At 71.1% G+C, this 54,267-nt stretch carries 55 protein-coding genes and 4 tRNA genes (2 of these 59 only partly in view); 30 read left to right on the top strand and 29 right to left on the bottom strand.

Features of this window, described 5'->3' with window-relative positions; translation table 11 throughout:
• From ACY1JX_RS11835 to ACY1JX_RS11795, 9 genes are all read right to left on the bottom strand, one after another.
• On the bottom strand, positions 1-615 hold the 5' portion of the coding sequence (locus ACY1JX_RS11835) for a carbohydrate ABC transporter permease (protein WP_462564079.1). 213 nt of this gene lie to the left of the window's left edge; the window shows 615 of its 828 coding nt (coding positions 1-615); it begins with the start codon at positions 613-615; its stop codon lies beyond the left edge, outside the window.
• Positions 616-767: 152 nt separating this feature from the next.
• Entirely contained in the window at positions 768-1,613 is an 846-nt protein-coding gene (locus ACY1JX_RS11830) for an enoyl-CoA hydratase-related protein (RefSeq protein ID WP_462564078.1), read from the bottom strand.
• A gap of 204 nt (positions 1,614-1,817) precedes the next feature.
• Entirely contained in the window at positions 1,818-4,322 is a 2,505-nt protein-coding gene (locus ACY1JX_RS11825) for an ATP-dependent Clp protease ATP-binding subunit (RefSeq protein WP_181753000.1), read from the bottom strand.
• A 132-nt stretch (positions 4,323-4,454) separates the two neighbouring features.
• Positions 4,455-5,447, bottom strand: a complete 993-nt coding sequence (locus tag ACY1JX_RS11820; protein ID WP_286931077.1) for a HEAT repeat domain-containing protein — start codon at positions 5,445-5,447, stop codon at positions 4,455-4,457.
• 24 nt (positions 5,448-5,471) lie between these two features.
• Complete coding sequence (locus ACY1JX_RS11815; protein ID WP_286931075.1) at positions 5,472-6,224, bottom strand: zinc metalloprotease; 753 nt, start codon at positions 6,222-6,224, stop codon at positions 5,472-5,474.
• The gene (locus tag ACY1JX_RS11810) at positions 6,221-6,820 is read right to left on the bottom strand and encodes a hypothetical protein (RefSeq protein ID WP_286931073.1); all 600 of its coding nucleotides are present in this window, start codon (positions 6,818-6,820) and stop codon (positions 6,221-6,223) included. The genes ACY1JX_RS11815 and ACY1JX_RS11810 overlap by 4 nt, the downstream gene beginning before the upstream one ends.
• Before the next feature lie 34 nt (positions 6,821-6,854).
• The gene (locus ACY1JX_RS11805) at positions 6,855-7,880 is read right to left on the bottom strand and encodes a heme-binding protein (protein WP_286931071.1); all 1,026 of its coding nucleotides are present in this window, start codon (positions 7,878-7,880) and stop codon (positions 6,855-6,857) included.
• 102 nt (positions 7,881-7,982) lie between these two features.
• Positions 7,983-9,440: a lysine--tRNA ligase gene (gene lysS / locus ACY1JX_RS11800; RefSeq protein ID WP_462565886.1), complete on the bottom strand. Its 1,458-nt coding sequence runs from the start codon at positions 9,438-9,440 to the stop codon at positions 7,983-7,985.
• A 191-nt stretch (positions 9,441-9,631) separates the two neighbouring features.
• The gene (locus ACY1JX_RS11795; protein WP_181753009.1) at positions 9,632-10,213 is read right to left on the bottom strand and encodes a 1-acyl-sn-glycerol-3-phosphate acyltransferase; all 582 of its coding nucleotides are present in this window, start codon (positions 10,211-10,213) and stop codon (positions 9,632-9,634) included.
• Between the two features lie 129 nt (positions 10,214-10,342).
• On the opposite strand from ACY1JX_RS11795, the gene ACY1JX_RS11790 reads away from it, so the two are divergent.
• A complete protein-coding gene (locus ACY1JX_RS11790; protein WP_286931070.1) occupies positions 10,343-11,068 on the top strand; it encodes a glycerophosphodiester phosphodiesterase in 726 nt (241 codons plus the stop codon).
• A 2-nt stretch (positions 11,069-11,070) separates the two neighbouring features.
• On the opposite strand, the gene ACY1JX_RS11785 is transcribed toward ACY1JX_RS11790, so the two are convergent.
• From ACY1JX_RS11785 to ACY1JX_RS11770, 4 genes are all read right to left on the bottom strand, one after another.
• Complete coding sequence (locus ACY1JX_RS11785) at positions 11,071-11,847, bottom strand: type III pantothenate kinase (protein ID WP_286931069.1); 777 nt, start codon at positions 11,845-11,847, stop codon at positions 11,071-11,073.
• Between the two features lie 76 nt (positions 11,848-11,923).
• On the bottom strand, positions 11,924-12,340 hold the full coding sequence (gene panD / locus ACY1JX_RS11780) for an aspartate 1-decarboxylase (RefSeq protein ID WP_181753019.1): 417 nt from the start codon (positions 12,338-12,340) through the stop codon (positions 11,924-11,926).
• A gap of 4 nt (positions 12,341-12,344) precedes the next feature.
• The gene (gene panC / locus ACY1JX_RS11775) at positions 12,345-13,190 is read right to left on the bottom strand and encodes a pantoate--beta-alanine ligase (RefSeq protein ID WP_286931068.1); all 846 of its coding nucleotides are present in this window, start codon (positions 13,188-13,190) and stop codon (positions 12,345-12,347) included.
• Positions 13,190-14,047, bottom strand: coding sequence for a Rossmann-like and DUF2520 domain-containing protein (locus tag ACY1JX_RS11770; protein WP_286931067.1), 858 nt, complete (start codon positions 14,045-14,047; stop codon positions 13,190-13,192). The genes panC and ACY1JX_RS11770 overlap by 1 nt, the downstream gene beginning before the upstream one ends.
• Positions 14,048-14,189: 142 nt before the next feature.
• Between ACY1JX_RS11770 and ACY1JX_RS11765 the strand changes: the two genes are divergently transcribed.
• Both ACY1JX_RS11765 and ACY1JX_RS11760 read left to right on the top strand, forming a co-directional pair.
• Positions 14,190-15,662: a polysaccharide pyruvyl transferase family protein gene (locus tag ACY1JX_RS11765; RefSeq protein WP_462564077.1), complete on the top strand. Its 1,473-nt coding sequence runs from the start codon at positions 14,190-14,192 to the stop codon at positions 15,660-15,662.
• Between the two features lie 46 nt (positions 15,663-15,708).
• A tRNA-Lys gene (locus ACY1JX_RS11760) sits at positions 15,709-15,784 on the top strand.
• Between the two features lie 67 nt (positions 15,785-15,851).
• On the opposite strand, the gene ACY1JX_RS11755 is transcribed toward ACY1JX_RS11760, so the two are convergent.
• Positions 15,852-16,871: an NADP-dependent oxidoreductase gene (locus ACY1JX_RS11755; protein ID WP_462564076.1), complete on the bottom strand. Its 1,020-nt coding sequence runs from the start codon at positions 16,869-16,871 to the stop codon at positions 15,852-15,854.
• Positions 16,872-17,102: 231 nt separating this feature from the next.
• Between ACY1JX_RS11755 and ACY1JX_RS11750 the strand changes: the two genes are divergently transcribed.
• The 6 genes from ACY1JX_RS11750 to ACY1JX_RS11725 all read left to right on the top strand — a co-directional run bounded on the left by ACY1JX_RS11750 (position 17,103) and on the right by ACY1JX_RS11725 (position 24,019).
• Positions 17,103-18,524, top strand: coding sequence for a hypothetical protein (locus ACY1JX_RS11750; protein WP_462564075.1), 1,422 nt, complete (start codon positions 17,103-17,105; stop codon positions 18,522-18,524).
• The gene (locus ACY1JX_RS11745) at positions 18,521-19,375 is read left to right on the top strand and encodes a hypothetical protein (RefSeq protein ID WP_462564074.1); all 855 of its coding nucleotides are present in this window, start codon (positions 18,521-18,523) and stop codon (positions 19,373-19,375) included. The genes ACY1JX_RS11750 and ACY1JX_RS11745 overlap by 4 nt, the downstream gene beginning before the upstream one ends.
• 69 nt (positions 19,376-19,444) lie before the next feature.
• Positions 19,445-20,263: a DivIVA domain-containing protein gene (locus ACY1JX_RS11740; RefSeq protein WP_462564073.1), complete on the top strand. Its 819-nt coding sequence runs from the start codon at positions 19,445-19,447 to the stop codon at positions 20,261-20,263.
• 95 nt (positions 20,264-20,358) lie between these two features.
• On the top strand, positions 20,359-21,306 hold the full coding sequence (locus tag ACY1JX_RS11735) for a hypothetical protein (protein WP_462564072.1): 948 nt from the start codon (positions 20,359-20,361) through the stop codon (positions 21,304-21,306).
• Entirely contained in the window at positions 21,246-22,766 is a 1,521-nt protein-coding gene (locus ACY1JX_RS11730; RefSeq protein WP_462564071.1) for a DUF1800 domain-containing protein, read from the top strand. Before ACY1JX_RS11735 ends, ACY1JX_RS11730 begins: the two co-directional genes overlap by 61 nt.
• Positions 22,763-24,019 (top strand): DUF1501 domain-containing protein, encoded by a 1,257-nt coding sequence (locus ACY1JX_RS11725; RefSeq protein WP_462564070.1) that lies wholly within the window; start codon positions 22,763-22,765, stop codon positions 24,017-24,019. Before ACY1JX_RS11730 ends, ACY1JX_RS11725 begins: the two co-directional genes overlap by 4 nt.
• 16 nt (positions 24,020-24,035) lie before the next feature.
• Here the strand turns inward: ACY1JX_RS11725 and ACY1JX_RS11720 are convergent, their stop codons facing one another.
• The gene (locus ACY1JX_RS11720) at positions 24,036-24,443 is read right to left on the bottom strand and encodes a pyridoxamine 5'-phosphate oxidase family protein (protein ID WP_181753051.1); all 408 of its coding nucleotides are present in this window, start codon (positions 24,441-24,443) and stop codon (positions 24,036-24,038) included.
• Positions 24,444-24,483: 40 nt separating this feature from the next.
• Here ACY1JX_RS11720 and ACY1JX_RS11715 point away from each other — a divergent pair, with 40 nt between their 5' ends.
• From ACY1JX_RS11715 to pgm, 3 genes are read left to right on the top strand one after another with little or no spacing between them, the layout of a single operon-like run.
• Complete coding sequence (locus tag ACY1JX_RS11715) at positions 24,484-25,188, top strand: lysoplasmalogenase family protein (protein WP_181753053.1); 705 nt, start codon at positions 24,484-24,486, stop codon at positions 25,186-25,188.
• Entirely contained in the window at positions 25,185-26,030 is an 846-nt protein-coding gene (locus tag ACY1JX_RS11710; protein ID WP_462564069.1) for an alpha/beta fold hydrolase, read from the top strand. Before ACY1JX_RS11715 ends, ACY1JX_RS11710 begins: the two co-directional genes overlap by 4 nt.
• A complete protein-coding gene (gene pgm / locus ACY1JX_RS11705) occupies positions 26,027-27,664 on the top strand; it encodes a phosphoglucomutase (alpha-D-glucose-1,6-bisphosphate-dependent) (RefSeq protein ID WP_462564068.1) in 1,638 nt (545 codons plus the stop codon). Before ACY1JX_RS11710 ends, pgm begins: the two co-directional genes overlap by 4 nt.
• Before the next feature lies 1 nt (position 27,665).
• On the opposite strand, the gene ACY1JX_RS11700 is transcribed toward pgm, so the two are convergent.
• Complete coding sequence (locus ACY1JX_RS11700) at positions 27,666-28,430, bottom strand: exonuclease domain-containing protein (protein WP_286931044.1); 765 nt, start codon at positions 28,428-28,430, stop codon at positions 27,666-27,668.
• Positions 28,423-29,049: a hypothetical protein gene (locus ACY1JX_RS11695; protein ID WP_181753061.1), complete on the bottom strand. Its 627-nt coding sequence runs from the start codon at positions 29,047-29,049 to the stop codon at positions 28,423-28,425. The genes ACY1JX_RS11700 and ACY1JX_RS11695 overlap by 8 nt, the downstream gene beginning before the upstream one ends.
• 67 nt (positions 29,050-29,116) lie before the next feature.
• Here ACY1JX_RS11695 and ACY1JX_RS11690 point away from each other — a divergent pair, with 67 nt between their 5' ends.
• Genes ACY1JX_RS11690 through ACY1JX_RS11660 form a run of 7 tightly spaced genes read left to right on the top strand, consistent with a single transcriptional unit; the run spans position 29,117 to position 35,625 of the window.
• Positions 29,117-31,975 carry a Na+/H+ antiporter subunit A gene (locus ACY1JX_RS11690; protein WP_462564067.1) on the top strand — a complete coding sequence of 953 codons (2,859 nt, stop codon included), beginning with the start codon at positions 29,117-29,119 and terminating at the stop codon, positions 31,973-31,975.
• A complete protein-coding gene (locus ACY1JX_RS11685) occupies positions 31,972-32,433 on the top strand; it encodes a Na(+)/H(+) antiporter subunit C (protein ID WP_286931042.1) in 462 nt (153 codons plus the stop codon). Before ACY1JX_RS11690 ends, ACY1JX_RS11685 begins: the two co-directional genes overlap by 4 nt.
• On the top strand, positions 32,430-34,046 hold the full coding sequence (locus ACY1JX_RS11680) for a Na+/H+ antiporter subunit D (protein WP_462564066.1): 1,617 nt from the start codon (positions 32,430-32,432) through the stop codon (positions 34,044-34,046). The genes ACY1JX_RS11685 and ACY1JX_RS11680 overlap by 4 nt, the downstream gene beginning before the upstream one ends.
• The gene (locus ACY1JX_RS11675; protein ID WP_462564065.1) at positions 34,039-34,596 is read left to right on the top strand and encodes a Na+/H+ antiporter subunit E; all 558 of its coding nucleotides are present in this window, start codon (positions 34,039-34,041) and stop codon (positions 34,594-34,596) included. Before ACY1JX_RS11680 ends, ACY1JX_RS11675 begins: the two co-directional genes overlap by 8 nt.
• Positions 34,593-34,862: a monovalent cation/H+ antiporter complex subunit F gene (locus ACY1JX_RS11670; RefSeq protein WP_181753066.1), complete on the top strand. Its 270-nt coding sequence runs from the start codon at positions 34,593-34,595 to the stop codon at positions 34,860-34,862. Before ACY1JX_RS11675 ends, ACY1JX_RS11670 begins: the two co-directional genes overlap by 4 nt.
• Positions 34,862-35,191, top strand: coding sequence for a monovalent cation/H(+) antiporter subunit G (gene mnhG / locus ACY1JX_RS11665; RefSeq protein ID WP_181753068.1), 330 nt, complete (start codon positions 34,862-34,864; stop codon positions 35,189-35,191). The genes ACY1JX_RS11670 and mnhG overlap by 1 nt, the downstream gene beginning before the upstream one ends.
• Positions 35,192-35,229: 38 nt before the next feature.
• Entirely contained in the window at positions 35,230-35,625 is a 396-nt protein-coding gene (locus ACY1JX_RS11660) for a phage holin family protein (RefSeq protein WP_462564064.1), read from the top strand.
• A 3-nt stretch (positions 35,626-35,628) separates the two neighbouring features.
• Here the strand turns inward: ACY1JX_RS11660 and ACY1JX_RS11655 are convergent, their stop codons facing one another.
• Genes ACY1JX_RS11655 through ACY1JX_RS11635 form a run of 5 tightly spaced genes read right to left on the bottom strand, consistent with a single transcriptional unit; the run spans position 35,629 to position 40,076 of the window.
• Positions 35,629-36,417: an exodeoxyribonuclease III gene (locus ACY1JX_RS11655; protein WP_286931038.1), complete on the bottom strand. Its 789-nt coding sequence runs from the start codon at positions 36,415-36,417 to the stop codon at positions 35,629-35,631.
• Positions 36,417-37,703: a class I SAM-dependent methyltransferase gene (locus ACY1JX_RS11650; RefSeq protein WP_462564063.1), complete on the bottom strand. Its 1,287-nt coding sequence runs from the start codon at positions 37,701-37,703 to the stop codon at positions 36,417-36,419. The genes ACY1JX_RS11655 and ACY1JX_RS11650 overlap by 1 nt, the downstream gene beginning before the upstream one ends.
• Positions 37,700-39,058 carry an FAD-binding oxidoreductase gene (locus tag ACY1JX_RS11645; protein ID WP_462564062.1) on the bottom strand — a complete coding sequence of 453 codons (1,359 nt, stop codon included), beginning with the start codon at positions 39,056-39,058 and terminating at the stop codon, positions 37,700-37,702. Before ACY1JX_RS11645 ends, ACY1JX_RS11650 begins: the two co-directional genes overlap by 4 nt.
• 9 nt (positions 39,059-39,067) lie before the next feature.
• Positions 39,068-39,733, bottom strand: coding sequence for a pirin family protein (locus tag ACY1JX_RS11640; RefSeq protein WP_462564061.1), 666 nt, complete (start codon positions 39,731-39,733; stop codon positions 39,068-39,070).
• Entirely contained in the window at positions 39,726-40,076 is a 351-nt protein-coding gene (locus ACY1JX_RS11635; RefSeq protein ID WP_078699288.1) for a metallopeptidase family protein, read from the bottom strand. The genes ACY1JX_RS11640 and ACY1JX_RS11635 overlap by 8 nt, the downstream gene beginning before the upstream one ends.
• Before the next feature lie 137 nt (positions 40,077-40,213).
• On the opposite strand from ACY1JX_RS11635, the gene ACY1JX_RS11630 reads away from it, so the two are divergent.
• The 3 genes from ACY1JX_RS11630 (at position 40,214) to ACY1JX_RS11620 (ending at position 41,440) form a co-directional block, all read left to right on the top strand.
• Positions 40,214-40,286: transfer RNA gene (locus ACY1JX_RS11630), tRNA-Glu, on the top strand.
• A gap of 35 nt (positions 40,287-40,321) precedes the next feature.
• Complete coding sequence (locus ACY1JX_RS11625) at positions 40,322-40,933, top strand: hypothetical protein (protein WP_286931034.1); 612 nt, start codon at positions 40,322-40,324, stop codon at positions 40,931-40,933.
• 33 nt (positions 40,934-40,966) lie between these two features.
• Positions 40,967-41,440: a nitroreductase/quinone reductase family protein gene (locus tag ACY1JX_RS11620; protein WP_286931033.1), complete on the top strand. Its 474-nt coding sequence runs from the start codon at positions 40,967-40,969 to the stop codon at positions 41,438-41,440.
• Between the two features lie 16 nt (positions 41,441-41,456).
• On the opposite strand, the gene ACY1JX_RS11615 is transcribed toward ACY1JX_RS11620, so the two are convergent.
• Positions 41,457-42,446 (bottom strand): MDR family oxidoreductase, encoded by a 990-nt coding sequence (locus ACY1JX_RS11615; protein WP_286931032.1) that lies wholly within the window; start codon positions 42,444-42,446, stop codon positions 41,457-41,459.
• A gap of 170 nt (positions 42,447-42,616) precedes the next feature.
• Here ACY1JX_RS11615 and ACY1JX_RS11610 point away from each other — a divergent pair, with 170 nt between their 5' ends.
• From ACY1JX_RS11610 to ACY1JX_RS11600, 3 genes are all read left to right on the top strand, one after another.
• Entirely contained in the window at positions 42,617-43,822 is a 1,206-nt protein-coding gene (locus tag ACY1JX_RS11610) for a cation:proton antiporter (protein ID WP_286931031.1), read from the top strand.
• A 9-nt stretch (positions 43,823-43,831) separates the two neighbouring features.
• Positions 43,832-44,698 carry a tRNA glutamyl-Q(34) synthetase GluQRS gene (gluQRS, locus tag ACY1JX_RS11605; protein WP_286931030.1) on the top strand — a complete coding sequence of 289 codons (867 nt, stop codon included), beginning with the start codon at positions 43,832-43,834 and terminating at the stop codon, positions 44,696-44,698.
• A 70-nt stretch (positions 44,699-44,768) separates the two neighbouring features.
• Positions 44,769-44,845 (top strand) — tRNA-Asp (locus tag ACY1JX_RS11600).
• A gap of 54 nt (positions 44,846-44,899) precedes the next feature.
• Here the strand turns inward: ACY1JX_RS11600 and ACY1JX_RS11595 are convergent.
• Positions 44,900-45,610: a hemerythrin domain-containing protein gene (locus ACY1JX_RS11595; protein ID WP_286931029.1), complete on the bottom strand. Its 711-nt coding sequence runs from the start codon at positions 45,608-45,610 to the stop codon at positions 44,900-44,902.
• Between the two features lie 159 nt (positions 45,611-45,769).
• Here ACY1JX_RS11595 and ACY1JX_RS11590 point away from each other — a divergent pair.
• Positions 45,770-45,846: transfer RNA gene (locus ACY1JX_RS11590), tRNA-Phe, on the top strand.
• Between the two features lie 87 nt (positions 45,847-45,933).
• Entirely contained in the window at positions 45,934-47,238 is a 1,305-nt protein-coding gene (locus ACY1JX_RS11585) for a glycoside hydrolase domain-containing protein (RefSeq protein ID WP_462564060.1), read from the top strand.
• Positions 47,239-47,242: 4 nt separating this feature from the next.
• Here ACY1JX_RS11585 and ACY1JX_RS11580 read toward each other — a convergent pair whose 3' ends face one another.
• From ACY1JX_RS11580 to ACY1JX_RS11570, 3 genes are all read right to left on the bottom strand, one after another.
• Positions 47,243-47,878 (bottom strand): LysE family translocator, encoded by a 636-nt coding sequence (locus ACY1JX_RS11580; protein WP_462564059.1) that lies wholly within the window; start codon positions 47,876-47,878, stop codon positions 47,243-47,245.
• Between the two features lie 88 nt (positions 47,879-47,966).
• Positions 47,967-49,580 (bottom strand): DHA2 family efflux MFS transporter permease subunit, encoded by a 1,614-nt coding sequence (locus ACY1JX_RS11575; protein WP_286931026.1) that lies wholly within the window; start codon positions 49,578-49,580, stop codon positions 47,967-47,969.
• Positions 49,561-50,019 (bottom strand): MarR family winged helix-turn-helix transcriptional regulator, encoded by a 459-nt coding sequence (locus ACY1JX_RS11570; RefSeq protein WP_462564058.1) that lies wholly within the window; start codon positions 50,017-50,019, stop codon positions 49,561-49,563. The genes ACY1JX_RS11575 and ACY1JX_RS11570 overlap by 20 nt, the downstream gene beginning before the upstream one ends.
• Positions 50,020-50,120: 101 nt before the next feature.
• Between ACY1JX_RS11570 and typA the strand changes: the two genes are divergently transcribed.
• The 3 genes from typA (at position 50,121) to ACY1JX_RS11555 (ending at position 53,378) form a co-directional block, all read left to right on the top strand.
• Positions 50,121-51,998: a translational GTPase TypA gene (gene typA / locus ACY1JX_RS11565; protein WP_181753098.1), complete on the top strand. Its 1,878-nt coding sequence runs from the start codon at positions 50,121-50,123 to the stop codon at positions 51,996-51,998.
• 121 nt (positions 51,999-52,119) lie between these two features.
• Complete coding sequence (locus ACY1JX_RS11560; RefSeq protein WP_181753101.1) at positions 52,120-52,452, top strand: PadR family transcriptional regulator; 333 nt, start codon at positions 52,120-52,122, stop codon at positions 52,450-52,452.
• Positions 52,452-53,378 (top strand): hypothetical protein, encoded by a 927-nt coding sequence (locus ACY1JX_RS11555; protein WP_462564057.1) that lies wholly within the window; start codon positions 52,452-52,454, stop codon positions 53,376-53,378. The genes ACY1JX_RS11560 and ACY1JX_RS11555 overlap by 1 nt, the downstream gene beginning before the upstream one ends.
• Positions 53,379-53,396: 18 nt before the next feature.
• On the opposite strand, the gene ACY1JX_RS11550 is transcribed toward ACY1JX_RS11555, so the two are convergent.
• Together ACY1JX_RS11550 and ACY1JX_RS11545 are read right to left on the bottom strand one after the other, a co-directional pair.
• On the bottom strand, positions 53,397-53,648 hold the full coding sequence (locus ACY1JX_RS11550; protein WP_181753104.1) for a DUF2516 family protein: 252 nt from the start codon (positions 53,646-53,648) through the stop codon (positions 53,397-53,399).
• Between the two features lie 66 nt (positions 53,649-53,714).
• Positions 53,715-54,267 carry the 3' portion of a hypothetical protein gene (locus ACY1JX_RS11545; protein ID WP_462564056.1) on the bottom strand. It continues 350 nt past the right edge of the window, so the window shows 553 of its 903 coding nt (coding positions 351-903); its start codon lies off the right edge, out of view; its stop codon occupies positions 53,715-53,717.

Genomic DNA, 54,267 nt, shown 5'->3' with positions numbered 1-54,267 from the left:
CCGCAGCGACCAGATGGTGACGAACAGGACCAAGATGCTCAGCGTCGGCATGATGCTCGGCACGGTCACATTGCGGAACCGGCCATAGCGCGAGGCACCGTCGATCTGGGCGGCCTCGTAGAGCTCCTTCGACACGCCTTGGAGTGCAGCCAGGAGGACGATCGCCGAGAACGGGAAGATGCGCCAGACGGTCACCAGGATGATCGCGGGCAATGCCGTCTTCTCGTTGCCCAGCCAGTAGACGTGGCCGTCGATCGCGCCGACCGACTCCAGCGCCCAGTTGACGACACCGAGCTGGTTGTCGAGCATCCACGCCGCGACGAGTGCGACGGGAATGATCGGGGCGGCCCAGGGAATGATGATGATGCCGCGGAGGCGTCGGGCGAACTTCCCGACCATCAGATTCATCCCGAGGGCCGCGAGGAGTCCGACCCCCACCGCCCCAGCCACACAGAAGAAGGTGTAGATGACCGTGGTCTTGAGCGTGCCGAGGAACTTGGAGCTTCCCGCCAGCTCGGAGTAGTTGTCCGTGCCGACGTACTCACCGCCGCTGGGGTTGAGCATGTTCGTGTCGGTGAAGCTGAGCCGGATGCCCTCGAACAGCGGGAACGCCATGAGCACCATCAGGAACAGGAGCGCCGGCGCGATGTAGTAGTAGGGCCTCAGGCGACGACGAGCTTCCCGACGCCGGGGGCTCGCCCCGCGAGGCCGGGGTCCGGGAGCGGGAACTCGGGCAGTCGTCGCGGGAGGCTGCTGGACGCGCGTAGTCATGCGCGATCCGTCAGGCCGGCGCCGTCGTACGTGAACTCCCCCCACGAATCTCGTGGAATCGCACTGGTGTCCAGGGGCGCGAAGTTGGGCTGGCGCTTCTCGACGAAGCTCGCGACGCCCTCCTTGAAGTCCGCGCGGTCGATGGAGTCGACCATCAGCTCGTCCGAGTGGTCGAGGGAGGGCCACAGCGGCATGTCGTGGTGATTGTACATCTGCCACTTGATGACGCCCATGGCTGTCGGCGACACGTTGTCGGCGAGATCCTGGGCGAACGCGTGCGCCTCGGCCAGCAGTTCGTCCGGTTCGACGGCGAAGTTCACGACGCCGAGATCCTTCGCCTCCGCGCCGGTGAAGACCCGCGCGGTCATCAGCAGGTCCAGCGCAACGGCCATCGTCGTGACCCTCGGCATGATCCACGTGAGGCCGTGTTCAGCGATGAGACCACGACGAGCGAACGCCGTCGTCATCTTCGCCGTCTTCGATGCGAACCGGATGTCACACATGAGCGCCAGCTGCAGGCCGAGTCCTGCGCACGGGCCGTTGATGGCCGCGATGATGGGCTTCGGGAACTGCATCGGGGCCAGGAGCGGTCGGCTGGTCGGCTCGGAATCACCTTCAGTCGCATCGAGGACCTCGGTGTCGGCGCCGACACAGAAGCCTCGACCACTTCCGGTGAGCACCACGACGCGGACCGCGTCGTCATGCTCCAACTCCTCGAAAAGGCCGTAGAGCTGCTGCTGCAACTCCGGGGTCCAAGCATTCAGGCGGTCCGGCCGATTGAGCGTCAAGGTTGCGACGCCCTCGCGGACTTCTTGGAGAACGAGCGGTGCATTCGTGGACACGACGGATCCCTCCTCTGCGTCCCACACGGGACGGTTGTGGGCTGCGTCACAGCCTAGGATCAGTTGAATCTGATGTCAACTTCGGATGGCAAGAAGATCCATCGCTTCGTCCGCCCCTCTGGCCCGTCTCCACGCTCACCCCGGGACGCACGAAGGGCCCGGGTCGATGACCCGGGCCCTGCGTGGTGGTGCTGTTGGTGGTGCTCAGTCGTCGCTGCTGGCGCCGGCCTCGACGGCCGGGGGAACCTCAGGCAGCTCCAGATCGGCCTTCGACGTGCCGGTGAAGGTGAACTCACCGTCCACGACGTCGACCACGACGATCTGGCCGGCGTGGAGCTCTCCGTAGAGCAGCTTCTCGGCCAGGACGTCCTCGACCTCGCGCTGCACCGTGCGACGCAGCGGCCGCGCACCGAGCACGGGGTCGAAGCCGTCGGCGGACAGCTTGATCTTCGCCGCGGTGGTGAGCTCGATGTCGATGTCCTTCTCGGCCAGACGGGCCTCCAGGGAACCGACCATCATGTCGACCATCCGCAGGATCTCCTCCTGCGTCAGCGGCGGGAACACGATGACCTCGTCGACGCGGTTCAGGAACTCTGGACGGAAGTGCTGCTTGAGCTCCGTGCCGACGCGCTCCTTCATCTTCTCGTAGGTCCCCGCGACGTCGCCGGCCTGGGAGAAGCCCAGGTTGACGCCCTTGGAGATCTCACGCGCACCGAGGTTGGTGGTCATGATGATCACGGCGTTCTTGAAGTTGACGACGCGACCCTGACCATCGGTGAGGTGACCCTCCTCGAGGATCTGCAGAAGCGAGTTGAAGATGTCCGGGTGGGCCTTCTCGATCTCGTCGAACAGGACCACGCTGAACGGCTTGCGCCGCACCTTCTCGGTGAGCTGGCCACCCTCCTCGTACCCGACGTAGCCCGGAGGCGAGCCGAACAGGCGCGAGACGGTGTGCTTCTCGCTGTACTCGCTCATGTCGAGCTGGATCAGCGCCTCGTCGTCGCCGAACAGGAAGTTCGCCAGCGCCTTGGAGAGCCACGTCTTGCCGACGCCCGAGGGCCCGGCGAAGATGAACGATCCACCGGGACGGCGGGGATCCTTCAGGCCGGCACGGCCACGACGGATCGCCCGGGACAGGGCCTTGATGGCCTCGTCCTGACCGATGACGCGCTTGTGCAGCTCGTCCTCCATGTGCAGGAGTCGGCTGGACTCCTCTTCGCTGAGCTGACCGACCGGGATGCCCGTCGCCTTGGCCAGGACCTCGGCGATGAGGTGCTCGTCGACGACCGCGACCTGGTCGAGGTCGCCGGACTTCCAGGCGCGCTCACGCTCGTGCTTGGCGGCGATGAGCTTCTTCTCCTCGTCGCGAAGGCTCGCGGCGAGCTCGAAGTCCTGGGCGTCGATCGCGCCCTCCTTGCGGCGGCGGACGTCGGCGATCTGCTCGTCGAACTCCTTGAACTCCGGCGGCGCGGCGGCGCGACGGATGCGCAGGCGCGCACCGGCCTCGTCGATCAGGTCGATCGCCTTGTCCGGCAGGAACCGGTCGCTCACGTAGCGGTCGGCCATCGTGGCGGCGGCCACGAGCGCGTCGTCGGTGATCGAGACGCGGTGGTGCGCCTCGTACCGGTCGCGGAGCCCCTTGAGGATCTCGACCGAGTCGGCGACGGACGGCTCGTTGACGAGCACCGGCTGGAAGCGACGGTTGAGCGCCGCGTCCTTCTCGAAGTGCTTGCGGTACTCGTCGAGCGTGGTGGCGCCGATGGTCTGCAGCTCACCGCGGGCCAGCATCGGCTTGAGGATGCTGGCGGCATCGATCGCGCCCTCGGCGGCACCCGCACCCACCAGGGTGTGGATCTCGTCGATGAACAAGATGATGTCGCCGCGGGTGCGGATCTCCTTGAGCACCTTCTTGAGGCGCTCCTCGAAGTCGCCGCGGTAGCGGGAGCCCGCCACGAGCGCGCCGAGGTCGAGCGTGTAGATCTGCTTGTCCTTGAGCGTCTCGGGCACGTCGCCGCGCACGATGTCCTGCGCCAGCGACTCGACGACGGCGGTCTTGCCGACGCCCGGCTCGCCCACGAGGACAGGGTTGTTCTTCGTACGGCGGCTCAGCGTCTGCATGACGCGCTCGGCCTCGTCGGCCCGGCCGATGACCGGGTCGAGCTTGCCCTCGCGGGCGGCCTGGGTCAGATTGCGGCCGAACTGGTCCAGCACGGCGCTGGACGCGGCGGCGGGAGCCTCGGTGCCGGCGCCCGTGGTCTCGGACTCCTTGCCCTGGAAGCCGCTCACCAGCTGGATGACCTGCTGGCGGACGCGGTTGAGATCGGCGCCCAGCTTCACGAGGACCTGGGCGGCGACGCCCTCGCCCTCGCGGATCAGGCCGAGCAGGATGTGCTCGGTGCCGATGTAGGTGTGTCCCAGCTGCAACGCCTCGCGCAGGCTCAGCTCGAGCACCTTCTTGGCGCGCGGGGTGAACGGGATGTGCCCGCTGGGTGCCTGCTGGCCCTGGCCGATGATGTCCTCGACCTGGCCGCGGACGGCCTCGAGCGAGATGTCAAGGCTTTCCAGTGCCTTCGCGGCGACGCCCTCACCCTCGTGGATGAGGCCCAGCAGGATGTGTTCGGTGCCGATGTAGTTGTGGCTGAGCATGCGCGCTTCCTCCTGCGCAAGCACCACGACTCGTCGGGCCCGGTCGGTGAATCTTTCGAACATGTCGGTCCCCTCTGCTGGACTGGTCTTTTCAGCATAGACGGGTCTTGGTGACCCGACTCGCCCTGTCCAGTTGCTTAACTCAACCGTCATGCACGGGCGCGGCTTCCACTGTTCGCTGTCGGCGGAATCGGCTCACCGCATGAGGGCCTCGCGGGCCGGAGGCGCGGCCGCCCGCGCCGCTCCCGTGGCCGGTTTGCCCACGAGCGCCGACTCGATCGTGAGGGTGCCCGACGCGGTCCGCTCCCCCACCACCTTCACGGGGTTGGCGTAGGGCGCCACCGAGCCGGTGACGGAGAACCTCGCCCGGTCGTCGCCCACCTCCAGACGGCCCACGTGGATCACGCGACCGCTCGGACGCACGAGCCACAGGTATGGTCGCGTGCCGCCGGTGGCGTCGCGGTCGTCGCTGAGCACGTAGCAGTCGAGCGAGTACCGCTCGGAGCAGACGCGCTCGCGCACCATCACGCCGAGCATCTGCGGCACCGACAGGTCGGCCTCGCCGACGTCCTCCGCGAGGGCCACGGCACCCGCCGCCCCCGAGCACGTGAACGTCAGCAGCTCACGCGGGGCGAACGCCAGGGCCGGGACCTCGGCGCGCACGGCGGCCAGCACGGTCGCCTTCGCCACCTTGGCCCGGCCGCCGAAGGCGATCTCCTCGCCCCGGCGCCGGCCGAACTCGGTGACCTCGGCCGTGGCCGGCACGAGCAGCTCGGACTGGTGGGCGCGGTAGCCGATCAGCAGGCGCGCCGTCAGCACGGCGCGCCCGGCCGGCGTGGCCTCGGGCGGCTGCGACCGCGCGAGGTCGGGCAGGACCGACTCGTCGCCCACGCGGGCGAGCGACTGCGCGGCCCGCCGCACGACGGTGGGATCGGCGTCGGCGAGGGCCCGGGTGAGGGCCGCCGGCGCGTCGGGGTCCGGCGTGCGGCCCAGGGTGACCGCCGCGAGCGACCTCACCCGTGGCTCGGCGTGCGCGGTCAGCAGCTCGACGGCCACGGGGGTGGCCCGGTCGGAGTCGCGCCGTACGAGGGCGACGAGGGACTCCTTCGCGATGTCGCCGCGCGAGCGGTGCGCGAGCTCGACGAGCTCGTCGTCGCCGCGCTGTTCGAAGGGGGTGGTGTCAGGCATGATGCGTCCTTTCGCGTGCGGGGCTCACTGGCCCGCACGGGTCTGGCAGCGACCGCGCACGGTGCTGCCCTGGCCCGAGGTCAACAGGACCGAGCTGCGGACGCTCACCGAGCACCGCGTCTGGGCCATGAGGTTCTCCCGCGCCGACGTGGCCGTCGGGCAGTCGTCCCCGTGGTTGTGGGAGAGGTCGAGGAAGTGGCCCAGCTCGTGCGCCGCCGTGCGGGAGAAGGCCTCCGCCGCGCGCCCGACCTCGCCGCCGACGAGGCCGTCGGACTTCCCGCCCTTGGTGCAGTCACCGGGCACCGGGGAGATCCCCACGAAGTCGTCGCTGATGTTCGCGACGAGGAACATGTCGATCCCGTCGTTCGGGACACCCCAGTCGTCGGACAGGTCGTCGGCCTCGGACTCGCTGCCGAGGTCCTCGTACCCGTTCGCGGTGGGCACGTCGAGCCAGAAGTACTGGACCCGGCCGAGGCCGAGCGACGCGTCCGCGTAGATCCGGCGGATCCGGTGGACGGCGTAGTCCACGCGCTCGTCCGCCTCGGCCAGGGTCACCGCGGCGGCGTCGAAGCCGACCTCGACCAGGTTGAGGTGCACGTGCTTGCGCTCGAGGGCGGTGAAGGCCTCGCCGAGCGTGACCTGCACCGGCGACCCCGTGCTGGGGTCCGGGGGCGGCGTGGCGCGCCAGAACCCGAGCACGTCGCGCATCACCGAGAGGTTCCCCGTGCCACCGAGGCCCATGGCGGACATGGCCTGGCGCACCGACCGCACGCTCATGGCGTGACCTCCGACTCCAGCGCCGTCACGCGGGCCGTGAGGTCGGCGATCGCCGCCCTGGCCGCGGCGAGCTGCGTGGTCAGCGACGTCACCTGGCCGGCGAGGGTCGTCAGGGTCGCGGCCACGTCCTGACCGGCGACGACCGCGCCGTCCGGCATGGTCACGCGGCCGTTGACGACGACGCCGCCGGTGTAGTCGCGGTCCCAGTTCAGGACCAGCTGGTCGCCGGGGCCGTGCACCAGGGCGCGCCGGAAGGGGTTGCGGCGCAGCGAGGTCGAGAGTCGCCCGCGCCGGTCCGGGCCACCATCGAGCATGAAGTCGGTCCCGAACTGCTGCATGATCCGGCTGCGGACGATCAGCCAGTCCCGGTTGTTGAAGCCCAGGATCTGCTTGCAGCTGTTGACGCTGACCCCGCCGGGGTAGTCGCTGTCCCAATTGAGGGTCAGGCCGTCGTCGAAGTCGTGGACCAGCGCCCGCCGGAACGGGGTGTTGGTCCTGCGGCGCGCCGTGGCGTCGAGCATGAGGTCGTTCGCCGTGGCACGCACGACGAGGCCCTCGAGGTGGATGAAGTCGCCGTCGAAGCGGATGTCGGTCATCTCGGTGGTCCTGTCAGGAGGGGTGGGAGTGGTTTCAGCTCGGCATCACCGAGTAGCCGGCGGGTGACGGGACGGGAGAGTCCTCGACCTTCGCGAGCGTGTTGATGCTGACGTGGGGCCACTTGATCCGGCCCGGGCCGCCGTCGAAGCGGTCGAAGAAGTCCAGCTGGACGACCTGCACGTACTGCAGGCGCAGGCCGATGGTGCCGTCCTCGCGCCGGACCTCCTGGATCCAGAAGGTCGACTTCATCTCCGAGGCGTTCGCCTGCCGCACGATGAAGGGGATGTTCGAGATGCCGCCGGTGGCGACGGTGCTGTCGAACTCTAGCTTCGTCGTGCGCACGATGTCGACGCCCTCGTTCGCGGACTTCAGCAGCGCCGTCGAGTCGAGCGGGTCGAACAGTCCACGGAAGAGGTTGTCGTGGAAGTGCTTGTAGGGCGCCAGGTAGGGGTTCTTCTCGATGTCCTGGTTGACGCCGAGCGGCAGGGCGTTGATGGGCGGGATCGACGGCGGTCCGTCGGAGATCGACGCCGTGCCCAGGCCCAGCACGGAGTCACCGTGCGGGACGGTCGCGAGCCGCGCGATGTCGACGACGTCCTCGTTCAACGGGTCGGACATGTTGAGGAAGAGCCCGGGCTCGTGGTGGATCGCCCCACCGGGGTCGCCCTGCAGGCCCGAGGCGGGGAAGTCCTCGCCGACGAGCTGATTGATGCCCTGCTCGTAGTCGAGCGCCACGAGGAGCTGATCGGCGTGCGGGGTGACGCCGCCGTTGGCCGGGGCGATGCCGCGGTTGGGGACGGCCTTGTCGACGAGGCTGAAGGTCAGCTTCTCGTTGTACTGGTGGAGCAGCAGCCGGTACGCAGGCCGGAAGGTCGCGCCCTGGGGCGGACCGAAGGGCAGCGCGATCATGTTCCAGCCGCGGCCGGCGAGGTCGGGCTCGTTCGTCCAGACGCCGGGCAGCAGCTTGAAGGGACCGAGGTCCTCGTCGCCGGTGACCGCCGGGGCGACCTCGCGTACCTGGCCCCGCAGGGCGTCGAGCTGTTCGGAAGCGGTTCTCATGGGGGGACACCTCTGGGGTATCGAAGGTTCCGCCTCCGACGCCCCGAGCGCGTCCCTGCGGACTGATGTCGATGACGAGATCAGTCGCGCGACCGGTGATACCTACTCGCGGCGCTGCACCGGGAAGAGGATGGCCTCCCGGATGCCGATGCCCTGCAGCAGCATCACGAGCCGGTCGACGCCGAGACCGATGCCACCGGCGGGCGGCATGCCGAACTCGAGCGCCCGCAGGAAGTCCTCGTCGACGTCCATCGCCTCGGGGTCGCCGGCCGCCGCGAGGCGGGCCTGCTCCTCGAGCCGCTCGCGCTGGATGACGGGATCGTTGAGCTCGGAGTACGCGGGCGCCAGCTCGACGCCGTTGATGATGAGGTCCCACGCCTCGACCAGGCCGGGGGTGGTGCGGTGCTTCTTCGCCAGCGGGCGCACGGCCTCGGGGTAGTCGCACACGAACGTGGGCTGGATGAGGGTGTGCTCGACGAGCTTCTCGAAGAGCTCGAGCACGACCTCGCCCGCGCCCCAGCCGTCCTGCAGGGCGACGCCGTGGTCGCGAGCGACCTCGCGCACCTGCTCCTCGGGGGTGTGCACGTCGATGGCCGCGCCGGTGGCCTCGGCGACGAGCTCGTGGATGGTGGCGCGGCGCCAGGGCGCCTCGAGGTCGATCGTGGTGCCGTCGCGACCCGTGACGACCGTCTTGCCGACGGCGCGCGCGGCGTCCACGACCAGGTCCTGCACGAGCTCGGCCATCGTGTCGTAGGAGCCGTAGGCCTCGTACGCCTCGAGCATCATGAACTCGGGGTTGTGGGTGTTGTCGACGCCCTCGTTGCGGAACGTCTTGCCGATCTCGTAGACCTTGTCGATGCCGCCGACGAGGGAGCGCTTGAGGTGCAGCTCCAGCGCGATGCGCAGCAGCTGCGGCTCGTCGAAGGCGTTGAGGTGCGTGTGGAACGGGCGCGCCGCCGCGCCGCCGTTGGTGTGCTGCAGGACGGGAGTCTCGACCTCGATGTACCCGTGGCGGTCCAGCGTGGAGCGCAGCGACTTCAGCACGGCGGCCTTGACGCGCACGTTCTGGCGGGCCTCCTCGCGGACCACGAGGTCGAGGTAGCGCATCCGGGTGCGGGCCTCGTCGGAGAGCGGCTTGTGCTCGACCGGCATCGGACGCAGCGTCTTGGTCGCGATCCGCCACGCCGTGGCCATGACCGACAGCTCGCCACGGCGGCTCGTGATGACTTCGCCGGTGACTCCCAGGTGGTCGCCCAGGTCGACGAGAGCCTTGAAGTCGGCCAGCGACTCCTCCCCCACCTCGGCGAGGGAGAGCATCGCCTGAACCTCGCTGCCGTCGCCCTCGCGCAGGCGGACGAAGCACAGCTTGCCGGTGTTGCGCAGGAAGATGACGCGGCCGGTGATCGAGACGGTCAGGCCGGTGTGGGCGTCGGGGCCGAGCTGCTCGGGGTCGTGCGACTCGACGATCTCGCGAAGCGTGTGGGTGCGGTCGACGAGCAGTGGGTACGGATCGACGCCGGCGTCCAGCATCCGCTGGCGCTTCTCCCGGCGCACCCGCATCTGCTCGGGCAGGTCGTCCTCGGGAAGCTCAGGCGTCTCGGTCACGAGGCACGAGTCTAGTCCGCGCCGTCGCGCGCACCGACGCTCCCCGCCCCAGCCCCGACTTTTGTGACGGCGTTCGCCGTCCTGGTCCGATCTCGCCCGAACCGTGTCACAAAAGTCGGGCGGCGGCGGCTCGGGAGCAGCCCCGATCACTCGGCCGGGCGGTCCTCCTCGGCGAGGCGCGGCTCGACGCGGCGCTCGGGGCGGACACCGGCCTTGTCGGCGAAGAAGGCCCGGATGACGTCCATGTCGGCGCGGACGTCGCCCGTGAGGCGGAACGTCGGGCCGAGGCCGGCGGTCATGGTGGTGCGGTCGCAGTAGCCGAGCGTGACGGGCAGGTCGGCCTCGCGAGCCAGCCGGTAGAAGCCCGACTTCCAGCGCTTGACGTTGCCGCGGGTCCCCTCGGGGGTGATGACGAGCTGGAAGTTGTCGCCCGACCGCGCGTGCTCGATGAGCTCGTCGATGAGGCCCGCCGGGTTCTTGCGGTCGACCTCGATGCCGCCGAGCGCGCGCATGAACGGACCGGCGGGGCCGCGGAAGAGCTCCTTCTTGCCCAGGAAGTGGGGTCGGAAGCCGCACTTCCACGCGATGGCCAGCATGAGGACGAAGTCCCAGTTCGACGTGTGCGGTCCCGCCAGCAGGATCGTGGGACCCTTCGGTGCCGGCTCCGACCGGAAGCTCCACCGGCTGACGGTCCAGAACACGTCGGCGACCAGGCGCAAGATCCTCATCCCCGGAGGCTAGCGCGCCCCGGGGCGGTCGGCCGGACGGGTCGACCGCCCCGCGGCGGGCGTCGGACGTTGGGCGGATCCACAGCCTGCGTTCATCTCACGGTCAGGTGCGCGGGGCACCGTGGAGGCATGACGACAGCTCCGCGGATCACCGCACACCGGGGCCAGAGCGCGACGCACCCCGAGAACACCATTCCTGCGCTCCGCGAAGCGGTGCGCCTGGGGGCCGACGCCCTCGAGTTCGACGTCCAGCCCACCGCGGACGGCTCGATCGTGCTGATGCACGACCGCTCGCCCCTGCGCACGACGAACATCCGGCACGTCCAGACCTCGAAGGTCGGCCTGTCGGTGCAGAGATTCACCCTGGCCGAGCTGGCGCAGCTCGACGCCGGCAGCTGGAAGTCGCCGGCCTTCGCCGGCACGCCGGTGCCCACCCTGCGCGACGTCGTGCACGCGCTGCGCGGCACCGAGGTGCGGCTGGTCGTCGAGATGAAGTCGGCGCCCGTGGACGCCCGCTCCTACGTCCGTGCCGTCCTCGACGAGCTCGGTGGACACAGCCGCGTCACGCTGATGAGCTTCGACCGCGACGTCGCCGAGGCCGCCCTGCCCGTGCACCACGCCGTGGGCCTCGTGAGCCGCGGCCGTCCGAACGCCGCCGACATCGATCGCTTCGACGAGTTCCACGTGAGCGCGCGCCGCGTCGACCGCGCCCTGGTCGACCGCGTGCACGCCGGTGGCGGCACCCTCACCGCCTGGACGGTGGACGACCCGCGCCAGGTGGAGCGGCTCGCCGCCCTCGGCGTGGACGGGATCACCACGAACGACGTCTCGGCGGCCCGCCCCGCGCTCGTCTGACCTCAGCGGTTCTTGGCGGCGACGAGGCGCAGGCCCTGGAGGGTGAGCTTCGCGTCGCGGGCGGTGATCGTCTCGCACTCGGTGAGCACGACGGCGGCGTGGCTGCCGGTGGCGATGACCGAGACGTCGTCGGGGTCCTCGCCGAGGGACTCGATCATCCGCTCGACGATCGCGTCGATGAGGCCGGCGAAGCCGAAGACGATCCCGGACTGCAGCGCCTCCACGGTGTTCTTGCCGATGACGTCGCGCGGCGTGGTGATCTCGACGCTGCGCAGCTGGGCGCTGCGGCGGACGATCGCGTCGAGCGAGACCTCGACGCCCGGCGCGATCGCGCCACCGAGGTAGCGGCCCTCGGCATCGATGGCGTCAACCACGGTGGCCGTGCCGGTGAGGTCCACGACGATCGCGGGCCCGCCGTAGAGCTCCTTCGCCGCGAGCGCGTTGACGATGCGGTCGGTGCCGACCTCACGGGGATTGTCGGTGTGGATGGGCACGCCGGTCTTGACGCCGGGCCCGACGACCCACGCGGGAATGTTCTCGTAGTAGCGCAGGTACGTGCGCCGCAGCGCCACCAGCAGCGCCGGCACGGTGCAGCACATGGCGATCTCGTCGACCTCGGGCAGGCCCGAGCGGCGCAGGAAGCCCTCCACCACCAGGAACCACTCGTCGGAGGTGCGGCGCTCGTCGGAGGCAACGACGAAGTCGGCGACCAGCTCGTCGCCGTCGAACAGCCCGATGCTGGTCTCGGCGTTGCCCGCGTCGATCGCCAGCAGCGTCATACCGGCGCCCTCGTCGAAGAGCAAAGGTACGAGGTCGCCGGAATGACCGATCCCACGGTCACTCGCTGGCGCTCGCTCATACCGAAACCAGGTCGCCCCGCTTGAGGCCGGAGTCGGCCGGGACCTCGGCGGCGTCGTGGCCGAGCGTGACGATCGAGTTGTCGGCGTCGACGAACACGACGCTGGGCTCGAGCCGGCGCGCCTCGGCGTCGTCGACCTGCGCGTAGGCGATGAGGATGACGATGTCACCGGGGTGCACGAGGTGCGCGGCGGCGCCGTTGATCCCGATGACGCCCGAGCCGCGGGGGCCGGCGATCGTGTAGGTCTCGAGACGGGCGCCGTTGGTGACGTCGACGATGTGCACGAGCTCACCGGGCAGGATGTCGGACGCGTCGAGCAGGTCCTCGTCGACGGTGACCGAGCCGACGTAGTGCAGGTCGGCCTGGGTCACGGTGGCGCGGTGGATCTTGGACTTCATCATGGTGCGCAGCATCGGGTCACTTCCCTCGGTTCTTCGCGTCGGTCCCGAGAGGGACCGCGCAGTTGTCGAGCAGGCGCGGTCGGCCCACCCGGGCGGCCACCAGCAGGCGAGACTCCCGGCCGGCCTCCGCCGGTCCGAGGTCGGGGCTGGTGAGCACGAGATAGTCCGGGTCGATGCCGGCGTCGGCCAGCACCTTCCCGGCAGCGTGGAGGACGGCCTCGGGGCCGTCGGGTCCGGCGTCGACGCCGGCACGGAGCGCGGCCGAGATGGCGGCGGCACGCTCACGCTCGGACGCGGTCAGGTAGCGGTTGCGCGAGCTCATCGCCAGGCCGTCGGCCTCGCGGACGGTGGGGCAGCCGACGACGTCGACGCCCAGGCACAGCTCCTGCGCCATCAGCCGGATCAGGGTGAGCTGCTGGTAATCCTTCTCGCCGAACACGGCCACGTCGGGGCGGACGAGGCCGAACAGCTTCGCGACGACGGTGAGCACCCCGCGGAAGTGGGTGGGCCGCTCGGCCCCCTCGAGGATCGACGCGAGCGGACCGGGGTCGACCATGATCGTGCCGTCGAGCCCGTGCGGGTACATCTCGTCGACGGTGGGCGCGAAGACCACGTCCACGCCGGCGGCGTCGCAGCGCTCGAGGTCGGCATCGAAGGTGCGCGGGTAGGCGTCGAGGTCCTCCCCCGGCGCGAACTGCGTGGGGTTGACGAAGATCGACACGACGAGGGTCTCGGCCAGCGGCCGCGCGTGCTGCATCAGGCTCTGGTGGCCGTCGTGCAGCGCGCCCATCGTGGGCACGAGGGCGACGGTGCCGGACGTGGCGGCGCGCAGCTCGGCCGCGGTGCGGACGACGCGTGGCATCAGCGGACCTTCTCGCGGATCACGGCGGTGCGGACGGCGTCGGCCGTGTCGGTGTCGATGCGGCCGGTGGACTCGGCGCGATCGGCGGTGGCGGTGGCCAGCGCGGCGTAGGTGCGCCGCACGGACGGGTCGTGCAGGTGCGCGACGTGGGCGCGCACCGTGTCGACGTCGCCACGGGCGACGGGGCCGGTGAGCGCGGCATCGCCGTAGGCCAGCGTGTTGTCGAGCGCGGCGGCCAGCAACGGGCGCAGCACGGCGGCCGGGTCGTCGGCCCCGATCTCGCGCAGCAGGTCCATCGCCTGGGTGACGATCGTGGTCAGGTGGTTGGCGCCGTGGGCCAGCGACGCGTGGTAGGTGGCGCGGTCGGCCTCCTCGACCCACATGACCGAGCCGCCGAGGTCGGCGACGAGGGTCTCGGCGACGTCGCGGTCGGCGGGCTCGGCGGTGACGCCGAAGACGCAGCCGCGGTCGATGTCGACCTCGGTGCCGGTGAACGTCATCGCGGGGTGCATGGCGATCGCGCGGGCGCCGGCCTGGACGAACGGCGCGAGGACGGCCAGCCCGTGGCGGCCGCTGGTGTGCGCGAAGAGCCGGCCAGGACCGGCGAAGGGCGCGAGCTCGGCGACGACGTCGGCCAGCGCGTCGTCGGGCACCGCGAGGATGACGATCTCGGCCCGGCGGACGACCTCGGCGCGGTCGAGCACGGGGATGTCCGCGAGCAGCGTCTGGACGCGCAGGTGCGAGGCGTCCGAGCGTCCGCTGACGCCGACGATGTGGTGGCCGGCTCGCTGGAGCCGGGCGGCGAGGACAGCACCGACACGGCCGGCGCCGACCACACCCACGCGAGGGTGCGACATGTGTGTTGCCTTTCGTTCCAGTCCCGGAGCGGGTACCAGACAAAGTGACGTCGTCAGTCTACGTCGCCGCACCCGCGGACGGGAGATGAGGTGACGAGGGTCACACGCACGCGCGCGCGGTCCGCTCTGCCACACTGACGCCATGGCTCGGATCCTGATCCGCGCGGGCAAGGACCCGTTCACGGCAGTCGTACCCGAGACGACGCTGACGCAGGACGTCTTCAACTCCAACAGCGGGAACTTCCTGTTCCAGCACTCGGTGTGGAAGGCCCTCGACGTGGCACCGCACGAGCTGGTCGCGAACTCCACGCTGAGCGAGCGTCGCGTCGCCTCCGCCGAGGACGCCGCCCGCATCAACGAGGAGTTCGACCACTTCGTCGTGCCGATGGCGAACTCGTTCCGCGCCGACTTCGCGGAGAAGCTCGACCACCTGGCCGCGCTGATCGAGCAGCTGACGATCCCCACCACCGTCATCGGCATCGGCGCGCAGGCCCCGGCCGACCGCTCGTTCGACGCCCTCGCGGGCGTCCGCGACGTGAGCCGTCGCTTCGTGGCGGCCGTGCTGGAGCGCTCCCCCTCGATCGGCGTGCGCGGTGAGTTCACCCGCGACTTCCTCGTCGACCTCGGGTTCCCGGGCGACGCGATCGACGTCATCGGCTGCCCGTCGCTGTTCCTGCAGGGCCCCGACCTGCGCGTGCGCGAGCCCGGCACCGTGGACGTCGACGCGAGTCTCGGGCTGAACCTGACGCCGGAGGTGCCGGGGATCGGCGCGTTCGCCACCGAGCAGGCCGCGCGGCACCCGAATCTCACCTACGTCGGCCAGGACCAGCACGACCTGCGGCTGCTGCTGTGGGGCGTCCCGCACCCCCATGTCACCGATCCGCTGGTGCCCACGCACCTGCGGCACCCGCTGTACCAGCAGGACCGCATGCGGCTCTTCGTCGACACCTGGACCTGGTACGACTTCCTGGCCCAGCAGGACTTCGTCTACGGCACGCGCTTCCACGGGAACGTCGCGGCGCTGCTGGCCGGCACGCCCGCGCTGATGCTGGCGCACGACTCGCGCACGCTCGAGCTGGCCGAGTACCACCAGATGCCGCACCGGCTCCAGCCCCACTTCGACGAGCCGATCCGCGTGGAGGACCTCGCCGAGGCCACCGACCTCGCGCCGTTCCACGCCGCCATGCCCGAGCGGTTCGGCCGCTACACGGCGTTCCTCGAGCGCAACGGACTGGAGCACCGCTGGCAGGACGGCCGCGACGGCTCGCAGTTCGACGAGCGACTGGCGCAGGCCTCGCTCCCGCCCGCGGTGCACACCCTGGCGGCGCCCGACCTGTCCGAGGTGGCCTCGCGCCTCGAGTGGCTGCGGCACGCGATGGTCATCGACCTCACGCGGCACCCGGAGCGCTACGAGTACCCCTTCAATACGCCCACCTACCAGGGCGCCGGATCGCGGCACGCCCGGCTGGCCGAGCAGCGCGACGCGAAGCTCAGGAGCCAGCAGCAGCGCATCGACGAGCTGACGACGCGGATCGACCGCATCGAGCGCGTCACTCCCGGCGGACTCGTCGTCCGACTCGTGCGCAAGGTGCGCGCGATGCTGCGCCGGGGCTGAGCGGTCCCCGTACCGGCTGGCACACTGGTCCCTGCGCCACCGGCGCGGGCCTCTAGCTCAATTGGCAGAGCAGCGGACTTTTAATCCGCGGGTTGTGGGTTCGAGTCCCACGGGGCCCACCACCGCACCCCTCCCCGCCCTCACGACATGACGAACCGCGCCACCAAGTGACGGAGTGGCCGGCGAGGGTCAGGCGGTCGGGTCCTCGCGGAGGCGCACGATCGCCTTGCCGGTGTTGGCGCCGGTGAGCAGGCCCGCGAAGGCGTCGGGCATGGCGTCCAGACCGTCCCACGTCGTCTCGCGGTAGGCGAGGTCGCCGTCGCGCAGCCACTGGCCCACCTTCTGCTCGAACTCGGGGCGCAGGCTCTCGTGGTCGCTCACGATGAAGCCGCGCAGCGTGAGGCGCTTGCCCACGGCCTTGAACATGTTGCGCGGACCGCTGGCGTTCGGGTCGTTGTAGCCCGAGATCGAGCCGCACAGCGCCATCCGGCCCCGCTCGTTGATGTGCTCGAGCGCCGCCTCCAGGTGGTCGCCGCCCACGTTGTCGAAGTAGACGTCGAAGCCGTCGGGGAACGCCGCGCCGACCTGGCCCATCACGTCGCCCTCGCGGTAGTTGATGCCGGCGTCGAACTTCAGCTCGTCCACCAGCAGCGCGACCTTCTCGGCCGAGCCGGCGCTGCCGACCACGCGATCGGCTCCGGCGAGGCGGGCGAACTGGCCCACGAGGCTGCCCACGGCGCCGGCCGCGGCCGACACGAACACCGAGTCGCCGGGCTGGAACGCCGCGACGTCGAAGAGGCCCGCGTAGGCGGTCATGCCGGGCATGCCCAGCACGCCGAGGAAGTAGGAGGACGGGAGGCCGTTGAGCTCGACCTTCGTCGCGTACTGGCCGGCCAGCACCGCGTGCTCGCGCCAGCCCAGGCCGTGCCGCACGATGCTGCCGACGGGCAGCGCGTCGGAGCGCGACTCGACGACGACGCCGATGGCCCCGCCGTCGAGGGGGTGGTCGAGCTTGAACGGCGGGACGTAGGACTTCACGTCGTTCATGCGGGGGCGCATGTACGGGTCGACGGTGAGCACGATGTTCTCCACCAACACGTCGCCGTCGCGCAGGTCGCGCAGCTCGCGCTCGACGAACCGGTAGGTCTCGGCTCCCGGCAGGCCGGTGGGGCGCTGGGCCAGATGGATCTCGCGGGTCGTGGTGGTCATGCTCGTCCTCCCGTTCGGGTCGCCGCTGTGCGGCGGTGGTCCGGGCTCGCGTCGACGCGGTCCACCCGGCTCCGGCCATCGTAGGGACCCACCCCGACGTGGTCTCACGGCCGGGCGTCGACGCTCAGACCTACTGTCGAGTCGAACTCGCAGTGACACCTGTCTCACCGGCCGGAAAAGCCCGTCTCACCCCTCGATCCGGACCGGCCCGCGTGGGACACTGACCAGACCATGTCGGGGGATCACAACACCGGGTCCGGATCGGCCACCGCCCACGCCCGCGGTGTCGCCGATCTGCTGCGCCATGCCCAGGAGGTGGCTCTCGAGCTGGAGGCCTCCGCGGCCGCCGAGGCCGAGCGCATCACCACCGAGGCCCGGCGCCTTCAGGCCGAGGCCCACCTGCTCTACGACGATGCCCGCCACGTGCGCGACACCGCCCAGGCCCAGTTGGTCAACGTCACCGAGCAGCTCGACCGCGCGTCCGAGGACGCCGCCACGATCGTCGCCGACGCGAGCGAGCAGGCCACGATGCTGGTGCGCGACGCCGAGGAGCGCCGCGAGGCCGCCGAGCGCGACGCCGAGTCGGCGCTCGCGCAGGCGCGCGAGCGCACCGACGCGATGCTCACCGAGGCCGCGGTCGAGGCTGGCCGTCTCCTCTCCGACGCCCGCGACAAGGCCGACGAGATCACCCGCCGGGCCGAGGAGCGCGCCGCCACCGTGGTGGGCACGGCCGAGGCCGACGCCGAGCGCCGCACCACCGAGGCCGAGGAGTACGTCGAGCGCATCGTCAACGAGGCCGAGCAGCACACCCTCGAGATCTCGCAGGCCGCCACCCGCAACGCCGAGATGGTCGTGGAATTCGCGATCGACGAGGCCGACCGCGCCCGCTCCGAGTCCGAACGGCTGCTGAGCCACGCACGCGAGCAGGCCGAGAGCAGCATCGAGCACGCCCGGGCCGAGTCCGAGCGCACCATCGCGGCCGCCCGGGCCGAGCTCGACGACACCCGCACCACGATCGACCTCCTGGTCGGCAACGGCCGGCTGGAGGCCGAGCGGATGCGCCAGCAGGGCCACCGCGACGCCGCCGCCGTCCTGCGGCGTACGCACCTCGTCGCCGGTGGGCTCGCCGGCCGGATCCGCCAGCGGCTCTCCGCCCAGCTGGCCGAGGCCGAGGCTGCCGCCGCCGACCTGGCCGGGGCCGCCGACGACGTCCTCTCCGACGCCCAGGAGCGCGCCGAGCGGATCCTCGTCGAGGCCGGTCTGGAGGCCACGCGGCTGCGCTCGCAGGCCCAGGCCATGGCCGACGCCACGCAGGAACGGGCCTCCCGCCGCCTGGGCGAGGCCGAGTCGAGTGCCCGCCTGCTGCGCAGCCGGGTCAGCGACGAGGTCCTCACCACCCAGCGCGACGCGCTGCGCGAGAGCAAGGCCCGTCGCGACGAGGCCACCGCCCTGCTCGCGGAGGCGCGCGAGCGCCTGGCGCAGGCCAAGGAGGAGGCCCGCGTCCTCGTGGAGCGGGCCCGCAACGAGGCCGACGCCCTGCTGGTCGCGCGCGACCGCGCGGCCGACGAGCTGGCGCGCCTCTCTGACGTCATCACGGTTCTCTCGGGCCCTGACACCCATCACCCCGGCAACGAGGAGCACCCATCCGCATGACCGAGTCCACCGCCGACTTCCGCATCGTGCTGCGCGGTTTCGACCCCGCCCAGGTCCAGGCCCGCGTCAACGAGCTCGAAGGCGAGATCGAGCACCTCCGCGAGCGTCCCGACAGCGCTCCGGCGCCGGAGGAGCGTCCGCAGGAGCCCGCGTCGTTCGAGCACCTCGGCGAGCGGATGGTCCAGGTCCTGGCCCTCGCGCGCGAGGAGGCCGCCGAGCTGCGCGGGTCCGCCGAGGCGGAGGTGCAGGCCGCACGCGCGGCCGCCCACGAGGAGATCGCCCGTCTCCGCGAGGAGGCCCAGGTGCACGCCGAGGCCACCCGGGCCGACGCCGAGGCCGAGGCGACCCGCACCGTGGAGGACGCCAGGAGCACCGCGGCCGACCTGCTCGACACCGCCGAGCGCGAGGTCGCCACCCGGCGCCACGAGGCCGAGACCCTCGTCGAGCGCCAGCGTGCGAAGGCCGCCGCGGCGAATGCCGACTTCGAGGTGGCCATGGCGGCCCGTCGTGACGCCGCGGAGCAGCAGTTCAACGACGCCGAGGCCGAGCACCGGTCCCGGCTCGACGAGATCGAGCGCCGGGTGAGCGAGCAGCGCGCCGCCGCCGAGGCCGAGCGGGCCGACGCCGAGCGCGAGGCCCGACGCCTGATCGAGGACGCCCAGGCCCGCGCGAACGGCCTCGTCCACGACGCGAAGTCCACGGCCGACCGCATCCGGGCCGAGTCGGAACGAGAAGTTGCCGCCGCGATGCAACGACGCGACAGCATCAACGACCAGCTGGCCAACCTGCGCCAGATGCTGAGCACCCTCACCGGGGGCCCGGCGACCTCCAGGGACGACGCCGCGACGTGAGGCGGGACACCCGTCCCGCCTCCCGACGGCCTGCGGCGTGCTTGTCCCCTCTGAGATGATGGTGACACCATGAGCAGCCCCACTTCCTCCTTCCGGACCGTCATGCGCGGGTACGATCCCGCCGAGGTCGACGCCCACATCGCCACGCTCAAGGAGCACGCGAAAGCCCTGCGCCAGCAGATCGCCGAGGTCGAGGAGCGGCTGGCCTCGGTCACCGAGCCGAACTTCTCCCACCTGGGCGCGCGCGTGGGCCAGATCCTGAGCCTCGCCGAGGAGGAGTCGGCCACGCTGCGCAAGGCCACGGCCAAGGAGATCGAGAAGCAGCGCACCGACGCCGCCGACGCCGTGCGCCGGCTCCGCAAGGAGGCCGACGCCTACGACGTCACCACCCGCCGCGAGGCTGACGAGTACGCCGGCGCCACACGCCGCGAGGCCGACGACTACGCCGAGGCCACCCGCGCCGAGGCGCAGGCCGAGGCCGACCAGGTGCGCAAGCAGGCCCTCGACGAGGCCGCGAAGGTCACCGAGGCCGCGCAGGCCGAGCTCGACCGGATCACGGCAGAGCACCAGCGCGCCGTCGCCGACTTCGAGAAGGACCTCGCCACCCGCAAGGCCGAGGCCGACGCCCAGCGCGTCGAGACCGCGCGCATCGAGCGCGAGCGCACCGACGAGGCCCACCGCCAGGCGATCTCCATCGTCGAGAAGGCCAAGGCCGAGGCCGAGCGCGTCCGCCTCGAGTCCGAGCGCGAGGTCGCCGAGATCGAGCGCCGCCGCGAGAGCATCAACGCGCAGCTCACCAACGTGCGTCGTGCACTGGCCGGTCTGACCGGCGAGGAGGCGCAGGGCGAGCAGGGCGCGCTCTTCGAGGCCTCGAACGACCGCGCCTGATCCGCCGCACGAAATCGTGGCCCGCCCCTCGGGGCGGGCCATTTTCGTACTCGAACGGCTGTCACTTCCGCTCGCAATGAGTCATCATCATCCCCATGGGTCACATCCGTCACATCGGCGCTGCGGCGGCCGTGGCCGTCGTCGTGACGGCGCTCGCCGGGGGCGCCGTGGTCGTGGCCCAGGAGCGCGACGGCGTCCGGACCCGGTCGGAGAGCACCGTGGTGGCGCCGGCCGCGGCCAAGCCGGCGCTGCGGCTGAGCGCCACGCCCCGCACCGTCGACGCCGGCAAGGTCGTCACCTTCCGCGTCCGGACGTCCACGAAGCACCCGCGATCCGTGCGCCTGCAGCGCTGGGACGCGCGACGCAAGGTCTGGCGCAATGCCGCCAGGCGGACCGTGCGCGCCAGCGCCACGATCCGGCTCAAGCCCGCGACCGGCAGCGTCCGCTACCGCGCCGTCGCGCCGCGCGTGAAGCACCGTTCCGGCGGCCGCACCCACGTCCACGCCACCGCACGCACGAAGACCCTCGTCGTCACCGCGCGGGCGGTGAAGCGGACCGTGCCCTCGCGTCCCGCCACGCTGACCGCCGACGAGAAGACGCTGCTGGCGGCAGTGCGGTCGGCCAGGACGACGTACGCGCGCCCCGGGATCCAGGACGCCGCGGATCGCGGCGCCGAGGCCTGCCTCACCGCGTCTGCACGCCGTCACTCCGCCTGGATGGCGTCGCTCGGTCGCGCCGTCGATCCCGGGTCCGCCGAGCACCGAGCAGCCGGCCGGCCCCTGCCGGCCGCCGACTGCCCGGGACGCACCGTCACCGCCGTCACGCGCGCCGTCGGCGGCTCCACCACGGCCGCCGCCGTCCAGGGCTCGGTCGACGCGTGGCTGTCGTCCCCCTACGGCGAGACCGGCCGCCTGCTCTCGGCCTGCCACGACGCCGCCGGCTTCGAGTACGGGATCGCCGCGCCCGTGGTCGGTGACACCCGGTGGCTCACCGTCCTGGTCGCCTCGGACACGGGCGCGACCGCCGGCTCGGGGGCGTGCTGATGGTCGCCCTGCCCGGGACGCAGCCGCGCCTGTCGGAGTACGCCCAGCACGTGGTCCGACGCTTCACGCACGGCCACAACGGCCGGCTCGAGGCCGACGTCCTGCGCCACCGTGACGTCGATGCCTGGTTCGAGGCCCAGCTGTCCCCCGGACGCGATGCGGAGGCCGACGCCACCCTGGCCTGGTTCCCGCACCTCAAGGACTCGCCCGCGGTCGCCTGGCAGAACGCGCGAGACGGGGTCTACGGCGGCTGGCAGTACGGCAACGACCTCGTCCGCCACTCCCTCTGCCGGCGCGTGGTGGCCGCGAACCAGGTGCACGAGGTGATGGTCGACTTCTGGTCGAACCTGCTGCACATCCCGGCGGGCGAGGACTCGAGCTTCCCGTGGCGCATGCACTACGACACCACCGCCATCCGCCCGCACGCGCTCGGGACCTACCGCGCACTGCTGCGCGCCGCGGTGACCCATCCGTCGATGTCGGGCTACCTGTCGAACCACCGCAACACCAAGGCCCAGATCAACGAGAACCTGGGCCGCGAGCTGCTCGAGCTCTACACCGTGGGGCGAGCCGCCGGGTACACCGAGGACGACGTGAAGAGCTCGGCCCGGCTGCTCACGGGGTTCACCGTGGCCGTCGGCAAGGACTACGCCGCCGGTTACGACCCGAGCCGGCACCACGTCGGGGCCGTCACCGTGCTGGGCCAGCGGTTCGAGAACGCCGACGCGGACGGCCGGGCCCAGCTGAACGCCTACCTCGACTGGCTGGCCGGGCGGCCCGAGACCGCCGCACGTATCGCCCGCCGGCTGTGCGTGCGTTTCATCAGCGACGACCCGCCCTCCAGCGCGGTCGACGCCGTGGCCGCCACCTACCTCGACTCGGGCACCGACATCCGGGCGTGCCTGCGCACCCTCGTGCGCCACCCCGGCTTCCGCGCTGCCGCGTTCCGGAAGGCGCGCACCCCCGTCGAGGACGTCCTCGCCACGCAGCGCGCGTGCGACATCGTGCCCACGGGCGCCGGCTCGGGCAGTCACGTCGACTCGTTCAGCTGGCAGTGCAGCTGGACCGGACAGGCGCCGTTCTCCTGGCCACGCCCCGATGGCTCGCCGGAGCAGTCCGACACCTACCTCTCCCCCGCCCGCATGCTGCGCACGTGGACCGCGCACTCCTGGATGGCCAGCACCAACGGCTCGCTGAAGCAGGCGAGGCGCCCGCTCGTGCGCGACCTCATCCCGCCGGTGTGGCCTCTGCCGCTGGAGGACCTCGTGCACCACCAGGCCGTGATGATGACCGGCCGCCGCGCCACCCGCGAGACGGTGAACGGCGCCGCGACGCTGATCGACAAGCCCGCCACCCACGTGTTCTCGAAGTCGTGGGAGCGCGAGACCGACTACCTCGCCTGGATGCTGACGCTGATCCGGACGGCGATCCTCAACGCGCCGGAGGCGATGCTGCGATGACCGACGGCCACGACGACGCCTGCGCCGACTACGGCGTCACCCGCCGCAACCTGCTCAAGTCCGCCGGTCTCATCGGCATGGCCGGCGTGTCCACGGCGATGTTCGGCGACGTGCTGACGTCCACGGCCTACGGCGCCACGAACGGCAACATCCTCGTCGTGCTGTCACTGCGCGGCGGGGCCGACGGCATGTCGATGATGGTGCCCCACGCCGAGCCGGCCTACTACGCCGCGCGGCCGTCCATCGCGGTCAGGAAGGGCGAGCTGTTCCGGCCCGACGCGAGCTTCGGCCTGCACCCGTCGTTCGCGCCGCTCGCGGGCCTGTGGGACAGCGGGAGGATGGCCGCCATCCACGCGGTCGGGCTGCCGACGCCGAACCGCTCGCACTTCGAGGCGATGGAGCTCGTGGAGGACGCCGACCCCGGCTCGTCGGAGCGCATCGGCTGGCTCAACCGCGTGATCGGGTGCTTCACCTCCAACGACGTGTTCGACGGCATCCAGGTGGGCTCCACCGTCATGCCGACGGCGCTGATCGGCCCCGAGCCCTCGTTCGCGACCTCGGACTTCACCTCGCTCTCCGCGCCCTGGGCCGACCACGCGACCCTCGGCCCCCGGATGCGCTCGGTCCTGTCCGACATGTACCGCGACGCCGGGACCGTCATCGGCCGGGCGGGCCAGGAGGCCATCGCGCTCGATCGGCGGACCGGGACGATCGCCGCCGAGGAGAAGAAGGGCCCGCAGAACGGGGCCGTCTACCCGCAGCACAACGAGCTCGGGAAGGCCCTGGCGAGCTCGGCCGCGCTGATCCGCTCCGGCGTCGGGGTGCGTGCGATCGCCGTGGACTTCGGCGGCTGGGACCACCACGTCGACATCTCGTGGCGGATCAGCCGCCAGATCGAGCAGATGTCGCAGTCCATCGCGGCGTTCCTGACCGACCTGGGCCCGCACGCCTCGCGGGTGACGATCGTGACGCTCAGCGAGTTCGGCCGTCGGCTGGGCCAGAACGGAGCGGCCGGGCTCGACCACGGATACGGGAACGCGGTCTTCGCGTTCGGCGCCGGCGTCAGGGGCGGCTACTACGCGAACTGGCCCACGCTCGCGAACGGCAAGCAGGTCGACGGCGACCTCGCCGTGACCACGGACTACCGCAACGTGCTGGGCGAGATCCTGCAGGCGCGCTTCCCCGAGGTGGGCGTCGGGACCGTCTTCCCGGGCCTAAGCCGGACGACCCTGGGCTTCATGTCGCCCCACTGACCGCGGGGCTCAGCGATCAGTTCGGGAACTGGCGCACGCGCCGGCCGCCGATGTCCTCGACGGTGATCGCGATGTGCGTGGACTCGCCCGTCGCTCCCGCCCACGAGCTCGGCAGTCGCGTGCCGAACGACTCCAGCTGCTCGGCCGTGGCCTCCTGCGCGGTTCCGCGCACGATCACGCTCCAGCCGGTCTGGTAGGTGTCGTCGTGGTGATCCGCCTCGAGGACGAACCGCCGATCGACGATCGTGGCGAGCCCGGAGGTGCGGCTCGTGCTGATCAGGATCGTGCCGTCGTCGTACGCGTAGTTGACGGGCAGCAGCTCCAGGCGCTCGCCGGTGTCGAACGCGATCCGCGCGAACCTGCCGACCTTCAGCAGCTCACGGCACTCGTCCTGGTCCAACTCCTGGATCGTTCCGGTGCTCATGAATCCATTGTGCACGTGTGAGCCACGTTACGGTGAGCCCATGAACTCGCTCCGGAGCCCCTGGCTCGCCGCCTTCGGCATCGCCGTCGTGGTGCACCTGGCCCTCGTGCTCGCCGAGGCACAGCCCTGGGACAGCATCACCAAGTGCCTCATAGCCCCCCTCCTCGTGGCCTGGGTCATCGAGCAGCACGGTCCGCGACTCCTCGCGATCGCGCTGGTCCTGTGCCTGTTCGGTGACCTCTTCCTCGAGATCGACGGCCTCTTCATCGCCGGCATGGCGTCCTTCGCCGCGGCGCACGTGTGCTTCGTGACCTTCTTCGTCCGTCGCGGCGCGCTCGACGTGCTGCGCCGCACCGTCTGGATCCCGCTCGCCCTCGCGGCCGGGGCGGTCCTGCTGCTGGCCTGGGTCTGGTCGGGCCTCGAGCCGGGGCTGCGTGGCCCGGTCGTCGTCTACGCCCTGCTGCTCGCCTCGACGGCCGCCACGGCGCTCGCGGTGGATCTTCGGGCCGGGATCGGCGCGTTGCTGTTCCTCTTCAGCGACGGCCTCATCGCGGCGCGAATCGCCGACCGGGTCCCCGAGGACTCCGCCTTCGGCGGCTTCGTCGTCATGCTGACCTACTCGCTCGCCCTGTTCCTCCTCGCGACGGCGATCGTCCAGAAGGAGGCGCGCAGCCGCGCCGCCGGAGGGTTCGATGCGACGCGGGCCACGGACTGCTGGCCGAAGCTCCCGGCGGGGGCGCTGTGAGCACCGTGGAGGCCGCGGGCCTCACCTTCGACCTCGACCTGTTCGGCCCTGAGGACGGCACGCCGGTGGTCCTCCTGCACGGCTGGCCCCAGGACCGTCGCTCGTGGCGCGGTGTCGCCGAGCGTCTCGCCGCCGAGGGACTGCGGGTCGTCGTCCCCGACCAGCGCGGCTACAGCCCGGGAGCGCGTCCTGAGGGGGTCGAGCACTACCGCGCCGAGATCCTCGCCGACGACGTCGTCGCGATCATGGCGGCGCTCGGGCACGAGCGGTTCCACCTCGTCGGCCACGACTGGGGCGCTGCCGTCTCGTGGGTCGTGGCCACGCGCCACGCCCACCGCGTGCTGACCCTGACGGCCGTGTCCGTGCCGCACCTGGCCGCCTACAACGAGGCGCTGGCCGGGGACCCCGACCAGCAGCAGCGCGGCGCGTACATCGGGCTGCTGCGCCGGCCGGGCAAGGCCGAGGAGGTCCTGCTCGAGGACGACGGCGCCCGCCTGCGAGCGATGTACGGCGGCGACGTCGAGCCCGAGGACGAGGCCGCCTACGTCGACAAGCTGGCCGAGCCGGGCGCGCTCACGGCCACCCTGAACTGGTACCGCGCGATGGGCCCCGAGCTCTCCGCGACGCCCGAGGTCACCGTGCCCACCACGTTCGTCTGGGGCGCCACCGACCTGGCGATCGGCCGCTACGGCGCCGAGCGCTGCGGCGACCACGTGAGCGGCGACTACCGCTTCGTCGAGGTCGACAGCGGCCACTGGCTCCCCGACACCCACCCGGACCTGCTCGCCTCGGAGATTCTCGAGCGGGTGCGACGTGCCGGAAACGGCATGATGGACGCATGACGGAGCGCGCAGGACAGCCGGCCGCGGCGGAGGACCTCGTCGACCTGGCCCATCTGGTGACGGCCTACTACACGTTGCGGCCCGACCCCGACGTGGTCGAGCAGCGCGTGGCGTTCGGCACGAGTGGTCACCGTGGGTCGAGCCTGAACACCGCGTTCAACGAGGCCCACATCGCGGCGACGACCCAGGCGATCTGCGACTACCGCTCCCACCAGGGCACCGACGGGCCGCTGTTCATCGGGCGCGACACCCACGCGCTCTCCGAGCCGGCGTGGGCGACGGCGATCGAGGTGCTCGTCGGCAACGACGTCGACGTGCTCGTGGACGACCGCGACGGGTACACGCCCACGCCCGCGGTGTCGCACGCGATCCTGCGTGCCAATCGCGGCAGGACCACCGGCCTGGCCGACGGGATTGTCGTGACGCCGTCGCACAACCCGCCCGCCGACGGAGGCTTCAAGTACAACCCGCCGCACGGTGGTCCCGCCGACAGCGACGCCACGTCCGTCATCGCGGCCCGGGCGAACGAGCTCATCGCCGCGGGCCTCTCGGGCGTGCGCCGCGTCCCCTTCTCCCGCGCCCGCGCCGCCTGCCGCCCCTACGACTTCCTGGGGACGTACGTCGACGACCTCCCGCACGTCGTCGACCTCGAGGCCATCGCGGGCGCCGGCGTGCGGATCGGCGCCGACCCCCTCGGCGGCGCGAGCGTGGCGTACTGGGGCGAGATCGCCGACCGGCACGGGCTCGACCTCACCGTGGTCAACCCGCTCGTGGACGGCACGTTCCGCTTCATGACCCTGGACTGGGACGGCAAGATCCGGATGGACTGCTCGTCGCCCGCCGCCATGGCCTCGCTCATCGAGCAGCGCGACCGGTTCGACGTGGCCACCGGCAACGACGCCGACTCCGACCGGCACGGCATCGTCACCCCCGACGCCGGCCTGATGAATCCCAACCACTTCCTCGCGGTCGCGATCGCCCACCTCTTCGGCGGCAGCCGCCCCGACTGGCCCGCCGGGGCGCGGATCGGCAAGACGCTGGTGTCGTCCTCGATGATCGACCGGGTCGCGCAGGAGATCGGCCGTCCGCTCGTGGAGGTCCCTGTCGGGTTCAAGTGGTTCGTGCCGGGGCTCATCGACGGCTCGTTCGGCTTCGGCGGCGAGGAGTCGGCCGGCGCGTCGTTCCTGCGGCGCGACGGCGGCGTCTGGACGACCGACAAGGACGGCATCATCGCGGCGCTGCTGGCCTCGGAGATCATCGCCACCACCGGGAAGACGCCGAGCGTGCTCTACGGCGAGCTGGTCGAGCGGCACGGCGATCCCGCCTACGCCCGCGTGGACGCCCCCGCCGACCGCGACCAGAAGGCCCGGCTCGGGAACCTGAGCCGCGACGACGTCACGGCCACCGAGCTGGCCGGTGAGCCGATCACGGCGGTGCTGACGGAGGCTCCGGGCAACGGCGCGGCCATCGGCGGCCTGAAGGTCACGACGGAGTCGGCGTGGTTCGCCGCCCGGCCGTCGGGCACCGAGGACGTCTACAAGATCTACGCCGAGTCGTTCCGCGGCGCCGACCACCTGGCCGAGGTGCAGGCCGCGGCGAAGTCGGTGGTCGACGCGGCACTGGCCTCGGACTGACTCAGGCGAACGGCCAGTTGCGGTCGGGGATCGTCAGCCCGCGGCCCAGCTCGTGGGCGCGCTTGTTCCAGTCCATCGTGCGCGCCGCGATCCAGTAGCGCTGCTGCGCCATCAGCATCGTCAGGCTCGACCCGATGGCCTTCTCGAAGCTCTGGCCCATCGTGATCGCGATCTCGCGCGCCGCGCGGGCGTCGTGGGCCGCGTCGTGCGCCTTGTCGAGCCGGACGCCGTAGTGCGCCGCGACGTCGGCCAGCCGGCGCTGTCCCTCACGCTCGCGGTCGATGCCCCAGTCGATGACGAAGGGGTCGACGACGAGCAGCCGGTCCCAGTCGGGCTGGTCGAGGTCGTGGCGGATCGCCTCGGCGCGCAGCAGCGTGAGGTCGAACGAGGCGTTGTAGACGACCAGGCCGATGCGGCGCTCGATCACGTCGTGGACCCAGGCCAGCACGGGCCGCAGCGCCTGCGCCGACATCGGCGCCCGCGCGAGGTCGGAGGCGGTGATGCCGTGGATGTCGGCCGAGGACTCGGGGATCGGCACGCCGGGGTTGACCATGCCCATGAGGTCCCCGCCGACGTCCGACAGCGCGGCGAAGCTCAGGATCCGGTCCTTGTGGGGATCGATTCCCGTGGTCTCGAAGTCGAGGGACGCGAGCGGCTGGCGGTACCAGGCGTTCGGGTCCTCGCGCGGGGGCAGGACGTTCTTGGCGCGCCGTCCCGCGCCGGGACGACCCGGCTCGGACGTGGGACGGGCGGACGCTTCAGGCATGCGGCGGTTCCTCTCGGTGCTCGGTGTTCGACTCTGCCGTCCCCGCCCGCGTCGCCGCGTCCCGTTCCGCCAACTGACCCTCGAGTCGGGAGACCTGGCCCTTGCGACGCCGTGCCGCGGTGATCGTGGCGATCAGGGCGAACGACGCCAGCACGCCCACGAGGGCGCCGAAGAAGGTCGCCCACTGGAAGCCGGGCGCCTCGTTCACCAGCGTGATCCATCCGGCGTCCGACGCACTGTTGTCGCCGAGGCTGATCGACAGGGTGAGCCAGTTCGGCGCCGCCAGCAGCAAGGCCACCAGGAAGACACCGATCTTCCACGGCCACTTCAGGAACGGGCGTCGTACCTGCCACACGACGAGCACCGGGAGGAAGCTGAAGATGAAGCCGTAGAACACACCCCAGAAGATGCCGACGGTCATGCGTCCGTCGACCTGGTTCCCGACGCGTTGGGCCCACCAGCGCGGCAGAGCCGCGGCCAGCAGTCCGTAGACGACGAGAGCCGCCACCACGAGCACGAGCACGACGACGATCCGTCGTACCCAGATCTCGGCCCCGGTCCGAGTCCCGGGACCTTCTGACGGCAGACCTGCGGAACGGGTGTTCGCGGGGTCGGCCATGGCGTCCATTCTCGCACTCCTGGCGGACAGTTCACAGGGGGCTACCCGCTAGGGTTGGCCCGAGCCCATGGTCTTCCTCGTCGCGCTGCACTTTCTCGTTGCAGCGGTCGCCCCTGCGCTCGTCCGCATCGTGGATAGACGGGCTTTCCTCGTCCTCGCGCTCGTCCCGGCGGCCTCGTTCGTGTGGCTCCTGGGGCCAGTCTCGCGCGCCACCGGCGGCGATCCGACGTACGAGCACCGGGCCTGGATTCCCCAGATCGGGCTCGACCTGGACTTCGCCGTGAACTCCCTCAGCGGGATCGTGGCCCTGCTCGTCACGGGCGTCGGCGCCCTCGTGCTCGTCTACTGCGCCTGGTACTTCCGGCCCAAGGACACCGAGATCTGGCGCTTCTCCGGCGTCCTGACCGCCTTCGCCGGCGCGATGCTCGGCCTGGTGCTCGCCGACAACGTCTACGTGCTCTACGTGTTCTGGGAGCTCACGACCGTCCTGTCGTTCCTGCTGATCGGCCACAACCCCGAGCGCCGCGCCAACCGTCGCGCCGCCCTCAACGCGCTCATCGTGACCACGTTCGGCGGCCTGGCGATGCTGGTGGGCCTCGTCGGACTGCACCTGCTGAGCGGCACGGCCCGGCTGAGCGAGATCCTCGCCGACCCGCCCGAGCCGAGCACCGCGGTGACCGCGTCGATCGCGCTGGTCCTGGTGGGCGCGCTCTCCAAGTCGGCCCTGCTGCCGTTCCACTTCTGGCTCCCGGGCGCGATGGCCGCCCCCACCCCCGTCAGCGCCTACCTGCACGCCGCGGCCATGGTCAAGGCCGGCATCTACCTCGTCGCGCTGCTGGCCCCCGCCTTCGCCGAGACTCCGGGGTGGCGCCCGGTGCTGATCGGCCTCGGCGTCGCCACGATGATCCTCGGCGGCCTGCGCGCACTGCGGCAGTACGACGTGAAGCTGCTGCTGGCGTACGGCACGGTCAGCCAGCTGGGCTTCCTCATGGCGGTGGTCGGCGCGGGCACGCGGTCGGCCGCGTTCGCCGGACTGGCCCTGGTCTGCGCGCACGGCCTGTTCAAGTCGGCCCTCTTCCTGGTCGTCGGCGTGATCGACCGCTCGGTCGGCACGCGCGACCTGCGCGAGCTGTCGGGCCTGCGGCAGGCCCGCCCCCTGCTCTTCGTCACCACGGTCGTCGCCGCGGCGTCCATGGCCGGCCTGCCCGTGCTGTTCGGCTTCACCGCGAAGGAGGCGGCCTTCGCGGCCTTCGTCGATCTCGGCCACGACCTCGGCCACCCGGCCTGGGGCCTGGTCGCCCTCGCGGGCATCGTGCTCGGCTCCGTGCTCACCGTGGCGTACAGCGCCCGCTTCGTCTGGGGCACGTTCGCCGACAAGCCCGGCGTCGAGCCGTGCAGGCCGCGCGACTTCTCGCCGTGGTTCGCGGCCGTGCCCGCCGTGCTGGCGGTCCTCAGCCTCGTCGCCGGCCTCGCCGGGCCGTTCCTGACCCCGCGGCTGGCCACCTACTCCGACCAGTTCCCGGTCGGCTCGCACGAGGCGGTGCTGACCCTGTGGCACGGCTTCACGCCGGCCCTGTGGCTGTCGGTCCTCGCCGTCGCGGCCGGCATCGCCCTGTTCGTGTGGCGCCGCCCCGTGGCGGCCGCCCAGCACGCGATCGTCGACCGGCTCCCGTTCCCCGATGCCGAGCGCGCCTACCAGGCCGTCATGCGCGGGGTCGATCGTCTCGCCGTCGAGGTCACCGGCCGCACGCAGCGGGGCTCGCTGCCGGTCTACCTCGGCATCATCCTGGTGACGCTCGTGGTCGTGCCGGGCACCGCGCTCGTGCGCGCGTGGGAGCGACCCGACGTCCGGCTCTCCGACAACCCGCTGCAGATCGTCGTCGGCATCGTGATGATCGCGGCGGCCGTGCTCACCGTCCGGTCGCGACGCCGCCTGCGCGCGGTGCTCCTGCTCGGCGTCACGGGCTACGGCACCTCGATCCTGTTCGTCGCGCACGGCGCCCCCGACCTCGCGCTCACGCAGGTGCTCGTCGAGACGTTCCTGCTCGTCACGTTCGTGCTCGTGCTGCGCCGCCTCCCCCCGTTCTTCAGCGACCGGCCGTTCAACATCGCCCGCTGGTGGCGCGTCGGCGTCGGCACGGCCGTGGGTCTGTCGGTGGCCGGCTTCGCGTTCGTCGCCACCAACGCCCGCACCGCCACCCCCATCTCCGCGGGCTGGGCCGAGCCGGCCTACGAGTACGGCGGGGGCAAGAACATCGTCAACGTGGCCCTGGTCGACATCCGGGCCTGGGACACCATCGGCGAGCTGAGCGTCCTCGTGGTCGCCGCGACGGGCATCGCCAGCCTGATCTTCCTGCTGACCGATCGCGCCGGACGCCAGGTGCGCCCGCGCCGCGTGGTCACCACCGACTCCAACGCCTGGCTCGCGGCCAACCTCCACGACCAGCGCCGCTCGATCGTGTTCGAGATCGTCACCCGGCTGGTCTTCCACACGGTGATCGTGTTCTCGGTCTACCTGATGATCTCGGGCCACAACTCCCCCGGCGGCGGCTTCGCCGGTGGTCTCATCGCCGGGCTCGCGCTGATGATCCGCTACCTCGCCGGCGGTCGCGAGGAGCTCGACAACGCCGCGCCCGTCGACGCCGGATTCGTGCTGGGCCTGGGCCTCGCGGTCGCCGCCCTCTCCGGACTGCTGCCCACGTTGCTCGGCGGCGGCGTCCTGCAGAGCGCCATCATCGACGTCCCGATCCCCGTGCTCGGCGAGCTGCACCTGGTCACCTCGGTCTTCTTCGACATCGGCGTGTACCTCGTCGTCGTCGGCCTCGCCCTCGACGTCCTGCGCAGCCTCGGCAGTGGCATCGACGCCCACATTGAGGACGAGGACGCCGGCCCGCCCGACCCCCGGAAGGACCAGGTGCCGGCGTGACAGCGAACCTGATGCTCATCGTCGTCGTCGGTGTCCTCGTGGGCAGCGGCGTCACGCTCGTGCTCGAGCGCAGCCTGACCCGCATCCTCGTGGGCTTCGTCCTCATCGGCAACGGCCTCAACGTGCTGTTCCTCGTGGTCTCCGGACCCGCCGGGGCGGCGCCGATCCTGGGCCTGTCCGGTGACCCGATGGCCGACCCGCTGCCGCAGGTGATGGCGCTGACGGCGATCGTGATCACCCTGGGCACCACCGCGTTCGGGCTGGCCCTGGCCTACCGGGCATGGCAGCTGACCGGCACCGACGACGTGCAGGACGACGTCGAGGACGACCTGATCCGCCGGCGCGCCGAGCGCGACGAGGTCTCGGCCACCTTCGACGAGGCCGACTCCGAGCTTCCCGACGAGGGCTACGCGGGCGACTCCACGCTCGCGCCCGAGGACGACGAGGTGCCCGCATGAGCGAGAGCCTGCTGGACCAGCTGGTCCTCGCCCCCGTGATCCTGCCCCTGCTGGGCGCGGGCCTGTGCCTCGCGTTCGGCCGGTTCGCCGGGGCCCAGCGCGTCATCAGCATCCTCACACTGCTGGCCGTCGTGGCCTCGGCCACCGTGCTCCTGGTCCGCGCGGACCAGCACGGCCCGCAGGCGTTCAACGTGGGAGGCTGGCCCGCCGAGATCGGCATCAGCCTCGTCGCCGATCGACTCAGCTCCCTGCTGCTGCTGATCTCGACGATCGTCACCTTGTGCGTGCTGCTGTACTCGATCGGCCAGGGCATCGTGGAGTTCGGCCGCGACACCCCGCTCTCGGTCTTCTACCCCACGTTCCTGGTGCTGAGCGCCGGCGTGTCCAACGCCTTCCTCTCGGCCGACCTGTTCAACCTGTTCGTGGGCTTCGAGATCCTGCTGGCGTCGTCGTACGTGCTCATCACGCTGGGCGGCACCGAGGCACGCGTGCGCTCGGGAACGATCTACATCATCGTGAGCCTGGCCTCGTCGGCCCTGTTCCTCATCGCGATCGCCTGCGTCTACGCCGCCACCGGCACGGTGAACTTCGCCCAGCTCGCGCTGCGTCTGCAGGACCTGCCCGACAGCACCGCCACGATGCTGCAGCTGCTGCTCCTGCTGACCTTCGCGGTCAAGGCGGCGGTGTTCCCGCTGTCGGCGTGGCTCCCCGACTCCTATCCGACCGCCCCGGCGCCGGTCACGGCCGTGTTCGCCGGCCTGCTGACCAAGGTCGGCGTCTACGCGATGCTGCGCACCCAGACGCTGATGTTCCCGACGCACGAGCTGCGCACGATCCTGCTGTGGGCCTCGGTGCTGACGATGGTGGTGGGCATCATGGGCGCGGTCGCCCAGTCGGACATCAAACGTGTGCTGTCGTTCACCCTGGTCAGCCACATCGGCTACATGCTCTTCGGCATCGCCCTGGGCAGCGAGCTCGGCGTGGCCGGCGCGATCTTCTACATCATCCACCACATCACGGTGCAGACCACGCTCTTCCTGGTCGCCGGGCTGGTGGAGTACCGGTCCGGGACGACGAACCTCGACCGGCTCGGCGGGCTGGCCCGCTACGCACCGGTGCTGTCCGTCATGTTCTTCGTCCCGGCCATGAACCTGGCCGGCATCCCGCCGTTCTCGGGCTTCCTGGGCAAGCTGGCGCTGCTCGAGGCAGGCGCGGAGGCGGGCGACTGGCTCGCCCTGCTCGGCGTCGCGGCCGCGGTGGCCACGAGCCTGCTCACGCTGTACGCCGTCGCGAAGATCTGGAACCGCGCCTTCTGGCAGCCGCTGGCCGACCCCGAGGATGACACCCCGGTGCCGTTCGGCCCGGCCGGCCTCGGTGGCTCGCTGCACGGCCGCAGCGGCGTCTCCACCGCCACCCAGCGCGAGACCACCTGGAAGACCGACACCGAGGGCGAGCGACTGCCCGCCCGCATGGCACTCCCCACGATCGCGCTCGGCGTGGTCACCGTCGCCCTGACGGTGTTCGCCGGCCCGCTCTTCGCGATGACCGAGCGCGCCGCCGACGAGCTGCACGAGCGCACCCCCTACATCGAGGCGGTGCTGGGCGATGGCTGACCGCACGCGGGGACTGCACCCCTGGCACGTCCCGGTGATCCTGTGGCTCACGGTCGTGTGGCTGCTGCTGTGGGGCGAGCTCACCCCCATCAACCTCATCGGCGGGCTGCTCGTGAGCGCGATCATCGTCTTGGTGTTCCCGTTCCCGCGCGTGTCGGTGAACGGCACGATCCGGCCGTGGGCCTCCGTGGTGCTGGTGGCGCGATTCCTCGCCGACCTGAGCGTCGCGAGCTTCAACGTGGCCTGGCTCGCCGTCCGCCCGAAGGCGCCGCCGCCCAGCGCGGTGCTGCGGATCGACCTCGTCAGCCACTCCGAGCTGCGGCAGACCCTCACCGGCGAGCTGGTCTCCCTGGTGCCCGGCTCGCTGCTCATCGAGCTCGACTCCGAGGGTCGGCGGATGTGGCTGCACGTGCTGGACGCCGGCAGCCCGGAGCGCATCGAGAGCGCCCGCCGCAAGGCCCGGCTGCAGGAGCACCGCCTGCTCAAGGCCATCGGCACCGAGGCCGAGATCAGCGAGAGCGAACGTCGACTCCTCGAGGAGCACGCATGAACTTCGTCGGAATCGTCTGTGCCGTCCTGCTGGGCCTCACGGGCCTGCTGTGCCTGGTCCGCATCGTCCGCGGCCCCACGATGCTCGACCGCACTGTCGCGTCGGACGTGTTCGTGGCGGCGTGCGTCGGCGCGATCGGCGTCGAGGCGGCGATCGGGCGCCACAACACCACCCTGCCGATCCTCGTGGCCCTCGCGCTCGTGGCGTTCCTCGGCTCGGTCAGCATCGCGCGCTACGCCGCGCAGGCGTCGGGCGGTGGTCAGTGATGGACTGGACCCTCGTCGCCGACGTCCTCTCCGGCACGTTCCTGATCCTGGGCGCCTCGTTCGCACTGGTCGCCGCCATCGGCGTGGTGCGCTTCCCCGACGTGCTCACCCGGATGCACGCGGCCACGAAGCCGCAGACCTTCGGGCTGCTGCTCATCCTGGCCGGGCTCGCCCTGCGGATCGAGAGCCTGGGCGATCTCACCCTCGTCGCGGTCGTGGCGCTGTTCCAGCTGCTGACGGCGCCGGTGTCGGCGCACATGGTCGGACGTGCCGCCTTCCGGGCCGATCAGGTCGACCGCGAGGCACTGGTCGTCGACGAGGGCGATTGACTCTGGGCAGCGGCCCCTGCGACCCCTAGAGTGCGGGCATGATCCGATTGCTCATCCGCACGGTCGTCAGCCTCGTCTCCGCTGCCATCGGCCTGCTCGTGGCCGATGCCGTGCTGGACGACCTCGAGGTCACCACGTCGGGCTTCATCATCACGGTGGTCATCTTCGCGCTGGCCCAGGCGATCCTCGCACCGGCCGTGTTCGTGGCGGTGCGACGGAACGCCGAGGCGTTCCTCGGCGGCGTCGGCATCGTGTCCACGCTCGTGGCGCTCTTCGTCGCGACCCTGTTCGGCGATGCTCTCACGATCGACGGCCTGAGCACGTGGCTGCTGGCCGCGGTGATCGTGTGGCTGGCGTCGGCACTGGCGTCGTTCCTGGTGCCGTTCCTGCTCGTGAAGGCGGGCGTCGAGAACGCCCGCGAGCGCAGGGCCTGAGACTCAGTCGGCGAGGTCGACCACGACGGGTGCATGGTCGCTGGCACCCTTGCCCTTGCGCTCCTCGCGGTCGATGAACGCTCCCTCGACGCGCGCGGCCAGGGCCGGCGACCCGAGCACGAAGTCGATCCGCATGCCCTTCTTCTTCGGGAAGCTCAGCTGCGTGTAGTCCCAGTACGTGTACACGCCCGGGCCGGGGGTGTGCGGCCGGACCACGTCGGCGTAGCCGGTGTCGACGATCGCCGCGAACGCGGCACGCTCGGCGGGCGACACGTGGGTGCGCCCCTCGAAGACGGCCATGTCCCACACGTCGTCGTCCTGCGGCGCGATGTTCCAGTCGCCGGTCAGTGCGATCTGGGCGTCGGGGTCCTCGGCCAGCCACGCCTCGCCGGAGGCGCGCAGCCGCGCCAGCCAGTCGAGCTTGTAGGCGTAGTGGGCGTGGTCGAGGTCGCGCCCGTTGGGCACGTACAGGCTCCACATCCGCACGCCACCGCACGTGGCGCCGATGGCGCGCGGCTCGAGCAGGTCCTCGAACATCGGCTGGTCGACGCCGAACGAGCGCTCGACGTCCTCCAGGCCGACGCGCGAGATGATCGCGACACCGTTCCACTGGTTGACGCCGACATGGGCGTACTCGTAGCCCAGCGCACTCAGCTCGAGGGCCGGGAACTGGTCCTCACGGCACTTCGTCTCCTGGATCGCCAGGACGTCGACGTCATGGCGTTCGAGCCAGCTGACGACGCGACCGATGCGGCTGCGGACGGAGTTGACGTTCCACGTCGCGATCCGCATCAGAAGTCGACTCGCAGGGGGTAGGAGGAGTTTCCGTCGGCGGGGGTGTTCACGCCCAGGACGTGGGTCAACTGGATCTCGTTCCTCTCGAAGGCCAACCTCGATCCTGCCATGTAGAGACCCCACACCTTGGCCCGGCCCGGGGTGACCTCGTCGAGCGCCTCGTCCCAGTGATCCACCAGGTTCTGGCACCACGCCTTGAGCGTCAGCGCGTAGTGGTCGCGCAGGTCCTCCAGGTGGCGCACCTCGAATCCGGCGTCCTGCATCGCCGTGACGATGGTGCCCGCACCCGTCAGCTCGCCGTCGGGGAACACGTACCGGTCGATGAACTGTCCCGCGTTGGCCGGGCCCGTGTTGTCGCGGCGCGTGATGCAGTGGTTGAGCATGCGACCGTCGACCTTGACCCTGCTGCGGGCGAACTCGAAGTAGGCGGCGTAGTTCCGCACGCCGATGTGCTCGGTGAGGCCGATCGAGCTGATGGCGTCGAACCCGGTCTCGGTGACGTCGCGGTAGTCGCTGTGGCGCACCTCGGCCAGGTCGGACAGGCCCTCGCGCTCGATCGCGGCCCCGGCCCAGGCGGCCTGCTCGCGCGAGAGCGTGACGCCGAGCGCCCGGACGCCGTAGTGCTGGGCGGCGTGGCGGACCATGCCGCCCCAGCCGCAGCCCAGGTCGAGCAGGCGGTCGCCGGCCTTGAGGTCGAGCTTGCGGCAGATCAGGTCGTACTTCTCGCTCTGGGCCTCCTCCAGACTGGCATCGGCCTTCGGGAACACCGCGCACGTGTAGGTCATCGACGGGCCGAGCACCAGCTCGTAGAAGCGGTTCGAGACGTCATAGTGGTGCTCGATGGCCTCGGCGTCGCGCGTCTTGCTGTGCCGCAGGCCCTCGAGGGCCCGGCGCCACTTCGGCAGGTGCTCCTCCGTGGGCGGCGTGGGCGGCTTGAGGTTCCCCAGGCCGAGGCTGCGGACGATCCGCACCATCTCCGGTGCGCTCGGCACCCGGAAGCGCAGACGGCTCATGAGCGCGACCATGATGTCGTAGGGGTCGCCGGGATGGACGCCGTCGATCTCGAGGTCACCCGAGACGTAGGCGCGGGCGAACCCGAGGTCGCCCGGGGCGGTCATGAGGTAGGCCAGCCCTCGCTCGTTCAGCAGGCGCAGGCGCAGGAGGGAGTCCTCGGGGCCCAGCGAGCTGCCGTCGAACGCCTCGAACCGGATCGGCATGCCGTCACGGAGCAGCCGGTCGAATGCCTGAGCGATCGTGAGTCGCGTCTCGGATGCGATGCTCATGAGTTCCTCACCGCCTTGTCGTACAGAGTGTGGAGTCGGGCCTGCGGGTCGTACTGGTCGCGCACGCGGTCGAGGCCCGCGGTGTCGTAGAGGGAGTCGAAGGTCTGCCGGTCGTAGAACGCCTCGGAGTACAGCGACTTGTGGCCGCCGAGCCGGTGCACCTCGGCCTCGACGCGGCGGTTGACCGTGCCGGGCGCGGTGCCGGCCGGCACGACGACCGTGCCCCAGAAGCCGACGTTCACGTAGACCTCACCGGGCGCCAGCGGGTAGGTGGGCCAGGCGCGGCGGGTGCGCAGCGGGCACAGCCAGACGGGACGCATCCCGACCTCGCGGTCGAACCACGTGAGGAAGTCGTCGAGCCGCTCCAGCGGGACCTCGATGTCCTGGATGACGCGCTCGCGGCCCGGGACGGCCCGGACCTGGTCGAGCAGGCGGCTGATCCCCACCTTGGAGTCGAGCCCGACGATGCGGTGGTAGACGTCGCTGCGGCGCCAGCGGCGCGGCCAGACCCGGCGGACGAGCGGGTGCTGCGCACCGAACGCGCCCGAGCACCAGAACCAGTCGGTGTCCCAGCGCCACAGGTAGTCGTGGATCGTGAGGACGTCGTCGGCGCGCTCGCGGATCGAGCGGAAGAAGACGTCCTGGCCGGTGTAGTCGCTGGTGGGCCCGGCACCGTCGGTGAATTGCGCCAGCGTCAGGTAGACCTCGTCGGGCGTGAACGCGGTGCCGTCGACCGCGTCGACCGCCACCCCGTCCCACGTGCCCGCGTCGGCGATCTCGGCGATGGCCTTGGCCGCGTCGACGACGGACGCGAACCGGACGTGCCGCAGCCGCACCTGGGCGGGGGCCGGCTCCAGGGCGATCCGCAGCCGCACCGCGTAGCCGAGGCTGCCGTAGGAGTTGGGGAAGGCGGCGAACAGCGCGGCGTGCTCGTTGTCGGGCGTGGCCGTGACGATCTCGCCCGAGCCGGTGAGGACGTCCATCTCGAGCACCGCCTCGTGGGGCAGGCCCAGCCGCAGCGACGTGGACTCGATGCCCAGCCCGGTGACCGCTCCGCCGAGGGTGATGGTGCGCAGCTGCGGCACCACCGTGGGCATCAGGCCGTGGGCGAGAGTCTCGTCGACGAGGTGCTCATAGGTGCACATGCCCTGCACGTCGGCCGTGTGCGCGACCGGGTCGATCGCGATGACTCCATCGAGGCCCGAGACGTCGAGGCCGGGACCGTCAGGGCGGGACCGCGGCCGGAAGAGGTTCGACGTGCGCTTCGCGAGGCGGACCGGCTGGTCGGGCGGAATCGCGTCCCACGAGGCGCGGAGTGCGGCGACGGCGTTCGCGTGCTTCGTCCACCCTCGCATGCAAGCAGGCTAGCGCTGCGGACCGACGAGCCGCCAGACCAAGATCTCGGCGCCCTCCCCGGCGAGTCGGAGCGTCGTTGCGCCGTCGACACGCAGCTCGTCGCCGGCGTCGAGTCGGGTGCCGTCGACCGTGGCCGGGCCCCGGGTGACGTGCAGGAGCGCGCCACCGTCGGCGACGACCTCGATCGGGGCCTCGGCGGGACGCGCCACGAGCAGCCGGGCGTCGGCGTGGACGGGCACCGTCTCGTGCAGTCCCGGGCCGTCGGGGACCTGCACCTGGGCGTACTCGGGAGCGTCCCCGTTGCGGCTGCGCAGCATCATCTGGACGAAGCGCAGCGGCGCGGAGTCGCTCGCGTTGCGCTCGGCGTGGGTGACGCCCGAGCCCGCGCTGAGCCGCTGGGCCAGGCCCGGGGCGACCTCGCCGCGCTGTCCCGTGGAGTCCTCGTGGGCGAGCACCCCGTCGAGGACCCACGTGACGATGTCGGCGTCGGCGTGGTGGTGCTCGTCGTAGCCGGCGCCCGGCGCGAGCCGCTCCTCGTTGATCGCGACGACCGGGCCGAAGGCGACGTTCGCGGCGTCGTAGTGCCTGCCGTACGAGAACGAGTGGAGCGTCTCGGTGCCGTCGGCGACGGTGCGGTAGCGCTCGGCGGCCCGCCGGACGACGCGCTCAGGCATAGCCGAGCTCGTGCAGTCGGGCGTCGTCGATGCCGAAGAAGTGCGCGATCTCGTGGACCACGGTGATGCGGACCTCCTCGACCACGTCCTCCTCGGTGTCGCAGATCGCGAGCGTGGGGTGGCGGTAGACGAAGATGCGGTCGGGCACGACGCCCGCGTACGTGGAGTCGCGCTCGGTCAGCGGGATGCCGTCGTAGAGCCCCAGCAGGTGGGGGTCGTGCGGCGGCGCGTCGTCCTCGATGAACAGCACCACGTTGTCGAGCAGGTCGGCCAGCTCGGCCGGCACCTCGGCCAGCGCGGCGGTCACCAGCTGCTCGAACCGGTCCGCGTCGAGGTCGATCACGCCCCGAGTCTAGGAGGCGCCCCGCAGCGCTGGCAGTGACGTTCGCGGGGGCGACACGCCGGCGTGAGCCCCTGAAACGTCACGGCCACCGCGTCGGACCGGAGCGACAGGTTGCCCTATGCTGGTCTGGTTGTCCGGCCCCCTTCGTCTAGCGGCCTAGGACGCCGCCCTTTCAAGGCGGTAGCGCGGGTTCGAATCCCGTAGGGGGTACTTCCGACGCACCGTCCCCGACCCGATCTGCTGCCATGCCTTCACGCACCTTGCCTCCCGCCGCACCCGCGGAGGACGAGTCCCCCCGCCTGCACTGGGCCGCCATGACCTTCACGATCCTCGTGATGATCGGCGCCGCCGTCGTCGGGCTCACCGCGGACGACCACTTCACCCGGCTCACGATGGCCGCGAGCGTCGTCGGGTGCATCGCGCTGTGGCAGACCCTGCGCGACCCGGTGGTGCTGACGGGCCTGACCATCGTGATCCTGGGTGCCGTCCTGGGCTGGGGCCTGGACTTCTACGACCGCATCTGGTGGTACGACGATTTCGCGCACTTCACCTTCTCGCTCGTGAGCACGATGGGGATCGCCCGGCTGGTGCTGCATCGGTACCGCGCCGACACGGCCGCGCTGCTGCTGGTCGCGCTGTGGCTGTCGTGGCTCGGCATCGGCTCGCTGTGGGAGATCGGCGAGTGGGCCTCGGACCAACTGCAGTCGACCCACCACTCGCGCGGCTACGCCGACACGATGCTCGACATGATCCTCAACTCCACCGGGTCCGCAATCGGCATCGCGATCTACTGGCGCTGGCTGCGCACCCCGGCCGACGTCGCGAGTGTCACCGCCCCGGAGCCGCAGCCCCGCTAGGTTCGAGGGAACCGACCTGCGGAAGGCACCACCATGAGCTTCGACACTCCCCGCGGAACACGCGGCAAGAAGAGCACGAGCAACCCCGTCGTCCGTCTGGTCAACCGGTTCATGGTGCGCAAGGCCCGGCGATCGGAGTCCGCGAAGCTCGGCCCGATGAGGATCCTTGCGCTGACCACGGTCGGCGCGAAGAGCGGCGAGCGGCGCGAGGTGCCCGTCGCGTGGTTCCCGGGTGGCGACGGCTCGTGGCTCGTCGTGGCCTCGGCCAACGGCGCCGCCAGGAATCCAGCCTGGTACCACAACATCGCCGCGCACCCGGGGAACGTGACGATCGAGATCGGCGACCGCAAGATCGACGTGACGGCCGAGCAGCTGCACGGCCAGGAGCGCGCCGACGCCCTGGCCTCGATCATCGCCACGGCGCCGAACTTCGCCTCGTACAACGACAAGACGGATCGCGAGATCCCGGTCATCCGGCTCACCGAGCGCCCCGCCCCGCAGGGCTGAGGCGCCCGACGAGGCGTCAGGCGCCTGCGACGTCGATCACGTAGCGGCCGCGCACCTGGCCGGCGAGGATCTTCTCGCTGAGCTCGGGCAGGTCGGTGAACGCGGCGTCCACGGCCACCTCACGGAGGTCGTCCGCCGTGAAGAGCTCGTCGAGGCGAGCCCAGGCCTGCGCCCGAGCCTCGGGCGTCGCGTGGACGCTGTCGACGCCCAGCAACGCGACGTTGCGCAGGATGAACGGCATCACCGTGGCGGGCAGCCCGTGACCGCCGGCCAGTCCGCACGCGGCCACCGACCCGCCGTACGAGATCTGCGACAGCACGTTCGCCAGCGTCGTGCCGCCGACGCTGTCGACCGCGGCGGCCCAGCGCTCCTTGGCGAGCGGGCGCGGCTCGCCGGAGAGCTCGTCGCGCGCGATGATCTGCGCGGCGCCGAGGCTCGTCAGGTACGGGTGCTCGCTGTCCTTGCCTGTGGCCGCGTGGACCTCGTACCCGAGGCGGGACAGGATCGACACCGCGAAGCTGCCGACGCCGCCGGTCGCGCCGGTGACCAGCACCGGACCGTCCTCGGGCTTCACGCCGGCCGCCTCGAGCCGCAGCACGCACAGCATGGCCGTCAGGCCGCCCGTGCCGACGGCCATCGCGCCCCACGGCCCGAGCCGCTCGGGCGCCGCCACGACCGACTCCGCCTCGACGCGCTGGTACTGCGAGTAGCCGCCCGGGCGGGTCTCGGACAGCTCGGCGCCTGTCAGCACGACCTGGTCGCCCTCGGCGAAGCCACCGCCGGCCTCGACCACCTCGCCGGCCAGGTCGATGCCGCACGTCAGCGGAAACGTCCGGACGACGCCCGGCTTGCCGAGCATCGCCAGGCCGTCCTTGTAGTTGAGCGACGAGTGGGTGACCCGCACGAGCAGGTCGCCCTCGCCGAGGTCGTCCCGGCTCAGCGTCACGAGCTCGGCGGGCTGCTTGGGCGCGGTGACCTGGTAGGCCTGGAAGGTGGTCTCGGGCATCGGGATGTCTCCTGGGGCGAACGACGGCGTGGACGGTGAGGACGGAACTGCTTCCCGTCCCACACTGGCAGGCTCGCGGCGTCCTCGCGCAGTGGGCTCGGTTCCTGGGCGCGGCCGGGCCATGATGAGTGCACGCTGCTCGGGCGCAGCGCTCACCGACGGAGGTGCCCATGGAGCAGGAGGCAGCGACTTCGCTGTTCTGGATCAGCCTCGCGATGGTCGCCGCGCCGCTGCTGGCCCGGCTCGTCCGCGGTCGTCTGGTGCCGGAGGTCGTCCTGCTGCTGGGGCTGGGACTGGTGATCGGCCCCTTCGCCCTGGACCTGGCCGGGATGGACCCGGCGATCGGCATGCTGCGCGAGCTCGGCCTGGCGATGCTGTTCCTGCTCGCCGGCTACGAGATCGACATCGCGGAGCTCACCGGTGGCGCGGGCCGCCGCGCCATGCTCACGTGGTGCCTCTGTCTGGCTCTCGCCTTCGGCGCCGTGGCGCTGCTGCTGGGCGATCGCGGCTCCGGGGAGAAGGACATCGCGTTGGCGATCGCCCTCACCTCAACGGCCCTGGGCACGCTGCTGCCGATCCTGCGTGACGGGGGGATGCTCTCGACCCCGGTCGGCGCGTCGGTGCTCCGTCACGGCGCGTTCGGCGAGCTGGGTCCGATCGTCGCCATCGCGGTGGCGCTCGGTGCCCGCGGCTCGGTGGCGTCGCTCGTGGTCCTCACCGTTTTCGTGGCCATCGTGGGCTTCCTCGCGGTCGTCGTGCGACGACTGCGCGTCGGCGAGAGCCGTCTGCGCGCAGCGCTCCAGGAGGGCGCCGAGACCACGTCCCAGCTGCCGATCCGCCTGACGATGCTGCTGCTCGTGTCGCTGGGGGCCGTGGCCGTCGCGTTCGAGCTCGACATCGTCCTGGCCGCCTTCGCCGCCGGCTTCCTGCTGCGCTTCGCGATCCCGGAGGGGTGGGAGCTCATCGAGCACAAGCTCGACGGGATCGCCTACGGATTCCTCATCCCGATCTTCTTCGTCACCTCGGGGATGGCGATCGACCCGGGTGCGATCGTGGCGGCCCCCGCGACGTTCGCGACGGTGATCGCGCTGATCCTGCTCGTCCGCGGCGTGCCCGTCTTCCTCGCCTCGCGGTTCACGGGTCCCGCCGACGAGCGCTTCGAGAACCGCGACGCGCTCTCGATCGGCTTCTACGCCGCCACCGGCCTGCCCATCATCGTGGCCGTGACCTCGGTGGCGGTCGACAGGGACCTCATGTCCACGGCCGACGCCTCGCTGCTGGTCGCTGCCGGCGCCGTCACCGTCCTGATCTGCCCGTTGCTCGCCCGGCTCGTCGGCGCACCGCGGGTGACCGCCCCCGAGGAGCCGGGTCGCTAGGGTCGGATCGTGCCCGCCGGACGCTTCGCACCCTCGCCCTCGGGCGACCTGCACCTGGGGAACCTGCGCACGGCGATCCTGGCGTGGTGGTTCGCCCGGTCGACCGGCCGCCCGTTCCTGGTGCGCGTGGAGGACCTCGACCGGCAGCGCTCGCGTCCGGAGTTCGAGGCCAGCCAACTGGCCGACCTCGCGGCGCTGGGCCTCGCGTGGGAGGAGCCGGTCGTGCGGCAGTCCGAGCGCGACCCGCTGTACGCCGCGGCGCTCGAGCGGCTGACCGCGGAGGGCCTGACCTTCGAGTGCTTCTGCACCCGGCGCGAGATCGCGGAGGCCGTCAGCGCCCCGCACGCGCCGCCCGGCTCCTACCCCGGGACGTGCCGCGACCTCGACGAGGCCGAGCGCGCAGCGCGCCGGGCCGAGCGCCCGCCGGCCGTGCGGCTGCGCGCCCGCGAGCGCACGTGGACGATCCGGGACGCGCTCCACGGCGAGATCACCGGACACGTGGACGACCTCGTGCTGCGCCGTGGCGACGGCGCCCACGCCTACAACCTCGCGGTGGTCGTGGACGACGCGGACCAGGGCGTCGACCAGGTCGTGCGCGGCGACGACCTGCTGCACGCCGCCCCGGCGCAGGCGTACCTCACCCACGAGCTGGGAGTCGCGCCGCCGACCTACGCGCACGTGTCCCTCGCCCTCAACGCCGAGGGCCGGCGGCTGGCGAAGCGCGACGGCCCGGTGACCCTGCGCGACCTCTCCCCCGAGCGGGCCTGGGACCTCATCGGCGCCTCCCTCGGGGTCGGTGCCAGGTCGCCCGAGGCGCTGCTCGACGAGCTCGACCTCGCATCCCTCCCGCGCGAGCCGTGGGTCGTCACGCTGTGAGGGACCCCGTTTTGGAGACTCGGAGAACCGTCGGGTAGGCTTGCGGTCGCGGTTCAACCGCACAGCATGAGGCCCCGTGGCGCAGTTGGTTAGCGCGCCGCCCTGTCACGGCGGAGGTCGCGGGTTCGAGTCCCGTCGGGGTCGCCAGTGCTGAGAGCCCCGCCCGAATGGGCGGGGCTCTCGTCATTCCCGCACCCGTGCTCAGCCGGGCTGACCGAACACCTCGGCCTCCAGCGCGGCGAACTTCCGGCGCGAGAGCGCGTGGACGACGCGCAGCGGCGGCCCGCCCAGGTTCAGCACCCGGTGCTCGGCGTGAGCCGGCAGGCCCTTGAGCGCCCACGGCACGAAGAAGCGCGCCTCCGCGAGGCTCTGCTTCGAGCGGAAGCGGGTGCGCTCGAGCTCCTCCCACTCGTCGCCGCCGAGGTACCGCTGGAGGATTGCGACCGCCGCCGACTCCTCGTGGGCCAGGTGGAACCCCAGCACCTCGACGAGGTCCCCGAGGGTGTCGCACAGCAGGTCGTGGGCGCGCTGGTCGGCCGCCTGCGACAGCCGCTCCAGCTCGGTGGTCGCGGCGGTGAGCAGCGGGTCCAGCACGGCGTGCTCGGCCTCCATCTCCTGCAGGACACGCTCCGACGCCGTGTCGGAGGCCGCGCGGACGCGCTCGAGCAGCAGCGGCCAGAGGATCTCGTCCTCCTTCGTGTGGTGCTGGTGCAGCTCGTGCGTGAACCGCTGCCAGCGTTGCGCCAGCAGGGTCCACCGGGCACTGTCACCCGTCGCCGTCGTCGCGGCCGCGCGGTCGAAGTCGCGCAGGTCGCGGCGGAAAGCGTGGTGCAGGACGTACATCATCGTCATGTCGGCAGGCCCTTCCGGAGCGGCGGCCTGGCCGGGGAGCAACAAGGGAGCGGGGGTCATGGTTCTTCTCTCGTCTCGGGTACGGCGACCGGTGGCACGGCTGTCGTCCGTGCGAGCCGGTACGCAGGGAGGGAGACGCGACCGCCGCCGCTGATACGTCCGGCCGATTTCTGCGCGTCCCGGCGGGTGCGGTAGGGTGAACGTCGCTCGTCAGAGCACGGCCAGGTAGCTCAGTTGGTACGAGCGTCCGCCTGAAAAGCGGAAGGTCGCCGGTTCGACCCCGGCCCTGGCCACCACCTTGATATCCCCGGTCCCCGACCGGGGATTCTCTCGTTCGTCGCAAATCCGTTGGAGGAGCGGCCGCCTCCGCTTAGGCTGGAACGATGCGCTCCCGCCTCGTCCCGATCGCCCGCCGCCTGGGCGTGGTGCTCGGACTCCTCCTCGTCGCCTCGATGCTGGCGGCCCCCGCCCACGCGGCGAAGCCCAGCTCGCCGAAGCGCTTCGGCGGCTACGCGTTCGACACCTGCGTGTCCCCCTCCAACGAGGTCATGGACGCATGGAACGTGGCGTCGCCGTACACCGTCGTCGGCATCTACACCTCGGGCAACTCCCGGTACTGCGACGAGTCGAAGCAGCCGCATCTCAGCCCCGCGTGGGTCCAGCGCCAGGCGTCCCGCGGCTGGCTGTTCCTGCCGATCCACGTCGGCTACCAGGCGCCCTGCTTCGACTCGAAGTCCTCGAAGGAGCGCATGTCGTACGACCTGACCAAGGCCCGCGCCCAGGCCCGCGCCGACGCCGATGAGGCGGTGCGCAGCGCCGCACGCTACGGCTTCGCGAAGGGGAACGCGGTCTACCTCGACATCGAGTGGTACGACCGCACCAACGCGCGGTGCAGCGCCTCCGTGATGACCTTCATCGACGCCTTCGTCCAGCGCGTCCACCAGCGCGACTACAAGGTGGGCCTCTACTCCAGCGCCTCCGCCGCGATCCAGGCCGTCGACGAGGCGCGCCACGCGAAGCGCAGCGGCTTCGACTTCCCCGACCAGATGTGGTTCGCCTGGACGAACCGGAAGGCGAACACCGACGGCCGGCCCTACCTCTCGAACACGTTCTGGAGGCGCGACCGACTGCACCAGTACCACAACAACGTGGCGGTCTCCTACGGCGGACGCAAGGTCACGATCGACAAGAACGTCCTCACCGTGGGCGGCGGGTCCAAGGCCAAGAAGGAGCAGAAGGTCTGCGGCATCACGCCCACGCTGAAGCGCTACCGCAGTCTCAAGGCGGGCTCGCGCGGCGGCGACGTGAAGCTGCTGCAGTGCCTGCTCAAGCGCGCCGGCCACAGGGCCACCGTCACCGGCCGCTGGAACGCGCGGACCACGAAGGCCGTCAACTCCTACCGTGCCTCGCTCGGCTGGAAGCAGACCTCGTCGGTGTCGCGTCCGCTGTGGACCGCCCTGCTGTCGCGCGGCAAGACGCCGATCGCGCTCAAGCGGGGCAAGGTGGGCGAGCCCGTGCACCGGCTCCAGCGCACCCTGCGCGCCGCGGGCCACTCGGTCAACGTGACGGGCATCTTCGACGCCCGCACCGCGGGCGCCGTGCGCGCCTACCGCCGGAACGTGGGGCTCCCGGGCTACCAGACGGCCGACCGACGCGTGTGGGCCGCGCTCCAGGCCGGTCGCCGCTGACGGCTCAGGTGCGCGGCGCGGTCAGCATGATGCCGCCCAGCCCGACGAGCATCGCCCCACCGGTGCGCCGCACCGCGATGAGCCGGCGGGGCGACCGCACGAACCAGGCGCGCGCCGTGCCCGCCAGCAGCGCCCAGCCCGAGTCGCACACGATCGCGATGAGCAGGAAGAGCACGCCGAGCACGAGCATCTGCGCACCGATGGCCCCGGCCCCGAAGTCCACGAACTGCGGCAGCACGGCCACGAAGAACACGATCGTCTTGGGGTTGGTGACGCCGACGACGAAGCCCTCGGCGAGGCTGCGCCACGGCGAGTCGGTGGTGCCGCCGTCCCCGACGGCCGCCAGGTCGATCCTCCCGTGACGGATGGCCTGGATCCCCAGGTGGATGAGGTAGGCGGCGCCGAGCACCTTCACGACGGTGAACACCACGGCCGAGCCGGCGACGATCGCGCCGAGCCCGAGCGCCACGGCCGCGACGATCGGCAGGCCGCCGAGTCCGTTCCCCACCACGCTGAGGATCCCGGCGCGGCGTCCGTGCGCCAGCGACCGCCCGATGACGAACAGGACGCTCGGGCCGGGCACGAGGATCAGGACCAGCGACGCGAGGGAGAACGCCAGCAGGGTCTCGGGACTGGGCATGGATGAACAGTAGTCCTGCAGGCGCGCACCCCGGGGACGACGAACGGCCCACCCGGAGTCCGGGTGGGCCGTTCGCGTGGTCGGTCGATCAGTGCATGACGACCGGGGGCTGGCCCTGGTCGTCGAGCAGCCGGACCGGCTCGCTCTTGCGGGGCAGGAACGCGACCGGGATCAGCGTCACCAGGAGCACGGCGAACGCGACCCAGTAGGACTGCTCGAACGCCTGGGCCAGGTCGTTGAACCCGGCCTGCAGCTGGTCGGGCGTGACGCCCAGCAGCGAGACGAGCTCCGCGCCACGGTCGGTGTGCGAACCGGCCGCCAGCTGGGCGGGCGTGAGGCCCTCCTCGACACCGGGGATCTTCTCCGAGCCGGGGATGATCGAGCCCTTCTGCATGCCGTTGGTCAGCACGACGGAGATGACCGCGATGCCCGAGGCGCTGGCGACCTGCTGCACGACGTTCAGCAACGTCGAGCCGCGCGCCACCTCGTGGGAGGTGAGGGTCTTGAGCGCCGAGGTGAAGATCGGCATCATCGTGGCGCCCATGCCCAGCCCCATGACGAACAGCCACAGGATGATCTGCCAGTAGGGGGTGCTGGGCTCGGTGCTCATCGCCACGCCGAACATGCCGACGAGGATGCCGATGAAGCCGAACGGGACGATCCGCCCGACCGGGATCCGGTCGACGAGCGCGCCGGCGATCGGCATCGTCAGCATCGCGCCGATGCCCTGCGGGGCCACCAGGATGCCGGCCATCATGACCGACTCCCCGTGCACCTGCTGGAAGTACGTGGGCACCAGCAGCAGCGCGCCGAAGAAGGCGCTCGCGAACAGGAACATCACGATGAGCGACACGCGCAGGTTGCGGTTGCCGAGCAGCCGCAGGTCGAGCAGCGGGTGCTTGGGCTTGAACGACCAGACGACGAACGCACCGATCAGCAGCAGGCCGATGACGGTCGGGACGATCACCTTGCTGGCGAGCGCCGTGCCCTCGCCGGGGATGGACGAGATGCCGTACAGCAGCAGCGCCAGGCCGGGCGACATCAGCAGCATGCCGACGACGTCGAGGGACTCGCTCGGCTCGGGGGCGTCCTTCGGCAGCACGCGGGCGGCGTAGACCAGGCCGATCGCGCCGATCGGCAGGTTGATGAGGAACACCCAGTGCCAGGACGCGGCGTCGATCAGGATGCCGCCGATGATCGGGCCGAGGATGGGGCCGAGCAGCATCGGGATGCCCAGGATCGCCATGAGGCGACCCATGCGGTGCGGCCCGGCGGCCCGGGTCATGATCGTCATGCCCAGCGGCATCAGCATGCCGCCGCCGAGGCCCTGGAGCACGCGGAACGCGATGAGCGACTCGATGTTCCACGCCGCGGCGCACAGGACGGAGCCGAGCGTGAACAGCGCGATCGCGGTCATGTAGAGGCGCTTGGTGCCGAAGCGGTCGGCGGCCCAGCCGGTGAGCGGGATGACGGCCGCGAGCGCCAGCATGTACGCGGTGGCCGTCCAGGCGACGGTCGCGTACGCGAGCGGCTCGCCGTCGGTGGACAGCTCGGTCTGGAACGTGGGCAGCGCGACGTTCACGACCGTGACGTCCAGGATGGACATGATCGCGCCGAGCACCACCACCCCGGCGACCTTGAGGATCTCCGGGGTGATCTTGTCGTCGTCGATGACGACGTCTTCAGGAGGACTGGCTGACATCTGGTTCTTCCTTCGAAAGTGGCTTGAGGGCCTCGACGAGAGCGAGGCACTGTGCGGTGTCGAGGTCGTCGAGCAGCGTGCGCACGGCGTCCTCCTTCGACTTGAGGTGGCTCTGCGCCAGACTCCGACCGCGATCGGTGATGGCGACGAGCTTGACCCTTCGGTCCTCCGGGTTCTCGGTGCGCACGAGAAGCTTCTTGCGCACCAGCTGCTCGACGTTGCGACCGGCCGAGGCCGCCGACAACCCCACCGCCTCGGCGAGGTCGCCGATGGCGACCGGATGGTCGTGATGGGCGAGCGCGAAGACCAGTCTGGCCTGCGTGAAGGACAGTTTCAGGCCCGCGACCGTCTCCAGGGACTCACCCTCGGCCGTCGTGAAGACCTGCCCGAGGAATCCTCGGACGGCGTCGAACGCGCAGGCGTGGGGTGAGTCGTTCATGGCTCGAGAATACTAACGCACGTGCAACTATTGCGATGGCGTGACCTTCGTTACGCCCTGCGTGGACCGGGAGTTTCAGAACCTGCCGTAGAATTGCGCGAGTGCCTACACGCTCTGATCTGCGCAATGTCGCCATCGTCGCCCACGTCGACCATGGCAAGACCACTCTCGTCGACGCGATGCTGCAACAGCAGGGCGCGTACTCCGACCACCAGGAAGTGACCGATCGGGTCATGGACTCGGGTGATCTCGAGCGCGAGAAGGGCATCACCATCCTCGCGAAGAACACCGCGGTCAAGTACTACGGACCCGGCACCGAGGACATCCCCGGCAACGCCGTCACGATCAACATCATCGACACCCCCGGCCACGCCGACTTCGGTGGCGAGGTCGAGCGCGGCCTGTCGATGGTCGACGCCGTCGTGCTGCTGGTCGACGCCTCCGAGGGCCCGCTGCCCCAGACCCGCTTCGTGCTGCGCAAGGCGCTGCTGGCGAAGATGCCCGTCATCCTGGTCGTGAACAAGGTGGACCGTCCCGACGCCCGCATCGCCGAGGTCGTCGACGAGACGTACGACCTCTTCATGGACCTGCTGCCCGAGGACGCCGCCGACGACGCGCTCGACTTCCCCGTCGTCTACGCCTCCGGCAAGGCCGGCATCGCCTCCCTGGAGAAGCCCGAGGACGGCACGCTGCCCGCGGGCGAGAACCTCATCCCGCTGTTCCAGACGATCATGGAGCACGTCCCGGCCCCCGAGTACACCGAGGGCGCGCCGCTGCAGGCGCACGTCACCAACCTCGACTCCTCCCCCTTCCTGGGCCGCCTGGCGCTCGTGCGCGTCGAGGAGGGCGAGCTCAAGAAGGGCCAGCAGGTCGCATGGATGAAGCGCGACGGCTCGGTCGATCGCGTCAAGATCACCGAGCTGCTCATCACCGAGGCCCTCGACCGCAAGCCGGGCGAGAAGGCCGGCCCCGGCGACATCGTCGCCATCGCGGGCATCAGCGACATCAACATCGGTGAGACCCTGGCCGACCCCGAGAACCCGGTCGCGCTGCCGCTCATCCACGTCGACGAGCCCGCGATCTCGATGACCATCGGCACCAACACCTCGCCGCTGGCCGGTCGCGAGAAGGGCACGAAGGTCACCGCCCGCCTCGTCAAGGACCGCCTCGAGTCCGAGCTGATCGGCAACGTCTCGATCCGCGTGCTGCCCACCGAGCGTCCCGACGCGTGGGAGGTCCAGGGCCGCGGCGAGCTGGCGCTGGCCATCCTCGTCGAGCAGATGCGTCGCGAGGGCTACGAGCTCACCGTCGGCAAGCCGCAGGTCGTCACGCGCGAGATCAACGGCAAGCTGCACGAGCCCGTCGAGCGCCTCACCATCGACGCGCCCGAGGAGTACCTCGGCACGATCACCCAGCTGCTGGCCGTCCGCAAGGGCCGCATGGAGCAGATGGTCAACCACGGCACCGGCTGGGTCCGCATGGAGTTCCTGGTCCCGGCGCGCGGCCTGATCGGCTTCCGCACCGAGTTCCTCACCGACACCCGCGGCACCGGCATCGCCCACCACATCTCCGAGGGCTACGAGCCCTGGTTCGGCGAGATCTCCACGCGCCCCTCGGGCTCGCTGGTGGCCGACCGCGCCGGCGCCGTCACCTCGTTCGCCATGACCAACCTCCAGGAGCGCGGCACGCTGTTCGTCGAGCCCGCCACCGAGGTCTACGAGGGCATGATCGTCGGCGAGAACTCCCGTGATGACGACATGGACGTCAACATCACCAAGGAGAAGAAGCAGACCAACATCCGCTCGGCCACCTCGGACAACTTCGAGAAGGTCATCCCGCCGAAGAAGCTCTCGCTCGAGCAGTGCCTGGAGTTCTGCCGCGAGGACGAGTGCGTCGAGGTCACCCCGGCCAACGTGCGCATCCGCAAGGTGGTCCTGGACGCCGGCGAGCGCTCCCGCACCGCGCGCAAGCGCAAGTGACCTGACCCCAGCTCCACCGAACCCCTCCCCGGCCTCGCCGGGGAGGGGTTCGTCGTCTGCAAGCCCCCCGCGAACCTGTGCGTCTTGCGCATAGTGTGTGACACACACTATGGTGTGACGCATGGACGAGTTGACCCAGCAACACCTGCAGGAGCTGCGCCGCGGCACCGTCGTGCTCGCCTCACTGCTGAGCCTGCGCGAGCCGGGGTACGGCTACGGCCTGCTCGAGTCGCTGGCAGCGGCGGGCATCGCCGTGGACGGCAACACGCTCTACCCCCTGCTGCGACGCCTCGAGAAGCAGGGACTGCTCACCAGCGAGTGGAACACCGACGAGGCACGGCCGCGGAAGTTCTACCGCACGAGCGAAGCCGGGGAGCGCCTCACCGAGGCCCTGCTGGCCGACTGGCACGAGATCGACACCGCCTTGGGGCGGCTCACCTCCGGAGGAAGCTGATGACCACCACCCTGACCGACCGGTACGTTCACGCAGCCACCCGCTGGCTGCCGGGGAGCACCCGCACCGAGGTCGCCGCCGAGCTGCGCGAGCGGATCGGCGACACGGTCGCCGCCCGTGGCGGCACGCCTGACGCGGAGCGCGAGACCCTCGAGGAGCTCGGCGACCCGCTGCGCGTGGCGGTCGACTACACGGGGCGCGAGCCCATGCTGATCGGCCCTCGACTGTTCTTCCCGTGGCTGCGCCTGACGACGATCCTCGTCGCGGTCGTGGCACCCATCGTCACCGCGGTCGTCGTCCTCGTCGACGCGTTCGACGGCGACCCGATCGGGTCGATCATCGGCGGCGGCGTGTGGATGATGCTCGAGATGGTCGTGCACCTGGTCTTCTGGACGACGCTGGTGTTCGCGATCCTGGAGTGGACGGGGACGAAGGCCGAGGTCGAGACCTGGTCCGTCGACCAGCTGCCCGAGACCGACACGGGCACCGGCACCGCCGCCCTCGTCGCCAGCCTCGTCTTCCTGCCGATCTTCGCCGCCCTGATCGTGTGGCAGCACTTCGGCTCGCCGTTCTTCGCCGACGGTGAGCGGATCCCCATGGCCGACCCGGACCTGTGGTCCTGGTACCTGCCGCTCGTGCTGCTGACCTTGGCCCTCGAGCTGGGTCACGCTCTGTGGATCCACCGCACCGGCTGGACGTGGCCGGCGGCCTGGGCGAACCTCGTGCTCACCCTGCTGTTCGCCGTGCCCACGATCGTGCTGCTGCTCGACGGGGCCATCGTGAACCCCGACCTCGTCACCCACCTGGGGTGGGACGCCGACGTCACCCAGAAGGCGATGAACGGGATCGCGGTCGGCGTGGGCCTGGTCAGCCTGTGGGAGGGATTCGACGGCTTCCGCAAGGCGTACGCCCGCAGCCGCGGGTGAGCGTGCGCGGGGCGAGGGTCAGTAGCCCGAGCCCCGCGTCTGCGCAAGGTAGACCAGCGCGGCGACGGTGCCCAGCAGCGGCAGGATGCTGATTGGCTGGCGCACGACGATGTCGACGAAGATCGACAGCGGCAGGATCACCAGCCAGATGTTCTTGGGCAGCGTGCCGGCCATCTCGAAGTCGTACGGCTTGCGGCGGACGCAGTCGACCAGGGCGAAGACCTTGGTGCACATCAAGACCCACCAGATCAGTCCGGTCACGAAACCCATGGGGGGAAGACTACGGTGGGCACCACCCTGAGGTGGTGCCCACCGTGGATTCTCTGGGGGACGAGGTCAGGCCGAGGTGCTCGGCGCACCCGTGGACGACGTGGTCGTCGACGAGGTCGAGGCCTTCTTCGCCGGCGCCTTCTTCGCGGCGGCGGACTTCGTCGCCGTGGCCTTCTTGGCCGGCGTCGTCTTCTTGGCCGCGGAGGTCTTCTTGGCGGTCGCGGTGGAAGCGGACTTCGTGGCCGGCGCCTTCTTGGCCGTCGTGGACTTCGCGGTCGAGGCCTTCTTGGCGGTGGTGGTCTTCGCCGCCGTCGACTTCTTGGCCGCGGTGGACTTCGCCGCCGTCGACTTCTTGGCCGCGGTCTTCTTCGCCGCCGACTCCTTCTTCGCCGCGGTCGCGGCCGAGGTGCTCGACTTCTTGGCCGGCGAGGCCTTCTTCGTGCCGGTCGGCGCCGTGGCCTTGCGGATGCGGGCCGAGCTGGCGAACGACGCGGCAGCGGCGCCGGCGCTCTCGGTGGCGTCCTCGACGGCCTCGGCGGCCTTGCCGGTCAGGTCCTCGGCCTTGGCGGTGAGCTCGTCGATGATCTCCTCGGCCTTGCCCTTGAGGTCGTCGACCAGG

The organism is Aeromicrobium sp. JP4, from assembly GCF_054957925.1.
Note: the sequence above shows the minus strand (reverse complement) of the source record. Positions and strands in the feature narration are given on the sequence as shown.

Coding starts and splice junctions, on each gene's coding strand:
- ACY1JX_RS11825 (WP_181753000.1), bottom strand. CDS start 4,322: ATGTTCGAAAGATTCACCGACCGGGCCCGACGAGTCGTGGTGCTTGCG.
- ACY1JX_RS11820 (WP_286931077.1), bottom strand. CDS start 5,447: ATGCCTGACACCACCCCCTTCGAACAGCGCGGCGACGACGAGCTCGTC.
- ACY1JX_RS11815 (WP_286931075.1), bottom strand. CDS start 6,224: ATGAGCGTGCGGTCGGTGCGCCAGGCCATGTCCGCCATGGGCCTCGGT.
- ACY1JX_RS11810 (WP_286931073.1), bottom strand. CDS start 6,820: ATGACCGACATCCGCTTCGACGGCGACTTCATCCACCTCGAGGGCCTC.
- ACY1JX_RS11805 (WP_286931071.1), bottom strand. CDS start 7,880: ATGAGAACCGCTTCCGAACAGCTCGACGCCCTGCGGGGCCAGGTACGC.
- lysS (WP_462565886.1), bottom strand. CDS start 9,440: ATGCGGGTGCGCCGGGAGAAGCGCCAGCGGATGCTGGACGCCGGCGTC.
- ACY1JX_RS11795 (WP_181753009.1), bottom strand. CDS start 10,213: ATGAGGATCTTGCGCCTGGTCGCCGACGTGTTCTGGACCGTCAGCCGG.
- ACY1JX_RS11790 (WP_286931070.1), top strand. CDS start 10,343: ATGACGACAGCTCCGCGGATCACCGCACACCGGGGCCAGAGCGCGACG.
- ACY1JX_RS11785 (WP_286931069.1), bottom strand. CDS start 11,847: ATGACGCTGCTGGCGATCGACGCGGGCAACGCCGAGACCAGCATCGGG.
- panD (WP_181753019.1), bottom strand. CDS start 12,340: ATGCTGCGCACCATGATGAAGTCCAAGATCCACCGCGCCACCGTGACC.
- panC (WP_286931068.1), bottom strand. CDS start 13,190: ATGCCACGCGTCGTCCGCACCGCGGCCGAGCTGCGCGCCGCCACGTCC.
- ACY1JX_RS11770 (WP_286931067.1), bottom strand. CDS start 14,047: ATGTCGCACCCTCGCGTGGGTGTGGTCGGCGCCGGCCGTGTCGGTGCT.
- ACY1JX_RS11765 (WP_462564077.1), top strand. CDS start 14,190: ATGGCTCGGATCCTGATCCGCGCGGGCAAGGACCCGTTCACGGCAGTC.
- ACY1JX_RS11755 (WP_462564076.1), bottom strand. CDS start 16,871: ATGACCACCACGACCCGCGAGATCCATCTGGCCCAGCGCCCCACCGGC.
- ACY1JX_RS11750 (WP_462564075.1), top strand. CDS start 17,103: ATGTCGGGGGATCACAACACCGGGTCCGGATCGGCCACCGCCCACGCC.
- ACY1JX_RS11745 (WP_462564074.1), top strand. CDS start 18,521: ATGACCGAGTCCACCGCCGACTTCCGCATCGTGCTGCGCGGTTTCGAC.
- ACY1JX_RS11740 (WP_462564073.1), top strand. CDS start 19,445: ATGAGCAGCCCCACTTCCTCCTTCCGGACCGTCATGCGCGGGTACGAT.
- ACY1JX_RS11735 (WP_462564072.1), top strand. CDS start 20,359: ATGGGTCACATCCGTCACATCGGCGCTGCGGCGGCCGTGGCCGTCGTC.
- ACY1JX_RS11725 (WP_462564070.1), top strand. CDS start 22,763: ATGACCGACGGCCACGACGACGCCTGCGCCGACTACGGCGTCACCCGC.
- ACY1JX_RS11720 (WP_181753051.1), bottom strand. CDS start 24,443: ATGAGCACCGGAACGATCCAGGAGTTGGACCAGGACGAGTGCCGTGAG.
- ACY1JX_RS11715 (WP_181753053.1), top strand. CDS start 24,484: ATGAACTCGCTCCGGAGCCCCTGGCTCGCCGCCTTCGGCATCGCCGTC.
- pgm (WP_462564068.1), top strand. CDS start 26,027: ATGACGGAGCGCGCAGGACAGCCGGCCGCGGCGGAGGACCTCGTCGAC.
- ACY1JX_RS11700 (WP_286931044.1), bottom strand. CDS start 28,430: ATGCCTGAAGCGTCCGCCCGTCCCACGTCCGAGCCGGGTCGTCCCGGC.
- ACY1JX_RS11695 (WP_181753061.1), bottom strand. CDS start 29,049: ATGGCCGACCCCGCGAACACCCGTTCCGCAGGTCTGCCGTCAGAAGGT.
- ACY1JX_RS11690 (WP_462564067.1), top strand. CDS start 29,117: ATGGTCTTCCTCGTCGCGCTGCACTTTCTCGTTGCAGCGGTCGCCCCT.
- ACY1JX_RS11680 (WP_462564066.1), top strand. CDS start 32,430: ATGAGCGAGAGCCTGCTGGACCAGCTGGTCCTCGCCCCCGTGATCCTG.
- ACY1JX_RS11675 (WP_462564065.1), top strand. CDS start 34,039: ATGGCTGACCGCACGCGGGGACTGCACCCCTGGCACGTCCCGGTGATC.
- ACY1JX_RS11670 (WP_181753066.1), top strand. CDS start 34,593: ATGAACTTCGTCGGAATCGTCTGTGCCGTCCTGCTGGGCCTCACGGGC.
- mnhG (WP_181753068.1), top strand. CDS start 34,862: ATGGACTGGACCCTCGTCGCCGACGTCCTCTCCGGCACGTTCCTGATC.
- ACY1JX_RS11660 (WP_462564064.1), top strand. CDS start 35,230: ATGATCCGATTGCTCATCCGCACGGTCGTCAGCCTCGTCTCCGCTGCC.
- ACY1JX_RS11655 (WP_286931038.1), bottom strand. CDS start 36,417: ATGCGGATCGCGACGTGGAACGTCAACTCCGTCCGCAGCCGCATCGGT.
- ACY1JX_RS11650 (WP_462564063.1), bottom strand. CDS start 37,703: ATGAGCATCGCATCCGAGACGCGACTCACGATCGCTCAGGCATTCGAC.
- ACY1JX_RS11645 (WP_462564062.1), bottom strand. CDS start 39,058: ATGCGAGGGTGGACGAAGCACGCGAACGCCGTCGCCGCACTCCGCGCC.
- ACY1JX_RS11640 (WP_462564061.1), bottom strand. CDS start 39,733: ATGCCTGAGCGCGTCGTCCGGCGGGCCGCCGAGCGCTACCGCACCGTC.
- ACY1JX_RS11625 (WP_286931034.1), top strand. CDS start 40,322: ATGCCTTCACGCACCTTGCCTCCCGCCGCACCCGCGGAGGACGAGTCC.
- ACY1JX_RS11620 (WP_286931033.1), top strand. CDS start 40,967: ATGAGCTTCGACACTCCCCGCGGAACACGCGGCAAGAAGAGCACGAGC.
- ACY1JX_RS11615 (WP_286931032.1), bottom strand. CDS start 42,446: ATGCCCGAGACCACCTTCCAGGCCTACCAGGTCACCGCGCCCAAGCAG.
- ACY1JX_RS11610 (WP_286931031.1), top strand. CDS start 42,617: ATGGAGCAGGAGGCAGCGACTTCGCTGTTCTGGATCAGCCTCGCGATG.
- ACY1JX_RS11595 (WP_286931029.1), bottom strand. CDS start 45,610: ATGACCCCCGCTCCCTTGTTGCTCCCCGGCCAGGCCGCCGCTCCGGAA.
- ACY1JX_RS11585 (WP_462564060.1), top strand. CDS start 45,934: ATGCGCTCCCGCCTCGTCCCGATCGCCCGCCGCCTGGGCGTGGTGCTC.
- ACY1JX_RS11580 (WP_462564059.1), bottom strand. CDS start 47,878: ATGCCCAGTCCCGAGACCCTGCTGGCGTTCTCCCTCGCGTCGCTGGTC.
- ACY1JX_RS11575 (WP_286931026.1), bottom strand. CDS start 49,580: ATGTCAGCCAGTCCTCCTGAAGACGTCGTCATCGACGACGACAAGATC.
- ACY1JX_RS11570 (WP_462564058.1), bottom strand. CDS start 50,019: ATGAACGACTCACCCCACGCCTGCGCGTTCGACGCCGTCCGAGGATTC.
- ACY1JX_RS11560 (WP_181753101.1), top strand. CDS start 52,120: ATGGACGAGTTGACCCAGCAACACCTGCAGGAGCTGCGCCGCGGCACC.
- ACY1JX_RS11555 (WP_462564057.1), top strand. CDS start 52,452: ATGACCACCACCCTGACCGACCGGTACGTTCACGCAGCCACCCGCTGG.
- ACY1JX_RS11550 (WP_181753104.1), bottom strand. CDS start 53,648: ATGGGTTTCGTGACCGGACTGATCTGGTGGGTCTTGATGTGCACCAAG.